The following is a 56,374-nucleotide window of genomic DNA, read 5'->3' as shown; positions in this document are numbered from 1 at the left end:
AAGACGAAGCTCTGCTTTTCCTCGTTCTTCAGGCCCAGGACCGAGTAGCGACCGGAGATCAGGTCGTACAGGGATTCGGCGGTGTAGCCCGGCACCTTGTGGTTGTAGTACTGCTGGGCATGGCCTTCACCGACGCGCCACAGCTGACCACGGCCGTCGTAGTGGTCGACTTCGGCGAGCTGCCAGGTGTCTTCGTCGAAGTACATGTCGCGCTTGGCGTAGATGTGCCGTTCGCCCGGCTTCAGGGTGGCCACCACGTGCCACACACGATGGAGCTCGTAGCGGGTCAGGTCCTGGTTGATGTGGCCGGCCTTGATGATGTCGTCGTACTTGAGCTTCGGATCATCCAGCTTGTAGCTGTTGTAGGGGATGTACAGCTCCTGTTTGCCCACCAGTTTCCAGTCGTAGCGGTCCGGCGAGCCGTTGAACATGTCGTAGTTGTCGGACGTGGCCAGGCCGTCGGCGGCGGTGGCGGGGCCATCGTAGGCCACCTGCGGGGCGCGGCGTACGCGGCGCTGGCCGGCGTTGTAGAGCCAGGCCATGCGCGGTTCCTTGACCTGGTCGATGGTCTCGTGGACCAGCAGCACGTTGCCCGCCAGGCGCGCCGGACCGGTGACGCGCTGGATGAAGTAGAACAGCACGTTCTGCGACTTGGCCGGGTCGAGGTCTGGCAGGTTCGCCGGGTAGGACACCTCGTCCTCGAAGTGGACCATGTTGAAGGCGCCGTTGGCCTGAGGCTGCACGCGGGTCATGAAGCGGTGAATGTTGCCGCCGCGATAGCGGGTGGTGTGGTTCCACACCACTTCGACGCCGGACTGGGGAATCGGGAAGGCGTAGTAGCGGCTGCTGAAGTTTTTCAGGCCGTTGCCGCCATCCAGGCTCTCGGTCTTCTCCGCGCTGGAGCGGATGGCTGCGTAGAGGTCGTCAGGCAGGGCTGCGGTGCGGTGGGTCTTGTACACCGGAATCTTGTAGGTGTCCGGGTAGCGCTTGAACATCGCCAGCTGGCCGGCGGTGAGCTTGTCCTTGTACTGCTGGGCATTGGCCGCGGTGATGGTGAACAGCGGCTGCTCACCCGCGAAGGGGTCGGCAAGGAAGCCCTTGTCGTCGGCATTGCCGGCGCTGGCGGACAGGCCGCCGGTCCATGCGGGGATGCTGCCGTCGGCGTTGCCGGCCATTTCCGCGCCCATGGGCGTCAGGCTGGTGCCGAGTTTGGCCACCTGGTCGGCAGGAACTGCCGCCATGACACTCGCGGCCAGCAGGGACAGTGCCAATACGCCCGATTGCAGGATGCGCTTGTTGTTTTTCATGGGGTTCGCCTCCGGGGCTGTCAGAAGTTCACGCCGACGCTGAATGCGAGGAAGTCGCGGTCGATCGAGGTGTTGAAATCACCACCGAAGAAGTCGGTGTACGACAGGCTGGCGGTGTAGGTGTTCTGGTAGTCGGCATCCAGACCGAGGCTGACGGCTTTGCGGCCTTCCTCGAAGTTGCCGCCGGGGCCAGGTGAATAGCCGTCGACGTCATGGGACCAGGCGATGCTGGGCTTGAGGTTCACCCCGGCGAACACGTCGTTGTAGTCCCACACGGCGCGGGCGCGGTAACCCCAGGAGGTGCTGGTGGTAAAGCCGTCGTCGGTGCAGTACTTGCTGACGTTCTCGCCGTTGGCGCCCACGGCACCGGCATTGATGGTGCGGCAGGTGTTGTTCGGCAGTTCGCCCGGGCCAAAGATCGGATCGCGGCCGTAACGCGCCTGGTTGGTGCTTTCCAGGCCGCCGACATGGGTCACGCCCACTTCGCCCACGACCGTCAGGCGCTCGGCGCCCATCACCTGGTCGAAGAAGTGCACGAAGGTGGTCTGCAGCTGGGTGATTTCCTTGCGGTCATAACCGTTGAGCGTGCTGCCGGGAATGGACGCCGGGGCACCGCCAAGGATCGAGAAGTTGGAGAACGCCGCGAACGGACCGCCGAACTGCGCCAGGCCGCGCACGCCGCCGTAGAGCAGGTCGGTGGTGTTCAGCTGCACCGGAGCGTTGGGCCGGTAGCTGACCTCGCCGCTCCAGGCCGTGCCGGTGGGCAGGGTGGTGGAGAAGCTCAGGCCATAGAGGCGGATGTCTTCCGGGTATTCGATGAAGTAGTTGCTGCCCGCCGCCACGTTGGCGATGGCCACGCCTTGGCGGGCCTGGGCTGGTACTGCCGGGGTCGAGGCGCCGGCAAGGATGCCGAGGGATTCGCGATAGGTGGCCTGGTTCGCGGCCTGGACGCTGAAGATCGGCGCGCGGGAGTGGTAGTTCATGAAGTAGGCGCCGAACTCGGTGTCCAGCGGCTCGAACATGTAGCGCAGGGCCACGCCGAACTGGCCATCGTCGCGGGCATCGCGGTCCGCGCCACGGGGCACGATCACCCCTTCGCCGGTGGTCTGGTAGCCGAAGGCGCGACCGAAGGGCGCCAGGGCCGGGGTCAACACGGCCAGGTTGCCGTCGCAGCCGTCGGCCACCACGTCCGGTTGGGAGAAGAAGGTGCCGCAGTTGTCGACCACCGTCTGGTCCCATTCCAGCTGGTAGAAGGCTTCGGCCGACAGGTTATCGGTCAGGCTCTGGGACACGTAGAACATGTTCACCGGGATCAGGCCTTCCTTGATCTCGGCACCGGGACGGCGGAACGCGGACACGTCGATGGGGTTCACCGCGTTGATGCCGTTCTGGATGAAGGTGCTTTCACCCCAGCTCACTACCTGCTTGCCCAGGCGCACGCTGCCCGGCAGTTCGGCGAAGTCGTAGTTGTGGTAGACGAAGGCGTCCAGCAGCTGGGCGCCTGCGGACTTGGCGCCTTCCTTGCGGTTGTGGTCGTCGATGTCCTTGAACAGACGGCTCTCGTCTTTCAGCTCGAAGTCGTACCAGTACTTGCCACGAACGAAGACGCCGGTGTCGCCGTACTTCAGCTCCAGATCATGGATGCCCTTGAAGATCTTAGAGAATGTCTCGCCCTTCTTGAAGTTCAGGTGGGCGTCGTCGGAAGTCTGGGCCAGGCCGTCGCCGCCGTTGTTGGCACCGATCAGGTCCGGGTCGGCGCTGCGCATGGACCAGCTGGCACCTACCGAGAGGGATGAGTCGAACTGCCCTTCGATCTCCCCGATATTGAAGGTCACCGCCTGGGCTGTGGCGGAAAGACCCAGTGCGATGGCGGCTGCCAGCGCGTGGGGTCTGAAGTCTGCGTGCCTTGTTCTTGTAGTCATGGGGCCACCCTTATTGTTCTGTTGGCGGCCGAACGTTAATGAATCCTCCCAAGGCGGGTAACGGACGAAGTAGTGATATTCAAAGTCATACTTTGTAGTGACAGGGCGTTGGCACAGAGAGCTGTTCGCTATCGGTTGCGCATCCGGGGGCTGAAGGGCGCTGATCGTCCGATGGAAGGCCTGGGCTTCTGCGGGGTGGGACATAACCTTGCTGTAAGACCTACGTCGGCACCAGCAGGTGACCGACGATCCCCGGGGCCGTTGGCCGGGAGCAGTGCCTATGAGGACTCGTGCGCCTGTCCTGCATGGCCGGCGGCTTCGCCGGAGTAACCGCTGGCCATTGGCCGGCGCCTGCCTCTGGCTGTTCCTGATGACGTTGCTGGGCGCCGAGGTGGCCGGTGGCGACGCGCGGGGAATCCCCGACGAGGGGTACCGCCAGGAAGAGGGCAGGGGACGGACGGAAGGGGGGCACAACGGCACGGGCTTATAATCGCCAGTGCAGTACTTCCAGAGTTCAGCACCCCCGCAACTTGCGATTCGCGCTCGTGCCAACTCTGACGGACGGGTGGGGCCTTCGGACCCCTACACCACCGGAGGAGGAAGGCGATTTGTCCGGCCATTCAGCACGCCAGAGTCTGTCCAGCGATCCTTCCTGGAGCGCCCCACGGGCCGCTCGGCCACAGCCCTTGCGATAAGGGTATTCGGCCTGACGCTTTTCTCCGTTCAGCGACCACCCGCCGCCTTGTCGGCGGGTGCCTGACAGGAGGTACGGACATGAAAAGAACAATCGCACTCTCCATTCCCGTGCTGCTGCTCGCCGGTGCATTGGCCTCCACGGCTCTCGCCGAGGATGACCTGCTGCGCTTCGAGGGCGGCATCGGCGTGCTGCCGGTGTCCAGCGGCCAGGGCACAGAAGCTATCGCCACGGTGGTGAACCGCAATCTGGTGCGCGGCGTGCAGCCGGCCGGGCAGATCTGGGTGATCCGCACCTTCGATGCCAGGCTAAGCATTGCGGGCGCATTCCGGGCCGAGGGACGTGGGCTGATCCTCGGCGGCGGCAACAACATCGGCAGGGCCACTGGGCAGTCGGTGTTCGCCACGCTGTTCTGCGGCAGCGTTGCCCCCTTCACTGAAAGCAGCACCGACCTGGTGGGCGTGCCCCTGACCGAGGAAGGTGACTTCGTGATCAATGATGTCTTCGATCCCGTGCCGCCGAATCCCTGCGACAGCCCTGTACTGCTGATCCGCAACGCCGCTAATTCCAGCTGGTTTGCCGCGGGCATTCCGCGCGTCAGGAACAACCAACCGGATGACATGGAAGATGCTCCCCCGGCAGACGATGCTCCCATGCCGACAATGCCTTAAAGCCCCGCGTGCCTGACCCCTCTCCCGGCCGGGGGAGGGGGTAGCGCTGGCTCGATTTCCGGCCATCGCTGCCAGGCCTGCGCCCGGATATACTCGCCGGCATCTTCCCCGACCTACACGACAGGAGGGTGCCGTGGACTACCTCGGTGCGTTGCTGGCCATTTCCGGTGTCCTGGTGCTGAGCGTCATCAGCCCCGGTCCCAACTTCGCCATCGTCACGTCCACTGCGACCCTCAGCTCGCGCCGTGCTGGCGTGGCCACGGGGCTCGGTTTGGCCGCCGCCTCCGCCACCTGGGCGCTGCTGGCCGTCGCCGGGTTGGGGCTCATCGTGTCGCAGGTGGAATGGCTCTATCTCGGCATCAAGCTGGCGGGCGCCGCCTACCTGATCTGGCTGGGTTTACGAATGATCCTCGGCGCCCGCAAACCCACCGTTGCCGCACCCGACCGGCTCGAATCCGGTGCCTTTGCCGCTGCGCGCAAGGGCTACCTGGTGAGCATGACCAACCCCAAGGCGCCGGCCTTCTACGGCAGCATCTTCGCCGTGATGGTGCCGGTGCACGCGCCCGCCTGGTTTTATGCGGCCATCGTGGTGATCGCCGCTGCGGTTTCCGGCCTCTGGTACTGCGGGATGGCGATGCTCTTCTCCAACCCTGCGGTGCGCGGCGGCTTCATGCGTTTCAAGGCCGTGTTCGAGACACTGATGGGCGTTTTCCTGCTGGGCCTGGGCGGCCGGTTGTTGCTGAGCCGTTGAGGGGGCGGCTTCGCCGCCCTTGGCGAATGAATTCGCCCCCACAGGAGAGTTGCTGCCCCCGGGACTCCTGCAAGGATGCTTATGGAAATACCCTCTGAATTCATCATTCATCATTCATCAGACAGACCACTGGATTCTCAATCATCGGCTCAACTCGGCACTGCCGGGTTACCTGATGCTGGGGAGTCGGGCACGGGTCGATGCCTTCCATGAGTTGCCCCAGGAGGCCCTGCTGGAGTTGGGCCCGCTGATGGCGCAGACGCAACGGGCCGTGGAGCAGGCGTTGCAGCCTCGACGTTTCTACATAGGGCGTTACGGTCATGTTCCGGGGTGGCCAGTGCATTTCCATTGCATACCCGTCTTTGATTGGGTCGAGGAGCTGTTCTGGCGGGACGAGCGCTACCGCGTGCTGGAGACCTTTGCGGGTGGCGAGCCGGAGTCCGTCACTGATGGCGCTGAACTTACCCTGTTCATCTGGAGGGAGTTCTGCGAAAGACCCGATCCCCCCGCGATCCAGGGACCAGGAGTCGAAGCGGTGATCGAGCGTCTGCGTGCTGCCTTCTTGTAGGGGGTCACCTGTGGGAGCGAATTCATTCGCGATTGAAAATCTCTCCCACACTCGAGTGGTTCCGTAGGATGCGGTGGAGCGGAGCGATACCCATCGATGTGATCGAAGGGCGAACCTGCGGTCCGCTTGGCGATTGAAATCGCCCCTACAGGGTTTGTGCCGGGAACCGGATTTCTTTGCCTTGTGGGAGCGAATTAATTCGCGATTGAAATCGCTCCCACAGGGCCAGCACGGTGCCGCCGCTTTTTGTGGGGGCGAATTCATTCGCCAAGGGCGGCGAAGCTGCCCCCTGCAAGGTCGAAGGGCGAACCTGTGGTCCGCTTGGCGATTGAAATCCCCCCTACAGGAATGTTCTGTGCCCTGAGAAGGGGCGTGCTGGCTACGTAGTATTACGTAGCTGTGCTTCGTAGTTGTGCGAATTTCTCCGTGGCCGCCACGCGCCGATAGTGTCGGCTGCCCCTATCCGGGCATAAACAACAACAAAAGCCGCCGCAGGTGACCCCCAGCGGCAGGAGACAATTCAATGACTCAACTGGCTTCCCGAATCGCCTGGTTCGCCGTTGCCCTGCTTGGCGCATTCGCGCTGGGTACCGTGGCACTGCGTCGGGGCGAAGCCATCAACGCCCTCTGGATCGTTACTGCTGCAACCGCGATCTACCTGATTGCCTACCGCTACTACAGCCTGTTCATCGCCAACAAGGTGATGAAGCTGGACGCCACCCGCGCAACACCTGCAGTGCTCAACAACGACGGCCTGGACTACGTCCCGACCAACAAGCACATCCTCTTCGGTCACCACTTCGCCGCCATCGCCGGCGCCGGCCCGCTGGTAGGCCCGGTACTCGCCGCACAGATGGGCTACCTGCCCGGCACCCTCTGGCTGATCGCCGGCGTGGTCCTCGCCGGTGCGGTGCAGGACTTCATGGTGCTGTTCCTCTCCACCCGTCGCAACGGCCGCTCCCTCGGGGATATGGTCCGCGAAGAAATGGGTCGGATTCCGGGCACCATCGCCCTGTTCGGCTGCTTCCTGATCATGATCATCATCCTCGCGGTGCTGGCACTGATCGTGGTGAAAGCCCTGGCCGAAAGCCCCTGGGGCATGTTCACCGTGATGGCGACCATCCCCATCGCGATGTTCATGGGCGTGTACATGCGCTACATCCGTCCGGGCCGCATTGGTGAGATTTCCATTATCGGCGTGGTACTGCTGCTGGCCTCCATCTGGCTGGGCGGCATCGTGGCTGCTGACCCGGTCTGGGGTCCGGCCTTCACCTTCACCGGTGTGCAGATCACCTGGATGCTGATCGGCTATGGCTTCGTGGCCGCCGTGCTGCCGGTGTGGCTGATCCTCGCCCCGCGTGACTACCTGTCGACCTTCCTGAAGATCGGCACCATCGTTGGCCTGGCCATCGGCATCCTGATCCTCGCCCCCGAGCTGAAAATGCCGGCGCTGACCCAGTTCGTCGACGGCACCGGCCCGGTGTGGAAGGGCACCCTGTTCCCGTTCCTGTTCATCACCATCGCCTGCGGTGCGGTATCCGGCTTCCATGCGCTGATCAGCTCCGGCACCACGCCCAAGCTACTGGCCAACGAAACCCACGCCCGCTACATCGGCTACGGCGGCATGCTGATGGAGTCCTTCGTCGCCATCATGGCCATGGTCGCTGCCTCGGTGATCGAGCCGGGCGTGTACTTCGCCATGAACAGCCCGGCCGCGCTGGTGGGCACCGACGTGAATGCCGTTGCCGCTACCGTTAGCAGCTGGGGCTTTGCCATCACCCCGGAAGTGCTCCAGCAGACCGCTACCGATATCGGTGAGCACAGCATCCTGGCCCGTGCCGGTGGTGCGCCGACCCTGGCCGTGGGAATCGCGCAGATCCTTCACCAGGTGCTGCCGGGTGAGAACACCATGGCCTTCTGGTACCACTTCGCGATTCTCTTCGAGGCGCTGTTCATCCTCACCGCGGTGGACGCCGGTACCCGTGCCGGTCGCTTCATGCTGCAGGACCTGCTGGGCAACTTCGTTCCGGCCCTGAAGAGAACCGAGTCCTGGACCGCCAACGTCATCGCCACCGCTGGTTGCGTGGTGATGTGGGGCTGGCTGCTGTACCAGGGCGTGATCGACCCGCTGGGCGGCATCAACACCCTGTGGCCGCTGTTCGGCATCTCCAACCAGATGCTGGCGGGCATCGCGCTGATGCTGGGCTGCGTGGTGCTGATCAAGATGAAGCGTCAGCGCTACGTCTGGGTCACCCTGGTACCGGCCGTGTGGCTGCTGATCTGCACCACCACCGCGGGCCTGATCAAGCTGCTCGACCCGAACCCGGCCGTCGGTTTCCTGGCCCTGGCCAAGAAGTACAGCGATGCCGCTTCCGCTGGCCAGATCCTGGCTCCGGCCAAGGACATGGGCCAGATGCAGCACGTGATCTTCAACGCCTACACCAATGCGACCCTGACCGTGCTGTTCCTCTTCGTGGTGACCAGCGTGCTGTTCTTCGCCATCAAGGTGGGACGCAGCGCCTGGATGAAGACCGAGCGCACCGACAAGGAATCGCCGTTCCAGCCGATTCCGGACGCTTGAGGAGGCCGCGAGCATGTTCAATGACCTGAGCCGCATGGGGAAATACCTTGGGCAGGCCGCGCGCATGCTCGTGGGCATGCCCGACTACGACAACTATGTCGAGCACATGCAGAACAAGCACCCGGACAAACCGGTGATGAGTTACGAGGAGTTTTTCCGCGAGCGGCAGGACGCCCGCTACGGCGGCGGCAAGGGACGGCCCATACGCTGCTGTTGAACCCCTGATGCGGTAACCTGAGCGCCACGCCTGTCGTGGCGCTCTTGTTTCCGGTCATCCCCCCGGAGCCTATTTTTGTAGGAGCGAGCTTGCTCGCGAAGCACTGTTCCCGAGCAAGCTCGCTCATACGGGTTAAAACCTGATTTCGAGGATTGTCCCGATGTCCGCCCATCTCCCCATTCCCGTCACCGTGCTCAGCGGTTTTCTCGGTGCCGGCAAGACCACCCTGCTGAAACACATCCTCAAGGCCGAGCACGGTCTGAAGATTGCCGTGATCGAGAACGAGTTCAGCGAGGCGCCCATCGACGGCCAGTTGCTCGGCGACGACCCGGTACAGGTGGTGACCCTGGCCAATGGCTGCGTTTGCTGCTCGATTCATGTCGAGCTGGAGAAGGCGCTGTTCCTGCTGCTGGAGCGCCTGGACGCTGGCGAGCTGGCGTTCGACCGCCTGGTGATCGAATGCACCGGCCTTGCCGACCCGGCGCCGGTGGCGCAAACCTTCTTCGCCGATGAGGAACTCTGCCAGCGCTATGTGCTGGACGGCATCATCACCCTGGTGGACGCGGTGAACGCCGAGCGCCACCTGCAGGAAACCATCGCCCAGGCCCAGGTGGGCTTTGCCGACCGCATCCTGGTGAGCAAGCGCGACCTGGTGGACGAGGCGCACTTCGATGCACTCAGCCAGCGCCTTTCGCGCATCAACCGCCGCGCGCCGATCCGCGTGGTGGACCATGGCCGCATCGATCTTGCCGAGCTGCTGGATGTGCGCGGCTTCAACCTCAATGCCGATGTCGGCCCGGCGCTGACTCTGCGTCCGCTGGCCTCCGCTGGCACTCCCGATCGCATCGGCACCCTGGTGCTGAAAAGCGAACGTCCGCTGGATATGGACCGGCTCAGTGCTTTCATGGAGGGGCTGCTGGAGGAGCACGGCAATTCCATGCTGCGTTACAAAGGCGTGCTATGTGTCGAGGGTGAACCCCGTCGCCTGGTGTTCCAGGGCGTGCTGCGGCTGTACGGCTTCGACTGGGATACCGAGTGGCAGGACGGCGAGGCGCGCGAAAGCGTGATGGTCTTCATTGGCGACCAACTGCCGGAAGAGAAGATTCGCGCCGGGTTCGAAGCGTCGCAGGTGTGAGGTTGGCGAATCGCGAATGAATTCGCTCCCACAGGTGGATCGCGCTTCTTCGATCCACCATGGGCCTCGATCCAGGCACCAGCGGTGGAAGTAAAAAGCGACTTCCACCCTACGATGACGCGCGCGGTCTCGGCCACGTGGTGAAGTGAGTGACCATGCAACTCAAGTACAAGATCGTGACGCTCAGCGTCCTGCCACTCATCGTGTCGGTGCTCTTCATCTGCGTCCTGGTGTTCGCCCAAAGCCAGAAGCTGGAGGAAGAGCAGGCCAAGCTGGTGGAAAGCAGCATCATGGCGGCCAAGAAGGCCGAGCTGAAGAACTACCTGGAGCTGGCCCTGAGCCTGATCGCGCCGCTGTACGAGAGCGGTCGCGACGACGAGGAGGCGCGGCAGCAGGCGCTGCACATGCTGGCGCGGGCGAGCTTCGGGCTCGACGGCTACTTCTTCGTCTACGACCGTCACGGCAAGAACCTGATGCACCCCCGGCAGGCGAACCTGGTGGGCAAGGAACTCATCGGCATGAAGGACAGGAACGGTCTGCCGGTGATCCAGGCACTGCTCGACAGTGCCGAGCGGGGCGACGGTTACCAGCTCTACGCCTGGGAGAAACCCTCCACCCGCCAGGTGACTGAAAAGCTCTCCTACGTGGTGATGCTTGACCGTTGGGGCTGGATGCTGGGTACCGGCATCTACATCGACGATGTGGAGGTGGCCACGCTCAAGTCGCGCCAGGAAGTGGCGACGGGGGTGCTGACCACGGTACTGGCGATCGCCTCCTTCTCGCTGATCGCGATTCTGGTGGTGTTCACCGGCGGCCTGATGCTGAACTTCACCGAGCACCGCCTGGCCGACCGCAAGCTGTCGGCGTTGAATCAGCGCATCGTTCACCTGCAGGAAGAGGAGCGTTCACGGGTTTCCCGTGAGTTGCACGACGGCATCAGCCAGCAACTGGTGTCGATCAAGTTCCAGTTCGAGCTGGCCAGCCTGGAGCTGGAGAACGGGCGGGAGAGGGGGCTGGAGAACCTGCGCGCGGGCACGGCGCGTCTCGGTGAGGCCATCGGCGAAATCCGTCGCATTTCCCACGACCTGCGGCCGTCATTGCTGGATACCCTCGGCCTGTCGCCGGCCATCGACCAGCTGGTTCATGAGTTCGAGCAGCGCACGGGCATACGCACCCAGTACGAGCGCGGCCTGGACGACGCCAGCCTCGGCATGGACGTTCGCGTCACGCTGTTCCGCATCATCCAGGAAGCCCTGGGCAACATCGAGCGCCACTCCAGGGCCAGCGCCGCTATAATCTCGCTCGCCGCCAACCAGGGAGCCATCGTCCTGCGGGTCGAAGACAACGGCGTGGGATTCGATCCCGGCCTGGTGGACAGGAGTCACGGCATCGGCCTGAGGAATATCAGGGAGCGGGTCGATCACCATCGCGGGGCATTCACCATTTCCTCTTCTCACGGCCGAACGGAACTCCAGGTCGAGATACCCGTGCAGAGAGCTTGAACGGCTCGAATTCCAGGCGAACCAAGAGGCCGTCATGAGCGTTCCCAATCCCATCAGAATCGCGCTGATCGACGACCACATGCTGGTCCGCGATGGCGTGAAATCCCTGCTCTCGGCGATGCCGCATTTCGAGGTGGTGGCCCAGGCCGAATCCGGCGCCGAGGCGCTGGAGCTGGTGGCCAACACCGAACTGGACCTGCTACTGGTGGATGTCGGCCTGAAGGACATGAACGGCCTGGAGCTGACCCGTCGGCTGTGCAGCCTGTATCCAGGCATCAAGATCCTGATCCTTAGCATGTACGACAACCAGGAGTACGTGCGCACCTCCATCAATGCTGGCGCCTTCGGCTATGTGCTGAAGAACGCCCCTTCCACCGAGCTGATCGCCGCCATCGAAGCCATCGTCGCCGGCGGCAGCTTCTACAGCCCGGAAATCGCCCGCAAGCTGGCCACCAATGTCCGTGACGAGAACGAACTGACCCCGCGCGAGTTGCAGGTGCTGTCGATGCTCGCCAAGGGGCTGAACAACAAGGAAGTGGCGCGTGAACTGGATATCAGCGTGCGCACGGTGGAAACCTACCGCCTCAGCATCCGCCGCAAGCTGAACATCGATACGCCCGCCGCGCTGGTCAAGTACGCCTTGGAGCATGGGCTGATCTCGATCTGAGATCGGCTCGCCCTCTCGAATTACTTCATTGGCCGACCCTGGGGTTGGGTCAGCGGATAGCTGTGCCAAGCGTTATGTATTTAGGTATATTACGGTCTTCGAACGCCCGTAGCCTGGGCGCTCCGCTTGATTTCCGAGTACAGCATGACCAGCATTCGTGAGCGAAATCGCCAGCTCATCCTCGATTCGGCCGCAGCCGAATTCGCCGAGACGGGCTTCGCTGCCACCAAGATCCAGGATGTCGCTGCCCGTGCTGCGGTACCCAAGTCCAACGTCTTCTATTACTTCCTGTCCAAGGAAGACCTCTACTGCCAGGTCTTGTTGAGCGTGGTGGAGCCGTCTCTCGAAGCATCGGCCCTGTTGCGGGAGGAGGATGACGACCCGCAGGAGGCGCTGGCGGCATTCATTCGCGCCAAGTTGCGCATCAACCAGGACATGCCACGCGCGGCCAAAGTCTTCGCCAGTGAGATGCTGTTGGGGGCGCCGCGCCTGCCCAGGCATTCCCTTGAACAGCTCAACGCCGAGACCCGACGGCACATCCTCTGCCTGCAGGGCTGGATGGCCCGGGGCCTCCTGGCGCCGGTGGCGGTGCAGCACCTGCTGCTGACCCTCTGGGCCTCGACCCAGGCCCAGGCGTGCTTCGACTGGCAGACCTCGCGCATCACCGGCAAGGACGAGCCGGATGCGCGTGATTTCGACGCGGCTGCCGAAACCATTACCCGCCTGGTGGTGCAGGGAACGGCGCCAACCCATGCGGGCATGCTGGTGTGACGTTCATGTGAGTGGAGGACTCCGTAGGGTGCGCTGCGCGCACCGAAACACTGGCACGGGGTTGCTGGTGCGCACGGCGCACCCTACGAAGCGTGCCTTGAGCTAAAACAACACCATCTGCTTGTCGATCAACGACGCGAAGTCGTCCCCTACGAAGGGCAGGATGGCGTCTGCAATGGGCTGCAGCTGGCGCGTCAGGTAGTGGTCGTAATCGATGGCCGAGTGACGCGTCTCCAGTGGCTCGGGACCGTTGACGGTGATCAGGTAGCTGATCCAGCCGCCGTTCTGGTATTGGCGTGGACGCCCCAGTCTGTCGTTGAAGTCATCGGCCATGCGTGCGGCGCGGACGTGGGGTGGTACGTTGCGGGTGTAGTCGTCCAGCTGACGGCGCAGGCGTTTGCGATAGACCAGCAGCTCATCCAGTTCCCCGGCTAGCGTCCGTTGCACGTAGGCGCGCACGTAATCCTGATAGGACTGGCGATTGAATATGCGCTGGTAGAGCTCCTGCTGGAACTGTTGGGCCAGCGGAGACCAGTCGGTGCGCACTGTTTCCAGGCCCTTGAAGACCATTTCCTGGCTACCGTCCGCCCCTTTCACCAGGCCGGCATAGCGCTTCTTGCTGCCTTCCTCGGCGCCACGGATGGTGGGCATCAGGAAGCGCTGGTAGTGGGTTTCGAACTGCAGCTCCAGCGCACTTTCCAGTCCGTACTCCTGCTGCAGGTGCTCGCGCCACCACTGGTTGACCTGCTGTACCAGCTTACGGCCGATGCGGGCAGCCTCATCTTCTTCGTGGGGCCGATTGAGCCAGACGAAGGTGGAATCGGTATCGCCGTAGATCACGCTGTAGCCCTGGGCTTCGATCAGCTCCCGGGTGCGACGCATGATCTCGTGGCCACGCATGGTGATGGAGGAGGCCAGGCGCGGATCGAAGAAGCGGCAGCCACTGGAGCCGAGCACGCCGTAGAAGGCATTCATGATGATCTTCAGCGCCTGGGGCAACGCCTTGTTGCCGTCGCGCTTGGCTTCTTCGCGGCTCTGCCAGACCCGCGCCACGATGGAGGGCAGGCTGTGCCGGGTGCGGGAGAAGCGTGCTCCGCGAAAGCCGGGTACAGAGTGTTCATCGTCCGGTTGCCTGAGGCCTTCGATCAGGCCCACCGGGTCGATCAGGAAGCTGCGGATGATCGACGGGTAGAGGCTCTTGTAGTCCAGCACCAGGACCGATTCGTAGAGGCCGGGTCTTGAGTTCATCACGAAACCGCCGGGGCTTGCCTCGGGGGCCTTCTCGCCGAGGTTGGGGGCGACGAAGCCCTGGCGGTGCATCAGCGGCATGTAGAGGTGGGTGAAGGCCGCAACCGATCCACCGCTGCGGTCGGTGGCCAGGCCCGTGACCGTCGCGCGTTCGAGGAGGAAGTGGAGCAGTTCGGCCTTCTCGAAGATGCGCGTGACCAGCTCGCAGTCCTTGAGGTTGTAGCGCGCCAGGGCGGGCTTGTCCTCGGCGAACATGCGGTTGATCTCGTCCATGCGCTGGTAGGGCGTGTCGATCGCCTTGCCTTCGCCGAGCAGCGTCTGCGCGACGTTTTCCAGGCTGAAGGAGGGGAAGGTCCAGGTGGCTGAGCGCAGGGCTTCGATGCCGTCGATGATCAGGCGCCCGGTGGCTTCGGCGAAGAAGTGGTTGTTGCCGCTGCCGTGCTCGCGCCAGCCCATGGGGTCGCCGCCACGGCCCAGCAACAGTGGCACCTTCAGCTTCTCGGCGTGCGCCTGAAGCACGCGCAGGTCGAACTGCACCAGGTTCCAGCCGATGATCGCGTCAGGATCGTGTTCGGCCAGCCACTGGTTCAGGGCCTCCAGCAGCTCGGCACGGCTGTCCCGGTAGTCCAGCTGGAAGTCGACCCCGCTGGCATCGCCATTGGCTGGGCCGAGCATGTAGACCTGGCGTTGGCCGCAGCCTTCCAGGGCGATGGAATAGAGTTCGCCACGTTCGGTGGTCTCGATATCCAGCGACACCAGCCTGAGTCGCGGGCGGTAGTCGGGGGCGGGTTTGAGCTGGGCATCCAGCATGACGCCGTTGGCGTCCGGGGTGCCGCCGAAGAACACGGGCGCGGTTATGAACCGCTCCATCAGGTAGCGTTCCGGCGGGCGGATATCGGATTCGAAGACATCCACGCCGGCCTTGCGCAGGGCCTTGTCCAGGCGCATCAACTGGCGGTGCTGGTTGCAGTAGAGGCCGAGTACCGGACGATGCTGGAAGTCGCAGAGGGTGAGGGGGCGCAGCTCCGCATCGCGCTCGCCGGCCAGGACCGCTTCGGCGCGCTCGCGATGCTCGGCGGGAATGAACGCCACGGAAGTCTGGACTGGCAGGCGCACCTGTCGTGGGCCGGCATCGGTGGCCAGCCAGAAGTCGACTTCCGTCCCTTCCGGCGTGTCCTGCCAGTGCCGGGTCAGGACGAACCCCTGCTGTAATTCCACCACCGCAACCTCGGAACCTTTCTTCACCGCGGGATTCTACTCGTCATCGTTCCGGCGCGCGCGTCGTCGGACGCGGCAAGGCTCGCAATGTCTGTATGACATGAAGAAAATTAGCTAAGCCATTGAATTGACAGCATACGTCCTGTCTGAAGAACCTGATTTTTCCTGGCCAGAGAGGGGGCTTTTCTTTATGCTCCCCGGCCTTTTTCACCCGTCCGGGAGACGACCCCCATGCTGGACAATACCCTCGTACAACTCGAACAGCTCGTTACCGAACTGCTGCAGCAGAATCAGGCCATCGCCGACGATAACGCACGCATCCGCGCCGAACTGCGCAAGGCCCGCGAAGAGAACGACAGTCTGCAACTGGCCGCGATGGAGCAGGAAGAGAAGAACAACGCCGCCGCCGAGCGCCTGCAGGCCCTGGTCCGCCGCGTCAGCGAGAGCCGCGCCAGCGCATGAGTACCGACAGCGTCCGCGTGCTGCGCATCCTGGGGCGCGAGTACAACATCAAGGCACCGGCCGGCGAAGAGCAGGTGCTGCAGGACGCGGCAGCAATGCTGCAGGCGGAGATCGCCTCCAACAAGAAGAAATTCCCCTATGTCACCGCCAATGAACTGGTGGTGCTTTCCGCGCTCAATCTTTGCGCGCGCCAGTTGAATGCTGGCGACAAGCCCCATGATGCGGCCGATGTCAGCCAACGCCTGGCCAGGCTAAACCGGCGAATTCGCGAGCAACTGGACAGCGTCGGTTCCTGAGATTCCCTGACCAGGCTCAGTGCCGCGCGTACTGGCCTTTCCTTGTAGGGGCGAATTCATTCGCCAAGGGCGGCGAAGCTGCCCCCTGCAAGGTCGAGGGCCGAACCTGCGGTCCGCTTGGCGATTGAAATCGCCCCTACAGATGGAGATCGCCCCCGCAGGGTCAGCGCCAGATTGGCCTTTCCTTATGGGGGCGAATTCATTCGCGAAAGGACGGCGAAGCCGTCCCCTCGGCAGCGGGATCAGCCGATGACGCGGAAGATATCGGCGCGGTTGATCTCGGTGCGGCCGTCTTCGTACCACTCCGGAATCGCTTCCTTGAGCAGCTCCTTGTCGCCATCCAGCTTGAACGGCTGGGTGTAGCGCTTCTTGCGGTAGGCGTAGATGTAGTAGGTGCCTTCGCGGTAGAGGATACGGTCGAAGGTGTAGAAGCCGATGTGCGAGCCGTTGCAGCGCGCCGTCAGCACCACGTCGCCTTCCTCGTAGGGCAGGGCACCTTCGGCACACTCGTAGGTGAAGAACTCGCGGACATCGTCCCAGGCCACGCCATCGCTGCTGGATTTCAGATGGTCGCGGGCTTCGTCCTCGGACTGCTGCGAGTGGTCGCTGTACCAGATGAACAGCGGGATGCTCTGGTTGGTGTCGTCACCCAGCCAGCCTTCGCTGTCCAGGTACTCGGCGGTACGCGCCAGACCCGCCTGCATGCGGCGATGGTTCTGCTTGTAGGCGTCCAGCGCATCTTCGAAGGCCTGGACATGGTTGCAGGCCATCACGCCTTCGATGCCCTTGATCGCCTGGGCGCGTGCCAGATAGGCGTCGTACAGGGCAGCATCGGTGATGACGGTGCAGGTATCGCGCACCAGGCTGACGCCGACCTGGGTGAGGTTGGCGCTGCCGACTATGACCACATCCGGCTCGATCAGATAGAGCTTCCAGTTCACGCTCGCCTGATAGCGGAAGTCCACCGTCAGGGCGAGATCGGGATTGGATTCGTTGAGGCAGTGCTCGATGAAATCGGGTGAGGTCAGCGAGTTGATGGTGCCGACCAGGATATCCAGCTGGTTGCCGTTCTCGATCAACTGGTCGATCAGGGGCTCGGTGCCGCTGGCGAAGGCGGAAACTATCGTGATCTTCTTTCCGCTCAGTTCGCCCAGATAGGTTTCAAGGCTGTCTTCGTAATCCAGAATTTCCATACAGTCTCCAGCGACATCTATTTTTGCAATTTCGGCATTTTCGCACAGGCAATGCCATAAACCAGAGTCCGAAATGCTTCGCGGACCCGCCGAGTGTGTTTGACGTCCGGCGGGTCGCCCGTAGCACCTGGCGAAATGCTGCAGACGCTGGAATCGCCTGGGCCTCAGCCGTTGCTTTCGGCGAACTCGCGCAGGGCGTCGCCATCCAGGCGGTAGCGCACCCATTCGTCCTGGGGCAGGGCGCCAATGGAACGGTAGAAATCGATGGCGGGCTGGTTCCAGTCCAGCACGCTCCATTCGAGGCGACCGCAGTCATTGGCGCGGGCTTCGCGGGCGATCTCCCTCAGCAGATGGCGGCCTGCGCCGATGCCGCGTTGGTCCGGCGTGATGTAGAGGTCTTCCAAATAGATGCCATTGCGGCCCAACCAGGTGGAGTAGCTGTAGAAGTACACGGCGTAGCCGATCGGCTGGCCGTCCTTGAGGCACATCAGCGCGCGGGATGGCGCGTGGTCGACGAACAGGGTGCGGCGGATGTCCTCGACGCTGGCGATGACCTCGTGGCCAGCCCGCTCGTAGACAGCCAGTTCGATGATGAAGTTGAGGATCTGCTGGGCATCGTCGGGCTGGGCTGGGCGGATTTCGATGGTCACGGTGACTCTCCATGGGGCGGTTGGTGCAGCCATGCTAGAGGCTTTGCTGGAGCGCATGAAGGGCATTCGTAGCAATGGAGAGCGAAGACCGTCGCCATTGCGTTGCGCTTCCTGGGTGTCCGCTAATCTTGGCGTAAGACCCAGCCTGTGGAGGGCGAGGGCGTGATCCTGCTGGCGAGTGTGCTCCTGGCCCTGTTGATGGGCTTTGCCGTGCAGCGCGGTGGCACCTGCATGGTGGCCGCACTGGAAGAGGTGGTGAACAAGGGCCGCTGGGCCCGCTTTCGCGCGCTGCTGGAAACGTCCCTGTGGGTGCTGGGTGGATTCGTCCTGCTGCGTGCTTTCGATGTTCTGCCGATGGTGCCCACGGGTCTTTCCTTGCATTGGCATGCTGCACTGGGTGGTGCGTTGCTGGGCATCGGCGCGTTCATCAATGGAGGGTGTGCCTTCGGCGTGGTGGCGCGGGTTGGCTCCGGGCAATGGGCCTGGCTGGCGACGCCGCCAGGGTTTCTTGCAGGCTTCGCCCTGGCCGGTCGCAATGTCGGCATGACCTCCGCGATGCCGACGATGATTCCCGACTGGCTGGAGCAGGTGCCCATTGGCCTGGTCCCGATGATCATCGCGGCATTGGTGGCGCGTTTGGGCTGGCTGGCCTGGAACCGGCACAACGGCGGAGTGCACGGATCGATCTGGTCGCCGCACCACGCCACTATTGTCCTTGGCGTGGCCTTTCTCCTGCTGTTCGTCTGCGTCGGCGCCTGGGCCTATACCGATATCCTCGCTGAGATGGCCACCGGCCGATTCATGGAGCTGGGCCTGCGCGGCCTGCTGCTGCCGGCGATGTTCGCCGGGGCGTTGCTGGGTGGCTGGAGCGCCGGGCTCTGGGAACACCGCTGGCCGACGCCGCTGGCCTTGCTGAAGTGTTTCGCGGGCGGGGCGCTGATGGGGCTTGGCGCCACCCTGGTACCCGGTGGCAATGACAGCCTGATCCTGTTCGGCATGCCGCTGCTCTGGCCCAATGCCTGGCTGGCTTTTGCCTGCATGTGCGTGGTGGTGGTCCTGACGCTGTGGCTGGCGAAGCTGGGAAAGGGGCAGGGCGTCAGGTCGTAGGGTGCGCTGTGCGCACCGAGTTCGGAGCGAGGCTCGGCACCCCTACAACCCGCTGGTGCGCGCGGCGCACCCTACAAGAGCAGGACCAGCCCCGAGCCGTTAGTCAGGCATGAAAAAGCCCGGCGATTGCCGGGCTTTTTCATGAGCGGGTGGTTCAGGCAGCGTGATCGAACACCTTGCCCTTGGCCTTGCGCTCCACCTGCTTGCGGCAGGCTTCACCGAAGGCTTGGAAGATCTTCACCGAGTCGGGATTCTTCACCGCTTGCCATTCCGGGTGCCATTGCACTGCGAAGAGGAAGGGCGAAAGTTTGGGAGCGTGGATGGCTTCCACCAGACCGTCTTCGGCACGGGCGATGGCTTCGATGCCCTTGCCCAGGGTTTTCAGGCCCTGGCCGTGCAGCGAGTTCACCTGAATGGTGTCGTTACCCAGGACCTTGTGCAGCCAGCTGTTCTGATCCACGCGCACGCTGTGGGCCGGGGCGTACTGGACGTCCACCGGGTCTTCAGTGTTTTCGCGGTGGTCATTGAAGCCAGGCTCGGCATAGACCTTCTGGTACATGTCGCCGCCCAGGGCGACGTTGATTTCCTGCATGCCACGGCAGATGCCGAAGATCGGCAGGCCGCGCTCGATGGCAGCACGAATCAGGGGCAGGTCGAAGAGGTCGCGATCCTTGTCCTGAGCTTTCTCCGGCGTCAGGTTTTCCTGACCGTAGAGGCTCGGGTCGATGTTGCTGCCAGCACCGGTGAGGTAAACGCCGTCAGCCATATCGAGGTACTGCTGGAGGTCTTCGGTGCCGCAGCAGGTGGGCACGAGGACCGGTACACATTCGGAGATTTCTACCAGCGGCACGATGTACTTGTGGGTCATCACCTGGTAGTCGTGGCCCTTGCGTTCCTGGGCGCCCATGGACATCAGGACGACCGGTTTACGAGTGGTCTGCTTCTTATTGCCAATGTTGCTGTTGGACATATTTCACCTTGGGACAGGCTCAGCCTATCGTTGCTGTGCAGGCGCGCCAGTGAGGTTTGGGGCTACCTGAGATCCCGAGCACTGCCGGTAATCGGCGGGGCGATTTCCGGTCGAGACCTGCTATATAGCCTGCCAGAGCCGTTTAATATGTCAAACGAAGCCGACGAAAAACGTAAAAAATAATGGCCGATTTTTATCGGTTTTTAATAGATAACATATTGATATTTATAGATATTTATAAATAGAGAAAAATATTTTTCGGTTCAGCATCTAAAACGAGTGTTCAGAATGCTGGACCCTGCGCCCAGCATGGAAGCCTCGTCCTAGAGCGTCGTCGCCTTGCCTTGGCTATCCAGCTCGAACACCTTGTTTCGCATCAGACGCTCCCGCAGCCAGCGCTTGGCCTTGCCCCTGCCTTGCCGGCGCGGCCAGATCAGGTCCACGCCTACCAGCCAGTCCGTATGTGGATAGGCCACGAGGTTCAGTTCCACCAGATCGCCGTTGGCCAGTTCCCGATGGATGAGTTGGCGGGGCAGGGTGGCCCAACCTAGGCCCGCGCGCACCATCTCCAGCAATGCCATATAGCTTTCCGCTTGCCAGAGCTGGGTAGAGCGCAGGTATTCACTGCTGGGCAGCTTGCTGGCATGGGCGCTGAAGGCCAGTCGTCGGTGGGCGTGCAGGTCGGCGAAGCTGACCTGGGCAAGCTGCGCCAGTGGGTGTGACGGGTGGGTGGCGTGCACCATGATCAGCTTGCCCAGCTGCTGGAACTCCAGTTCCCGCGGATATTCCGGTTGGGAGAAGGCGATACCCATCTCGACTTCACCTTTCTGCACCATGCCAGCCACATCGCCATAGACCGGGTGGCGGACGATCAGATCGACATAGGGAAAAGCCTGCTCGAACTCGCGCAGTACCGGCATCACGGTGTTGTAGGGCACCTCGATGGCCAGGGTCAGGCTCGGCTCGGTTTCTTCCGTCAGGCTGTCGGCATGGCCTTCCAGTGCCAGGCAGCGCTCCAGCACCGCTTCGGCCTCCAGCAGAAGCTTCTGGCCGGCAGCGGTCAGAGCCGGAATGCGGGTGGACCGGTCGAACAGTTCCACGCCCAGGTCGGTTTCCAGGTTGGCGATGGCGGCACTGACCGTCGACTGCGTGCGCCCCAGCCGGCGCGCGGCGGCCGAGAAGGAGCCCGCTTGGGCAACGGTGACCAGCACCTGCAGCTGATCCAGTGAAAACCGCATGGCGAAGCTCCTTTGATCCATCGATGGGGGCGATGGTTATTCATTTGTTCCATCGTCATCAAGTGGAGATCATCCGCCTCAGCCAGCACTGCCTCCTCGAATCGCTGGGCAACCCACACCCAAAAACAAGAACACGTTGCTTTGCAGGAGTACCTCCATGAGCCATCCCCATCCGGTGGACCAGCTGCTTCCCGTTCGCCAACTCGTCACCTACGGCCTGCAACACGTGCTGGTGCTTTACGCCGGCGCGGTGGCTGTGCCGCTGATCCTCGGCAGCGCCCTCGGGCTTTCCAGCGCTGACGTGGTGTTGCTGATCAACGCCAACCTGCTTACCTCGGGTATTGCCACGCTGGTGCAGACCCTCGGCTTCTGGCGCTTCGGCGCGCGGCTGCCGCTGGTGCAGGCCTGCTCCTTCATCGCACTGGCGCCGATGATCATGATCGGCAAGGCCTACGGGCTGACCCAGGTGTTCGGTGCGGTGATCGCCGCCGGTGTCATCACTATCGCCTTGGCGCCGGTGTTCAGCCGCCTGCTGAGGTTCTTCCCGCCGGTGGTGATCGGCAGCCTCATCACCATCATCGGCATTTCCCTGATGCCGGCGGCGGCCATCTGGCTCGGCGGCGGCAACCCGGGCGCAGAGGATTTCGGCACACCCGCCAACTTGCTGCTGGGCCTGGCGACGGTCGCCATCACCCTGGTAATTCATGCGCGATTCTCGGGCTTCGTCGGCAATCTCAGCGTATTGATCGGGTTGTTCGCCGGTAGCCTGATTGCCGCCGCCTTCGGCATGACGGACTTCAGTCGGGTAGGGCAGGCGGCCTGGTTCGAGCTGTCCGCACCCATGGCTTTCGGCGTGCCTGAATTCTCCCTGACACCCATCCTGATCATGACCCTGGCGATGCTGGTGATCATGGCCGAGACCACCGGCAACTGCCTGGCCATCGGCAAGCTCACCGGCCGCACCATCACCCAGCGCACCCTGGGCGATGCCTTCCGCGCCGACGGCCTCTCCACCATCGTCGGCGGCCTGTTCAACAGCTTCCCTTACAACGCCTTCACCCAGAACACCGGCCTGATCGCCCTTTCCAACATCAAGAGCCGTTTCGTGGTGGCTACCGCGGGTGGGCTGATGATCCTCATGGGGCTGTTCCCCAAGCTCGGTGCGCTGATCGCTGCCGTACCTACACCGGTGCTTGGTGGCTGCGCCATCGTGATGTTCGGCATGACCACGGTGGCCGGTATCCAGGAGCTGTCGCGAGTGCGCTTCGAGGGCACCCGCAATGCCCTGGTGGTGGCGGTGTCGGTGAGCGTCGGCGTGCTGCCCATGTCCTTCCCGGCCCTGTTCGAGCACTTCCATGGCGCACTGCGCCTGGTGCTGGAGAGCGGCATCTTCCTCGGCGCGCTGAGCGCCATCGTCCTCAACCTCCTGCTGAACCGGGAGGCGCCCGCCAGCCAGGGCGAGACCGCCGAGCTGGCCGACTGATTCGCGCATTCGCGCCTTTACTGCCAAGGAGCCATCCATGACCTTCAGCAACCTCGTACCCACCTGCGTCAACGAACTCGACCTGGAACTGCTGCGCCTGTCCATCCGCTTGTCCGAGGAATCCCGCGAGCGCGGCCGGCATCCGTTCGCCGCAGTCGTGGCCGACCGCAACGGCAAGGTGATCGCCCAGGCCGGCAACAACTCCATGCCGCCGGAAGGCGACCCGACCCAGCACGCCGAACTGGCCGCTGCCGCCCAAGCCGCCAAAATCCTGAGCCCGGAAGAACTCGCCCATTGCACCCTCTACACGAGCGCCGAACCCTGCTGCATGTGCGCCGGTGCGGTGTATTGGACCGGCATCGGACGCGTGGTCTACGCCCTGTCGGAACACGCGCTGCTGGGACTGACCGGCGCCCACCCGGAGAACCCCACCTTCTCCCTGCCGTGCCGCGAAGTGTTCGCCCGTGGCCAGCGTGAAGTCGCGGTGCTGGGGCCGATGCTGGAGACCGAAGCCGCTGCGGCCCATGAGGGGTTCTGGTCGTGAGCGGAGGCATCTCCATCCATGTGGTGGATGTCGCCAGCGGCCGTGTAGCCGAAGGACTGGAGGTGCGACTGGAGCGGCTGGAGGGCGAGGATCGTGAGCTGATCTGCGCCGGCCGCATCGGTAGTAATGGCCTGCTCGCCGAACTGGCAGGGCTGGCCGAACGCTGCCGTCCAGGCCTCTACGTAGCCCGCCTGCGAGTGGCGGACTACTACCGTGCGCGGGGGATGCAGTTGCCAGAACCGCCGTTCCTCGATGAGCTGATCTACCGCTTCGGCACTGCCGACGCCGCGCAGCATTACCACCTGCCGTTCAAGCTCACCGCCTGGGGCCTTTCCTGCTTCCGTGGCGGCGCTTGACCGCCGCGATTTGCCTTCCTTTTCGCGAATGAATTCGCTCCCACATCGGCACAATCCGTTTTTGTAGGCAGGACTACGTCCTGCTTGGCGAATGAATTCGCCCCTACAGGATTGCGACAAGGGATGGCCGGGAGTCACCCCTCTCCCTTCTGGGGTGAAGAGGCACGTTTTCGGAAGCACCGCTTCCGGTGCCGATGAACGCCTGCGCGCGAAGCGCTCAGGCTGGGGCGCAGGGCGGGGGCGGGGGCGGGGGCGGGGGTGAGGGCGGTTTCATGCCCCTCCGAATCGCAACCTGAAATCAATTCGCGCCTCTGCTGTCTTTCATGCCATGTTTCGCCGGCATGAACCGCAAGGCAGCCCCTTCATGAGCAACCTCGTTACCCGTTTCATCACGCTTTTCACGCTTCTGACCCTCGCCGCTTGCGGCACCCAGCGCCCGCAGGAGCCGGTGTTGCGGCCCGCCGAGGTGCGTGCCAAGGTCGTCAAGCTGATGCCGGCCAAGGTGGCGGATCGCCAAGGCTGGGCGGCCGATATCCAGGCCGCCTTCGCCGCGCAGGACATCTCACCCAGTAACAGCAATCTTTGCGCGGTGCTGGCGGTCACCGAGCAGGAGTCCACCTACCAGGTGGACCCGCCCGTACCGGGGTTGGCGAAGATCGCCAGGCAGGAAATCCTCCGCCGCGCCGGTGGCCTGCATGTACCGGCCTTTGTGGTGAATTCCGCCCTGAAGATCGACTCACCCAACGGCAAGACCTACGACCAGCGCCTGTCCGCCGCGCGTACGGAGAAGGAATTGAGCGCCATCTTCGACGACTTCATCGACATGGTGCCCCTGGGCCGGAAACTGTTCGGCAACTTCAACCCGGTGCACACCGGCGGCCCCATGCAAGTGAGCATCGCCTTCGCCGAAGCCAGCGCGAAGGACTACCCGTACCCGGTCAAGGGCTCCATTCGCCAGGAGGTCTTCACCCGACGCGGCGGCATGTACTTCGGCATCGGTCACCTGCTGGGTTACCCGGCTCATTATCCGAAGCCGCTCTACCGCTTCGCCGACTTCAACGCCGGCTGGTACGCCAGTCGCAATGCCGCGTTCCAGAACGCCGTAAGCCTGGCTTCGGGGATTCCGCTGGAGCTGGACGGGGACCTGGTCATCCACGGCTCCAGCAAGGCCGGTGCTACCGAGCTGGCGGTACGCGCGTTGCAGCGGCAACTGGATCTCAGCGACTCGGCCATCCGCCGCGCGCTGCTCAAGGGTGACACCCTGGAGTTCGAGGAAACTGACTTGTACGAACAGGTGTTCGCCCTCGCCGAGAAGATCGAGCGGCGCAAACTGCCCCGCGAAGTGATGCCGGGCATTGACCTGAAGAGCCCGAAGATCACCCGCAAGCTCACGACCAAGTGGTTTGCCGAGCGGGTGGATGGGCGCTACCAGGGCTGTATGAAACGCGCTTCAGGGCTCTGAACCACAGGTCAGAGGAAGGCCTTGGAATAGGTGCTGTGCTGCATGTCCGCGCAGCGCGATCTGACCCCAGGCGGTGCAGAACCTTCACCCGGTGCAGCGGTTGTCCGCTGTGCCGGTGGGAGGTTTTTGTGCTTTCCGGGGTCGAAGAAACTGGGCGGCTATCATTCCAGCGTTTCGACCGACATCCGCCTCGACCAACAGGGAGGAGCGTTTCATGAAGATCGTTGTGACCAGTGTGCTCGTTGACGACCAGGCGAAGGCGTTGACCTTCTATCGTGATGTGCTGGGTTTCGAGCTGAAGCACGACATTCCCATGGGTGCGCATCGCTGGCTGACGCTCACTTCCCCGGGCGATCCCGCCGGCGTCGAGTTGCTGCTGGAGCCCGATGTCCACCCCGCGGCCGGGCCATTCAAGGCGGCGATCAGGCAGGATGGAATTCCCTATACGTCCTTCGGCGTCGACGATGTGCACGCCGAGCACGCCCGGCTGAACGCCGCCGGCGTCCGTTTCACCCAGCCGCCCACCACCATGGGGCCGGTCATCCTCGCCGTGTTCGACGACACCTGCGGCAATCTCATCCAGATCGTCCAGCAGGCGGGAATCGCGGCTAGGGCTGCGTTTCCTTCGCCGAACTGGCAACCGGTTGCTTGGCCATTACGGTTTGTAGAAGAGGAAGCGCCGAGTCTGCGCCGTCCTGGCGTACTCGTGGGCCCATTCGGGTGAAACGGTGCGGTCGTGGAAGTACAGCGCACCTTCGGTGCGATCCTTCAGTTGGCCGTTGAGTGCCTTGCGTGCGATCTCCGTGGCCAGTTCGTAGCGCACTTCCTCCACCACTTCGTCAGGGCGGCCATCGCACCACCAGGAGAACTGGCAGCTCTTGGTCTCCGAGCCCTGCTTGACCACAGCGCAGACGGTGTCCGGAAAGTCGTCGCTGGCCAGCCGGTTCATCACCACATTGGCGACCGCCTCCATTTCGTGGGGTGGCTCGCCCTTGGCTTCCCAGTAGATGGAGCGTGCGAGGCAGGTGATGGCGTCATCCAGTGGCGCCGCGCCGGCCGGGTCAACGGCCTGCGCCTCGCTGGGCGTGATGGGGGCGACCCCGCCGCTGGTCGGTGGTTGGTCCTGGGCGGCCTTTTCTTCCAGCACTTCGGCCTTGTTTTCCGCCGTCTCGGCCTTCTGGGTGTCGGCGGCCGATGCGTAACCACCCAGAAGCAAGGCGGCTACGCAGAGTAACCCTGGTATCCAGCGCATCTTGGACCTCGCTGATGACATGCCATCAAGGCCGCCACGTGACAGCGAGGAACGGGACGGCAGTCGGCGGGTCTGTAACGCTGGACGGACCCGCTTGGGGGAGTAGACTGCGGTCCGCCTGAATCATTCCAACTAAGAACACTGGAGCCCACGGACGGCGTGGGCTCCAGCGAGGTTGGCAGGCTTGCGTCAGCGTTCCATGACGTAGGTGCCAGGCGCGGGGCAGAGCGGCGGATGTTTGCGCGAGCCGGATTTCTTCGGCGCGGCCAGGCTTTCGCCCGAACGCTGCTGAATCCACTCACGCCAGTGGGACCACCAACTGCCTTGCTGGCGCTCGCCGGCATTCTGCAGCCAGGTTTCCGGGTCGCTGGAACTGGCGGGCGCCGCGTAGTAGAACGACTTCGGATTGCCCGGCGGGTTGACCAGGCTCTGCAGGTGTCCGGCGTTGGACAGCACGTAGGTGGCGTCCTCGCCGAACAGGCGGGCCGTGCCGTAGCAGCCTTGCCAGGGCGTGATGTGGTCGGTGGTGCCGCCGACCACATAGGCACCGACCTTCACCTGGGTCATGTCGATGGATTCGCCGGCAATCGTCAGGGTGCCCGGGTTGCTGTACGGGTTCTGCTGGACCAGGTCGAGGTAGTCCGCGTGTAGCTGGGCGGGCAGGCGCGTGGTGTCGTTGTTCCAGGCGAGGATGTCGAAGGCTGGCGGCTTATTGCCCAGCAGGTAGTTGTTGACCCAGTAGTTCCAGATCAGGTCGTTGGGGCGCATCCAGGCGAACATGCGCGCCATGTCCTGGCCGCTCAATACGCCCTTGCGCTTCGAGCTGGCCTTGGCGGCGCGCAGGGCGGCCGGTGTGGCGAACAGCCCAAGGGTGGTGTCGTCCAGCGCCGACGGCATGTCGAGCACGCACACGGCCCAGCTGGTGTTGGCCACCTTGTGGCCCTCGCCACGGGCTGCGAGCCAGCCGAGGTAGGCCGCCAGGGTGATACCGCCGGAGCAGGAGCCCCACATGTTCACGTCCGGGCTGCCGGTGATCTGGCAGGCCACATCCACTGCCTGGTCGAGGCACAGGGCGTATTCGGAGAGGCCCCAGTCGCGGTGCTCGCTGGTTGGGTTGCGCCAGCTGATGACGAACAGGTTCACGCCGCTGTCCTGAATCCACTTGATCAGGCTTTTCTCCGGCGAGAGGTCGATGGCGTAGTACTTGTTGATCTGCGGGGGCGACATCACCAGGGGCCGTGCAAATGCGTTCGGTGTGCTCGGTGCGAACTGCAGCAGCTCGAACATCTCGTTGCGGAACACCACCTCGCCCTTGGCCGTGGCGATGTTCTCCCCGACCTTGAACGGCGTGCTGTCGACCTGCTCTGGAAGCCCGCGCTTGTTCAGCATGTCGTGGGCGAAGTGACGGATGCCCCTGGCCAGGCTCAAACCACCGGTATCCACCAGCTTGCGCAGGGCGGCGGGGTTGGTCAGCGGCGAGTTGCTGGGAGCCACCGCGTCGGCCAGGAGCGACGCAACGAACTGCGCCCGGCTCTTTTCCAGGGGCGGAAGATCAGTGGACTCGATGAAGCGGTTGAGCTCGCCCTGGCCGGCCAGGTAGCTCTGCAACAGGCCACGCAGGAAGACGTTGGACTGCCAGGCCGGATCGGCGAAGCGCTTGTCCTTGGGGTCGGGAGCAATGGTGGAGGAACCGCCAACGATGGCGCGCAGTTCCTTGAGGTATCCGCCCAGATGGGCACTGGCCTTGAGCGGCGACTGGCCCAGCGCCTTGAGCAGGTAGCCGGCCGAACCGACCAGGTCCGCAGCGCGCACGCTAACCAGCGGATTTCCCGCCAGCGTCTGGTTTGTCGCAGTGCCGATCAGCTCGTGTTGCGGGGACGGAAGGTCGGCCTCCTTGCGGGGGCGGCGGGGCTTGGCAGTTGCGGGGAGTGGTTTGGCCGCCGAGGCCTTCGACGTGCGGGGGGATTTGCTCATGGAACTCTCGTTTTTTTCTTGTTCGGGATACAGCAGCGACTCTAGGCGCCATGGGCAGTCGGCAACCGTGCATCCCGCGACAGGCGATTTTCATTTCATGACAGAGGTCGCGTTGGCCGACGAGGGGAAGGGGTAGTGCGGTGTGCATTAAGTGTTGCAAGTAGCTGCATTGCCTGTAGGAGCTGGCTTGCCAGCGAATGGCCCCTTTTCGCTGGCAAGCCAGCTCCAACACTGCGCCGCCGGGGGAGAGGGCACCTCCGGCGCCCTCGAACACATCACTCTGCCTGCGAGCCCATGATCCTCGCCAGGACGTCGGGCTGCGGCACGCCCTGCTGTTGCTGCAGGCGGCCCTTGTCATCCAGGTAGAACACGGACGGCGTCGCCTGGGCACCCATTTCGCCCATCAGGTCGAGGTTCTCCGCGAGATGCTTGCGGATTTCGCCCGGCACCTTGTCCTCGGCTTTGAGGGTGCTGGCCTTGCCGGCCGCTTCGTGCGCGTTGAGGGCGGCCTGTGGGTCCTTGGCGCCAAGCAGGGCGGCGGCCTTGCCGGCACTGTCCGGGCGCAGCATGCCGACCATGATGTGGCGCAACTGAACCTTGCCACTCTCGACCCAGGGCCGTGCCTGTTGCCAGAACAGGTTGCAGTAGGGGCAGTTGGGGTCACTGAACAGGTAGACGATGCGCGGGGCCTCGGGACTGCCGTCGGCGATCCAGGCGCTCTTTTCCATCCGCCCCCACATTTCCTTGGCCATCGGCGCGTACACGTATTGCTCCAGCGCCTCTTGGCCCAGGTCCTCTCCCTTGGCGTCGAGCAGGCTGCCAATCAGCACATGCTCGCCATCGGGCGTGAGATACAGCGTCAGCCCCTGGCCGTTGTAGCGGGCGGCGTAGCCCTTGAGTCCACCCGGCGCCTCGAAGGTGCCGACCACCTTGGCGCCACGGGCTTCCACGGCCTTGATCGGAGCCGGCCATTCAGCGGCGTGGGCGGTGCTGATGGCCGACAGGCCGATGCCGGCCAGCGCACAGGTGAGTTGTTGGAGTCGCGTCATTGCTGATTGTCCTTATCAAGGGATTCCAGGGCGCGCGCCAGGCTCGCCCGCGAAAGTTCGCCCAGGTGGCTGCCGACCTGGCGGCCACTGGCGTCGTAGAACAGGGTGGTGGGCAGCGCCGTGGAGCCGACCTGCTGGCCCAGCCGGTTGCCGCTGTCGAGCAAGACGTTGTCCAGGGCCAGGCCTTGGCCATCCAGGAAGCGGCTGACGGCTTCAGCCGCCTCGCCCTGGTTGACGAAGAGGAACAGGGCATCGGGATGGGCAGCCTGGGCCGCCGCCAGCACCGGCATTTCGCGCCGGCAGGGTGGGCACCAGGTGGCCCAGAGATTGATCACCAGTGGCTTTCCAGCAAGACTCTGCAGCGCCACCGGGCGGCCCTGGATATCCAGTAGGGCCAGTTCCGGCAGGCGCGTGGCGCGGTCCAGGGCGTGCCAGGTGAGGGTGCCCAGGCCCCAGCTTGCGACGCCGACCGCCATGGCGACGCCCAGCGGTTTGCGCAAGTCGGGCGTGCGCCAGAGCAGCCAGCCACCCAGGAGCAGGGCGGCGAGTACGCCCGGCCAGGCGATGAAACCCCCGTCGCGGATGTCGATCACCCGCCAGGGCTCATCGCGGAAGTGCTCGAAATACGCGATGACGAAGGCCAGTCGTGCCACCAGCAAGGCCACCAGCAACAGGCGGAACAGCCAGCGCTCCGGGTTGTGGCCGTGGCGCCGGCCGATCCACCAGCCGCAGAGGGTGGCCAGCAGCAGGCTGCCGAGAATCAGCACGTGAGGCAGTGCCAGGGCGAATGGACCCAGGTTCACGGTCAGCATCAGCCGCGCTCCCGGATCGCGTTCCAACGCTTCAGGAAGGCCTGGGCGTCCACTTCACCGGTGATGCGACCGTCGCGGCGCTCCTGGCCATCGGGGCCGATCCAGAGCAGCGTTGGCGGGCCGAGTACCTGGTAGCGGTCGAGCAGGGCACGGCTGTTGGCGTCACTGCGGGTCACGTCCGGGCGCAGGATTCGCACGCCAGCAAGGCCCGTCTGCACCTCGGCGTTGCCGAACACCTCTTTCTCCATGACCTTGCAGGACACGCACCAGTCCGCGTAGTAGTCCACCAGTACCCATTGTCCCTGGGCCCTGGCGGCCGCCAGCTCGCGGTCGAGGGTGGCGGGGTCGCTGAAGTGGGTCTTGCTGCTTGCCGTGGTGTGCGGGCTGGTAGAACCGGCGTACACCGCCAACGGGCGCTGGATATCCGTCGCGCCACCCGCAGCGCCAATCAGCAGGCTCATGCCCCACAGGCCCAGCACCGCGCCGGCGGCGCGCGCGGGGACTAGCCGCGAGACGTGGAAGAGGGCGGTGGCCAGGCTGACCAGCCAGACAACCCAGAGGGCCAGCCACAGGCTGTCGGCCAGCAGCGGTCTGGCAACGAACAGGGCCGCTGCGAGGAAGAGGAAGCCGAACACGCCCTTGACCCGTTCCATCCAGGCACCGGGCTTGGGCAGGAAACGATTGCCCAGCGTCACCAGCAACAGCAGCGGCGTGCCGATGCCCAGGCCCAGGGCGAACAGCACCAGGCCGCCCTGCACGGCGCTGCCGCTCTGGGCGATGAACAGCAGTGCGGCCGCCAGCGGTGCGGTCATGCAGGGGCCGACCAGCAGGCCGGACAAGACGCCAAGCACGCCGGCACCCAGCAGGCTGCCGCCTTTCTGCTGGCGCCCGGCATTTTCCAGACGATCGCGCAGGGCCGTCGGCAGTTGCAGTTCGAACGCCCCGAACATGGGCAGGGCGAGCAGCACGAACACCCCAGCGAAGCTCGCCAGCAGCCAGGGTTGTTGCAGTGCTGCCTGCAGGTTGGCGCCCAGCAGCGCGGCCACTACGCCTAGCCCGGCGTAGACCAGTGCCATGGCCACCACGTAAGTGCCGGCGAGCGCGAAGCCGCGACGGGACGAGGCGCCGCCGCCGACCACGATGCCGGCGAGGATCGGCAGCATCGGCAAGGAGCAGGGGGTGAAGGCCAGCAGCAACCCCAGGCCGAAGAACAGCAGCAGGCTCCAGGCCAACGAGCGTTCTTGCAGGCCGCTGGCGAGGGCCTGGTCTTCGGCCTGAAGGGCGCCCGGTTCGCCGGAACCGCTGGCGCTCAGTGCAACCTCGCGGCTTTGCGGCGGATAGCACAGACCGGCATCGGCGCACCCTTGCCAGCCCAGGCGCATACGCTCACCGGCTCCGGGCGGAACCTCCAGGGTCAGGCTATGGCGATAGACCTCGGTGTCGCCGAAGAACTCGTCGCTATGGGGCTCACCCATTGGCAGGCTGGGACGGTTTGTCTCGGCCAGCCCCTGGAATTGCAGGCGCTGCTTGTACAAGTAGTAGCCGGGCGCGATCTGCCAGTGCAGCCGGGTGGCGCCGTTCTCCAAGGGTGTGACGCTGAGGGCGAAGGCCCGGTCCACCGGGAGGAAGTCGGGTTGCGCATTGCCCAGCAGCCCGCCGGCCGACGAGGCCAGGCCGGGCAACAGCAGGAACAGCGCAAGCATCAGGGCACGCATGAAGGCTCCATTGCGGTTTCAGGTGTACGGAAGATTGTGCGGGCGGCATTAACGGGGCATTAACAGCAGCGGCACGGGCTGCATTAATGTCGCCTTAATCGGTAAGGTCCACCATCGACTCCATTTCAGCGGACGCGACTCCATGCATGTGCTCCTCGCCGAAGACGACGCCCTGATCGCCAGCGGCATCGTTGCCGGCCTCCTGGCCCAGGGCCTGACCGTCGACCACGCCGCCACGGCGGCCAGTGCCGAAGCGATGCTGCGCGCGGCGCGCTTCGATGTGCTGATCCTCGATCTTGGCCTGCCCGACGAAGACGGCATCGACCTGCTGCGGCGCCTGCGTCAGCGTGGGCTCGAACTGCCGGTGCTGGTCCTCACTGCACGGGATGCGGTGAGCGACCGGGTGATCGGCCTGCAAGCCGGTGCCGACGACTATCTGCTCAAACCCTTCGACCTGCGTGAACTCGCCGCGCGCCTGCATACGCTGATGCGTCGGGTGGCCGGGCGCCGCGTGAACCTCATCGAACACGGCCCTCTTTGCTACGACCCGAGCAGTTGCGAAGCGCGGCTGGATGGTCGCCCCGTGGAACTCTCGCGACGCGAGCTGGCGCTGTTGCAGGCGCTGCTGAACAATCCCGGGCGCGTGCTCAGCGCCGATCAACTCAAGGACGCGGTCTACGGCTTTGCCGAGGATGTGGAGAGCAATGCCCTGAACGTGCATATCCATCACCTGCGCCGCAAGCTCGGCAGCGGCATCGTCGAGACCGTGCGCGGCCTGGGCTATCGGCTGGGCCCGGCCAGTGGTGATAGCGGACGGGAGACGACGCCATGAGCCTGCGCCTGCGCCTGACCCTGATGCTGGGTTCCGCCTTCGTGCTGCTCTGGACCTTGGCGGCCACCTGGATGCTCTTCGATTTGCGTAACGAGATGATGCGCTCCCTGGACGAACGCCTGGGGGCGTCCGCGCGGATGGTCGCCGGCCTGCTCGAACAGTTGCCGCAACCCGTGGCCAGCGATGGCACGCGCACGCCCATCAGCGCCGAGCGGCTGGGCATTCCCAATGGCATGGCCTGCCAGGTCAGTTCCCTGCGCGGCGAAGTGCTGGCCCGCAGCCACGCGGCGCCGGGCCAGCAGCTGGACGCCGAGCGCGCGGGCTTTCATGACCAGATGATCGACGGCGTGCCCTGGCGCAGCTTCACCCTGTTGCACGGCGAACTGCGCGTCACCACGGCCGATCGGCTCGACGAACGCGCCACCCTCGGGCGTTCGGTGCTACTGGCGGCCGCGGTGCCGATGGTGGTGGCCCTGCTGGGCAGCCTCGGCCTGCTCTGGCTTGGCCTCGGACGCGGGCTGGCGCCGCTGCAGCGCATCCGCGAAGCACTCACCCGACGCAGCGCGGACTCCCTTCAACCCTTGCAGGTGGGTGCCTTACCTGGGGAATTGCAGCCTCTGGTGGAAACCCAGAATCAGCTGTTCCAGCGCATCGCCCAGGCGCTGGAGCGCGAGCGGCGGTTCACCGGCGATGCGGCCCATGAGCTGCGCAGCCCCCTCACCGCGATCAAGACCCACCTGCAGGTGGCGCGCATGACCCAGGGCGCGGCCGTCGATCAGGCGCTGGCCAACGCCGAGGCCGGTGCCGATCGCCTGCAACGGACCTTGGAGCAGTTGCTGCTGTTGGCGCGGGTGGAAGGCAGCCTGGACTTCGATGAAGGCTTGCAGTGCACAGCCGCTGAAGCGGCCAGGCTGGCCATCGAGGACGCCGGGCCGGGGGGACGGGAACGCATCGAGCTGGAGCTGCCGGATGACTTGCCTGCCGCTCCGCTGGATATTCCCATCGCGCTGGCGGTGGCGGCCCTGCGCAACCTGTTGGAGAACGCCCTGCGCCACAGCGATGCGCAGGTGAAGCTGGCCCTTGAGCGGCACGGCGACCGGGTGTGCTTCAACGTGTGTGACCGGGGCCCCGGCCTGCCGGTGGAAAAGCTGGCGCGCATGGGCCAGCGTTTCTGGCGTAGCGCCGACAGCGGCGGCAGTGGCCTGGGCTTGTCCATCGTCCAGGCCATCGCCGAGCGCTGCGGTTGCACGCTGGAATTCGCGAATACGGAGGACGGTCTGGAGGTGATGCTGACGGTGCGGTTGAGCAGCAGCCTTCCTGCCAGCTAGTGCGTAAAAAGGCGGGCCATTGGCCCGCCTTCGCGTCCGCTCTTCTGTAGGGGCGAATTCATTCGCCAAGCAGGACGCAGTCCTGCCGTCGGTGGGCTTACCTCAACCCCGCCGCGCCAACACCTCGACCGCGCCCTGCACCTTGTTCGAATACCAGATCACCCGGCTCACACCCCGCGTCACGGCTACATAGGCCAGCCGCAGGCTTTCGTCCTGCATGGCCTGGTCGTAGCTGTTGCGGAAGAACCCCGAGTAGGCATAGAGCGCGTTGCGCAGCGGGTGCTTCTCTGGCGGGTTGCAGTCGTCGACGATGATCGCCACTTCCGCCTGCAAGCCCTTGGCGCGGTGGATGCTGTAGGCGCGCACCGGCAGTGCCGAATCCAGTTGTGCCTGGATCTGCCGCAGCGGCTCGTTGCGCCGGGAGAGCAGCAGCACCGGGTTGCGGTCGGCATTCGCGCGGCTGGCCACGTGGGCGCACTGGGCTTCGATCTCCTTTACCAGTTCGGGCAAACGCGACTTGAGATCGAAGCGCGATTCCAGCTTCACACCATGGTCGCCGGGCTGCACGGCCTTGAACGCCTTGCTGCCCTTGGCCTGCTTGAAAGCCACACCCTCCAGCACCGCCTCGCCGTCCCGCAGGATCGGCTCGATGGAGCGGTAGTTGGTTTCCAGCGTCAGTACGGTGCTCTTCTTCGTCTTGCCCTTGCTGGGGAAGTGCCGGTCGAAGTCCATGAACAGCTCCGGCGAGCTGCCGCGCCAGCCGTAGATGGACTGCCAGTCGTCGCCGATGGCCATCAGGCTGACCGCTTCGCCCTGGCGTGACAGGGCGCGATGCAGTGCTTGCAGCCACTGGACGATCTGCGGCGAGATGTCCTGGAACTCGTCGATCAACAGGTGACTGAAGGGCGCCAGGGCCTCGCTGGGCAAGCCGTTGCCCTTGGCGAGCACTTCACCCAGGCGCTGGAAGGCGGCGTTGAAGGTCATCAGCCCCTCTTGCTGCAACACGGCCTCGAAGTGCTTCCAGAACTGCACCAGGGCCTCGACGAAGGTGCGCTCCCGAGCCGAGCAGCCCAGGGCTCGAGCTTTCAGGCGGTCGAGGCGGATACCGATGCTCTCCATGAACCCGGCCTGCATATAGAAGGCCTCGAACAGCGGCAGCGGGGTGAACTCGCCGGCCAGCTTGAAGCCGTCCAGAGGCGCCTTCGGTATCTGCTGGGGCTGGCCTTCAACCGGGGCGGGCAGGGGCGGCAAGCCCAGCAGGCTGTGCACCCGCTCGCGGAAGTCCGCATTCGCCGCATAGCAATCCTGGTAGGCCTGCTGCAGCAGGCGCTGCTGGGCAGGGCGCAGGCGACCGGCCAGCAGCGGGTTGTCCAGTTCGCCGCTGGCTGCTTCGTCGAGTTGCTCGAACCAGCGCGGGTTGCCCAGCAGCTCCTTGGCGAGGGTGCCCATGGCCGAGTGGAAGGTGCGCACGCACTGGCGCGCCTGGGTGGCGTCGAAGGGGAACTGCCAGAAGGCCAGGACCTTGAGCAATTGCTCGCGGAGCTGGGCACAGGAGGCGTTGGTGAAGGAAATGACGGTGAGCCGCTCCGGGGCGACGCCCATGTGGCAGAGCATGAACACCACCCGCAGCACCAGGGTGGTGGACTTGCCGGAACCGGCACCGGCGAAGATGCGGGTGAGTGGAGCGCGGCCGAGGATCATCGCCCATTGCTCATCAGACGGCGGGCTGACCACGCCGGCGGTCACCGCCTGGGCCACGCGTTCGCGCATGGCTTCCACCTGCGCGTCGGTCACCTTCATCCGCGCGCCGGTGTAGATGCCTTCGTCGGCAGGCTTCTCGGGCTTGGCAGGGCCATCGCCAGCGGCGGCCTTCTTGGTTCCGGCGGCCTTGGCCTTGCCGGTATTGGCAGATTTCTTCGACCTTGGCGTGGGCTTGCGCAGTTGGTCAGCCGCTTCACGCTCGGCGCGCAGGTACTCGGTGGTTCGCGGGAAGTAACGCGCCAGGGCGCGTTTCATGGCAGACAGCATTGGATCGATCCCTGTAACCACGACAAAGCGCGGAATTCTAAGCGCTTTTGCATGAAGACTGGATGATGGCGGATTGGCTTCAGGTAGAGGCGGAGTTTGCCTTTCTTTGTAGGGGCGAATTCATTCGCCAAGGGTGGCGAAGCCGCCCCTTTTGTCCGCCAATCGCGGCTGGACTCACGCCGATCCAACAGCGGTGTTGCCCGTAGGGTGCGCCGTGCGCACAAGTGACAATGCCCGGTGCGCGCGGCGCACCCTACCATTGGGAACCGATTCGTTCTTCAGGCCGGCGCGTGATGCTGCCACCACTGGTGTATGGCGCTGGCCAGCTCGCCCACCGGCAGGGTGCCGTCGAGCACGAGGGTAAGGGGCTCATCCAGCGGCTCTTCCAGGTCGGCGAACTGGCTATCCAGTAGGCTCGACGGCATGAAGTGCCCCTGGCGCCGCGCCATCCGCTCGGCTGCGGCGGCGGGGGAGAGTTGCAGGTAGGCGAACGCCAGGCCAGGCACGGCGTGGCGCAGACCATCGCGGTAGGCGCGCTTCAAGGCGGAGCAGGTGAGGATGGGGTGCTCGCCAGCGCGGTAGGTCTGGCGCAGCTGTTTCTCGAGCGCATGCAGCCAGCTGGCGCGGTCCTTGTCGGTCAGGGGCTGGCCAGTGCTCATCTTCTGGATGTTGCGGTCGGGGTGGAAGGCATCCCCCTCGATCAACCGCGCTCCGCTGCGCACCTCCAGCGCGCGGGCCACGGCGGACTTCCCGCTACCGGCAACACCCATGATCACCAATGCGTTTATGGGCTCGTACATCGCGATATCTCTGCTGCTGGTACTTAAACCATAGGCAATGGCAGCGAAAAGATGGTTTCAGGAAGCTGATTCGATGACAGCGAAGCGGCATTCGCACCCAGTTCTTGATTTGTAGATGTTCTGGCAATTGAGTTGCGTTCTTGTTCGTAATCAAGCGAACGCGGCAGGAAAAACCGGAACGAATTCGCGGAAAGTTTTTGCGGGAGGTAATCAGGCCGGCCCGGAACAAGCCGGCCTGAACGAGGAGGGGAATCAGCTGGAGGGCAGGATGTTGCCGTCGGTGGAATCCGCCTGGCGTTGTGCCTTGTTCTGCAACGAACGTTCGCGGGCCGCGCGCTTGCGCCACCAGATGATCACGCCGGTGACCGAGAGCATGGCGATCACCACACCCATGGCGGAGATCAGGATGCGTCCCGGCAGGCCGAGGATGCGCCCGGAATGCAGGGGCAGCTGGGCCTGGACGAAGATGTCACCGGCGGTGCCTTTCCAGGGCTGGCTGTCGCCCAGCAGGCTGCCGTCCTGGCCGTCGAAGTAGAGCGCCGCCGGGCCCACGCCAGCATCGCCGTGGTCACCGCCGGGGTGGTAGAAGCTGACGCCGTAGATGCCGTAGTGGCGCGCATAGAACACGCTGCCCGCAGGTTCTTCCCAGCCACGGCGCGCGGCTTCCGCCTTGGCTGTGGCGATGGCCTCGACGAAGCCCAGGCGCGGCTCGATGGGCTGGTCTTCCGGGGTTTCCTCGCGCTTATCAAAGGGACCGGGGGTGACTTCGGTGACCAGCTGCATCATCGGGAAGAAGACTTCCCGATACAGGTTCAGGGAGAAGGCGGTGAAGGCCAGGACCAGCAGCAGGACCCAGGTCCACAGGCTGAATGCGCGGTGTAGGTCGAAGTTGAGCTTGTAGGAACCGCCGCTCCAGCGGACTTTCCACGCCGGCTTCCAGCGCTGCCACCAGGACGCGCCGCCGGCCGCCTTGACTGCCTTGGCCGCTGCCTGGCGGCGCCGCGCGGGCAGGGTCAGGTAGAAGCCGACGAAGCAGTCCAGCGTCCAGACGATGGCGACGATACCCAGCAGCCACAGGCCCCAGTGGTCGATGCCCCAGAACTCGGGGATGTGCAGGCTGTAGTGCAGCACGTAGAGGAAGGACACCAGGTTCTCGCTGGTCACCGGCCACACCGCGCCCCAGTCGCGCTTGCCCAGCTCGGCGCCGGTAATCGGGTCGACGAAAACCTGGTTGTAGCCCAGTTCGAAGGGCTTGCCGGTGGCCGGATCGACCCGGCCGGTCACACCCAGGTCCAGAGACCCTCCGGGCTCCGCTGCCAACGGCACATAGGTCACCACCGCGCGCGGATCACGGGCCTCGACCTGGCGGGCCAGCTCCAGCGGGTCGAGGGCCGGGCCCTGGCTGCTGACCTGCGTCAGGTGCGGGTTGAGCAGGTCATCCAGCTCGTGGTCCCAGGAAATGATCGCGCCGGTCAGGCCGGTGATGAGCAGGAAAGTGGCCGTGGCCAATCCGGCCCAGCGATGGAGGAGGGTGGCGAAGGAACGCATGGGGGAATCCGAAATTTCAGGGCTTGTCTGGAAAGGACGGATGAGAACGGCGAATCCGCCAAGGGAGGTGTAACGGGGTGTTTCGATAGTCGGTGATTGGGCGTGTTCGTTGGCGAATTCATTGGCATCGCCCGTAGGAGTTGGCTTGCCAGCGAATGGCCCCTTTTCGCTAGCAAGCTAGCTCCTACAAGGCTCCTGGACCGACGGTCGAATTCTGGCAACAGCCTAGGCCCGAAAGGGTGCTCTGCAGGATCTTTTGGGGGGTACGAGCTGCATTGCCCGTAGGAGTTGGCTTGCCAGCGAATGGCCCCTTTTCGCTAGCAAGCTAGCTCCTACAAGGCTCCTGGATCGCCGGTCGATTTCTCGTAACAGCTAATTCGCCCTAACAGCCTCAGGGCAAACGCAATGCCCCGCGCACCGTTCCCAGGATCATCCGTGTCATCAATTCGCGTCCTTGCTCACCCGGCAGGCCGCTGGCATCCAGCCAGGCCGGCAGTTGGTTGAGCAGGGACACGATGCTCGCCACAGCGCCGCGCCCGGCGTTGTCCAGAGGCTGCCCGGCCAATTGCTGCAGCGGCTCCAGCAGGGCCAGTTCGTAGGCCTGGCGCAGGTCGCGCAGTTGTTCCAGGCGCTCGCCGGAGAGGCAGCGACACTCCAGCTCAGCCAGGCGGAAATGCGGGCCCATCGCCTCATGCAAGGCCAGGTGGCCGTCAATCAACGTGGACAGTCGCTTGGCCGGATCGGCGTGGCGGCGGGCCAGTGCGGCGTTGTCCAGCAGCTGTTCGTAGAGCTCCTCGATGAACTCGAAGAGCAGCGCTTCCTTGCTTTCCACATGGTGATAGATGGACCCGGCCTTGATGCCGAGGTGCGCCGCCAGGTCGCGCATGCTCACCTGGCCGTAGCCCTGCTCGGCGAACAGGGCCAATGCCAGGTGACGGTTTTCCAGGTAGCGGGAGGGGCGGGCGGTAGTGACATCGAGCATGGCGTTGGCCCTCGCGAATGGCGTGCCCCGGCACTCTAGCCAGCGTGTGCGGCAGGGCCTAGGTCGAAAGCGCTCCGCTACCTTGGCGTTTTTTTCCATTGATCGGCGCGAGCCTGCAAATCACGGTCAGGAATTGCTGCGTATCAGAACTGTATGCTTGAAATAATTCGGATCGGGAGTACAGTTAAGCCATAGCAATTCTCCCAGGAGACGTCATGAGTATTCCTGCCAGCCATGTCATTCCGGACCTCCAGAGCGGCGAAGCCGGCCGCGTGGCCCTGAAGTTCTTCTTCAACCTGATGGACAAGTGGGGTTGCAACAAGGAACAGCAGCGCACGCTACTGGGCTCCATCGGCAACACCACCTACTTCAGCTACAAGAAGCTGCCCAGCGTGCGCCTGCCTCACGACACGCTGGAGCGCATCTCCTACCTGATGGGTATCCACAAATCCCTGCGCATTCTCTTCAGCAATCAGGAGGCGCGAGCCTACGAGTGGGTGCACAAGCCCAACAGCGCCGCACCCTTCAACGGCCGCAGCGCGCTGGAATACATGCTCGGCGGCCAGGTGGTGGACGTGGCCGATGTGCGCCGTTACCTCGATGGAGTGCGTGGCTGATGACCCAGGAGCTGCTGGTGGAACGGATTCCCGACTGGAACAAGGCCTATCGGCTGGTCAACAGCGCCTTCCCGCCCATATCCGTATTCGAAGACACCCTCGATCCCGCCGATCTGGAACTGGCCTACGCCATCGAGGCCATGACCAATGACCGCCTGCGTGACCAGGTGGGGGAGATTTCCCGCGTTGCGCCCGAGGACCGGGTCAGCGGCAACGGCTCCACCGTGGTGATGGCGGTGTTCACCCATATCGGCCGCAGCAGCCGCTTCACCGATGGCAGCTTCGGCGTCTACTACTGCGCCAGCTCCATCGACGCCGCCATCGCCGAAACACGCTATCACCAGGAGCGTTTCTGGCGTGCCACCCAGGAAGCGAGCATCGAGGTCACCCTGCGTGCCTACGTGAACAAGGTGGTCCAGCCGATGCTCGATGTGCGTGATCGCGCGGAGTTTCACGATCCTGACCCGGCGAGCTACGCTACCAGCCAGGTCTTCGCGGGGCTGCACCGCAACGCAGGCAAGTGGGGCTTGCTGTACAACAGCGTGCGCTTGCGGGGGCTCGAATGCGTGGCGGCATTCCGTCCGCCGGCGGTGACGCTTCCAGTGCAGGGAGCGCATTTTCGCTACATCTGGGATGGCCGCACCCAGAGCTTTTCCTGCGTGATGAAGATGAGCCCTGTCGGTTAGGTTCGCCTCAACCGCCGGACGTTTCCGCGATCAGTTCGTCGACCACCGCCACCAGTGCCTGCTGGCGCGGCAGGCCAGCCTGCAGGGCTTCGCGATAACGGTGCAGCTGGCGGTCGGCGCTGCTGCCGTAGCGCAGCACATGCCGGCCACGCACGAACGCCTGGCCATCTCCCTCGGACTCGGCGAGTTCGCCAAAGCAGCCATGGGCCCTCGCCAGCCAGGCGCCGGCGGACAGACTGGCCTCGCCCGAGGCATCCAGGTACATGCCGTGAATACCGAAGCGCATGGCGCGCCAGTGGTTTTCCTTCAGGACCAGGCGTTGCAGCTGGGAGTCCTGCGGGTCGCCATCCGCCTGGGTCATCGCCCAGCTCACCAGTGCGCGGAACAGGGCGACGATGCACAGCGCATCCTCCACCGAGGGACAGGCATCGGCCGCCAGGAACTCCAGGCTGGGGAAGCGCGGCGACGGACGTACGCACCAGGCGAGGTCGCTCTCGCGGCGTATCGACCCCGAGGCCATCAGCCATTGCACGTAGGCATCGAAGGCCGGCTCGTCCGGGAAGTGTTCGGGAATGCCCTTGTGCGGCCATTCGGCACTGACCGCCTGGCGATAACTCATCAAGCCGGTCGGTCGGCCGTTCCACAGGGGAGAAGACGTGCTCAGCGCCAGTAGCAGGGGGAGCCAGCCGAGCACCCGGTTCATCACCTTGATGCGGTCGATGTCCGGCGGTATCAGCACATGCACGCGCATGCCGCAGACCAGGCTGCGGTGAGCGATCATCCGCTGGTCTTCGAAGAGTGGCTGGTAGTGCGAGTCGTCCGTCGGCACCTGCACGTGCCAGTCGGCGAAGGGATGGGAGCCGGCGCAGATGGGCGCCAGCTGGTACTCCCCAGCGAGGCTCGCGAGACGGGTGCGGCGTTCCAGCAGGCAGGCACGCGCTTCGGAAATCTCCAGCAGGCTGGGTTGGACCATGTCCAGGCGTACCAGGCTCTGGAACATCTCCTGGCTGAAGCCTTCCTTGAACGCATGTCTGGCCGCCTGCAGGAAACCGTCAGGTAGCTGCGACGGCAGATTGCGACTGCGCTTGTCCACCAGAAAGAAGGTTTCCTCGACGCCAAATCCGGGTGCGAGCGGATCGTTGGGCATGCCAGCCGCCTCAATCGTGCGTTATGGCAAGTGACGTACCGGCTGGCCGAGGTTTCAAGGACCGTTTGTCAGCAAGGGCTCTGCAACGGGAGTGTCATCGGGACGCGGGATGCTTTCCGATGAAAAGCCGACCGAAGACATTTACGTCTTGAGTTTCCCTGCTAGGTTTTTCAGTCCGGCCACTCGATTGGTGGGGAGGACTGAGAATGAATAATTTGATGCTTCGCCAGGTTGAGGACACCTTGAACAAGATGAGCGTCACGTTTCAGTTCGAATGCTTGTGGGAGCCCGATGGGAGCTACTCCATCACCCTGCGCAACCAGCATCTAGCGATACCGCGAACCAAGGTGGCCGGCATCAGCCAGCTTGAGCTGAAAGACGTGTCCAGTACCCAGCGGCTGGGGCTGGAGCTGATGGACCGGGTCCTGGAAGACTGATGAAGCATCAATCCCATTCGCCGAAGCTGCAGGTCCTGCACCAGCCTTCCGGTAAGAACCCCAGGGTGGTCGAGCGGCTCGCCATCTTCCTGGTGATTGGCGTCTTCATGCTGGGGGTCTACGGCCAGTACTCCGGCCGCGGACCGGGCACCGAACTTGCGAAGGCCAAGCCGGTAAAAATCCCGGTATTCGAGTTCCAACGCCTGAGCGCCAACCCCGCCGAACGGACCGCCTCGTCCGGACAGCCGCCCAGGCAGGACAGTCGCAGCGGGCAGGAACAGCAGCTGTAGGGGCGAGTTCATTCGCCATGCAGGCCGAAGGGCTGTCCTTGGGGGCCAGGGATGCTTTGCATCCCTTGGCGAATGAATTCGCCCCTACAATTTCCTCATCCCCCCTGATCGATCAAACCACCAGACACCCCGGCACATGCCGCGTCCAGGCACTGGCCTGCTCATAGGCGTGGGCCAGTTGCAGCACGGCCAGGTCCGCCCGGGGCGGGCCGATGATCTGCATACCCATGGGCAGGCCACGGCTGTCGAAGCCCACCGGCACGTTGGCCACGGGGCAGCCGGAGAGGGTGGCGGGGATCACCACTTCCATCCAGCGGTGGTAGGTGTCCATGGCCCGGCCGGCGATTTCCTTCGGCCAGTGCTGGGTCTTGTCGAACGGGAACACTTGGGCGCTGGGTAGCAGCAGGTAGTCGTAGCGTTCGAATAGCTGGCAGATGGCGCGGTACCAGTCGGTGCGTGCCGCCGAGGCGCGGGACACGTCCATGGCCGAGAGCCCGAGGCCGTTCTCAACCTCCCAGATCGCTTCCGGCTTGAGCAGCTCACGCCTGGCCGGATCGGCAAAGTGTCCGCCCAGCGAGCTGGCCACCTGCCAATGCCGCAAGGTGCGCCAGGTGTCCCAGAGCTGGGCCATGGAGTATTCGGGCCGGACATCGTCGATGCTGCAACCGACGGATTCGAAGTCCTTGAAGGCCGTGCGGCACAGATCGAGTACGCCGCGTTCCATGGGCAGATAACCATCGAAGTCACCCAGCCAGCCGAGGCGGGCGCCCTTGAAGTCCCGTTGCAGGGCGCCGGCGAAGTCCTGGCCGCCTTCGGCGATGGACAGCGGCGCGCGTGCATCGCCGCCGGCCTGTACCGACAGGAGCAGGGCGACGTCACGGGTGTTGCGACCCATTGGACCCTCGTAGCCGAGCTGGTCGAAGAACAAGTCGGCGGCGTCGTCGAACGGCACCCGTCCCTGGGAGGGGCGGAAACCTATGATGTTGTTGAAGGCCGCCGGGTTGCGCAGCGAGCCCATCATGTCGCTGCCGTCGGCCACCGGCACCAGGCGCATGGCCAGGGCCGCCGCCGCGCCGCCGCTACTGCCGCCCGCGGTGCGGCTCGGGTCGTAGGCACAACCGGTGGCGCCAAACAGCGGGTTGTAGGTCTGCGAGCCGAGGCCGAATTCAGGCGTGTTGCTCTTGCCGATGATGATGGCGCCGGCGGCCTTCAGGCGTTCGACCATGATGCCGTCGCGCTCGGGAACGTAGTCGCGGTAAAGCGGCGAGCCGAGGGTGGTGCGGATGCCCTGCGTCAGCGACAGGTCCTTCACCGCATGGGGCAGGCCGTGCATCCAGCCCTTGTATTCGCCCCGGGCGAGTTCCGTGTCGCGCTGGTCTGCTTCGGCCAGCAGGCGTTCGGTCGGTTGCAGGCTCACCAGGGCATTCACGTGCGGATTGAAACGCTCGATATGGGCCAGGTAGTCCTGCATCACTTCGCGGCAGGACACCTGGCGCTGGCGGATGTGCAGGGAAAGCTGGTGGGCCGGCAGTTGCACCAGCTCACTGATGGGTTCGTTCTTGCTCATGGTCCTGCCTTGGGCAAACGGCGGATTGCGGAAGGCCCCGTCCGCCGGGACGGGGCCGGGTGGGTCAGCGCATCAGGTTGGTCCAGACACGGTCGGCCAGGCGGATGGCGCCTTCGCCGCAGGTCTTGCTGAAGAGCACCTTGGTGCCGTCCGGGATGTGCAGTTCCGGGGCGTCCTTCAGGCTGGCGTCCAGGAAGGGCTCCACGCCTTTGACCGGGCTCTGGTGCTTGAGGAAGTTCTGCGTCAGCGCGGCGTTTTCCGGCTGGCTGAGGAAGGCGATGAAGCGCTTCGCGCTATCCGGGTTGCGCGCGCCCTTGGGGATCACCAGGTTGTCCACCCAGGCCATCACGCCTTCCTTCGGATAGAGGTAGCGCAGGCTCGGCTTCATTTCGCGGGCACGCATGGATGAGCCGCCCCAGAACAGCGACATATCGATCTCACCCGAGGCCAGGTTCTCGCGGATGGAGCCGGCCTTGGAGCTGTAGGTCTTCACGAAGGGCTTCTGCGCCTTCAACAGGGTCAGCACCTGCTGCATCTGCTTCGGGTCTTCACTGCACAGCGGGATGTCCAGGTAGACGCTGGCCGCGTCGATCACCTCGCTGGCCGAGTCGAACATGTTGATCTTGCCCTGCAACTCGGCCGGCGGCTGGAACAGCAACGCCAGGCTATCGGTCGGGCCCTTGTAGGTGCCGGTGTCCACCACGACGCTCGTGGTGCCCCAGATGAAGGGCACCGAATAGGCGCCTTCCGGGTCCCAGGTCGGTTTCTTCAGGTTGTCGACAATGCCGGCGTAATAGGGCTGCTGCGCCGGGTCGAAGCGCTCCAGCAGGTTCTCCTGTACCAGGATCGGGATGAACTGGTGGGAGGGGATGGCCACGTCGTATCCGGTGCCACCCTGCTTGAGCTTGGCCAGCAGGGTTTCGTTGGAGTCGTAGGAATCCACCGTGACCTTGATGCCGGTTTCCTTCTGGAACTTCTCGAGGATCTGTGGCGAGAAGTAGCCGCTCCAGCTCACCACGTTGAGTTGACCGTCGGCCTGGGCGGACAGGCTCAGGCCCAGCGCCAGGCCGGCGCCCAGGGTTTTCATCACTGTATTCATGGGTTGGCTCTCCGGTTCAGTGTTTCTTCTTGCCGAGCAGGTAGGACAGGGTCACGAACAGCACGGAGACCCCGAGGATCAAGGTGGAAACAGCGTTCACATCGGGCGTCACGCCCATTCGCAGCAGGCCGAAGATGAAGATCGGCAGGGTGGTGGTGCCGGCCTGGGAAACCATCATCGAGATCACGAAGTTATCCAGCGAGACGATGAAGGCCAGCATCAGCCCCGAGACGATCCCCGGCATCAGCAGGGGCAGGGTGACCTTGCGGAAGGTCCGCCACTGGCCGGCGTAGAGGTCGGCGGCGGCCTGTTCCAGGGACAGGTCCATGTCGTCGAGACGGGCACGGATCGGCAGGTAGGCGAAGGGGACGCAGAACACCGTGTGGGCGATGATCAGGTTGCCGTAGCCCAGCGACAGGCCAAGGGTGGAAAACAGCGCCAGGGTGGCGACGCCGACGACGATTTCCGGCAATACCAGCGGCAGCATGATGGCGCCGATGGACAGGCGCATGCCCTTGAACTTCGAGCCGCGCGAGGTGCCCAGTGCCGCCAGGGTGGCGATGGCGGTGGCCGCCAGGCTGGCGCACACGGCGATCAGCAGGCTATTGCCGGCGGCCTGGCGTAGCGCCTGGTTGGCAAAGGCGGCGCGGTACCAGTCGAGGCTGAAGCCCGTCCAGATGGTGGCCGACTGGTTGGCGTTGAAGGAGAAGATCACCAGTACCAGGATCGGCGCATAGAGGTAGAGATAGAACAGAAAGCTGAATCCGCCGAATCCGGGGAAATCCTGTACGCCCAGGCGGGCCTTGCCTAACAGGCGCAACATCAGACACCTCCACGAGCGGCGCGCTGACGTTCGGCACGTAGCGCATAGACGGTCAGGACCAGCATCACCGCGGCCATCAGCACCAGCGACAGGGCCGCGCCGAAGGGCCAGTTACGGGCGTCGCTGAACTGCCGGAAGATCAGGTTGCCGAGCATCATCTTGGTCCCGCCACCCAGCAGTTCCGGGGCGATCATGGCGCCGAGGCAGGGCACGAAGGTGAGGATGGCGCCGGCGAGGATGCCTGGCCGGGCGATGGGCAGGACGACCTTGCGCAGGGTGCGCACGCGGCCGGCATAGAGGTCCTGGGCGGCTTCCAGCAGGCGCATGTCCATCTTCTCCAGGCAGGCGTAGATGGGCAGTACCACGAAGGGGGCATAGGTGTAGACCAGCCCCAGCAGCACCGCGCCGTCGGTGTAGAGCAACTGCAGCGGCTGGTCGATCAGCCCCAGGCCCATCAGGCTGTTGTTGATCACGCCACTGCCACGCAGCAGCAGGATCCAGGCGTAGGTGCGGATCAGCAGGTTGGCCCAGAAGGGCACAGTGATCAGGAAGATCAGCAAGCCACGGCGATGGGGCGGCTGCATGGACAGCCAGACCGCCACCGGGAAGCCCACCAGTAGAGTGATGAGGGTGGTGGCTGCGGCGATGCCTACCGAGCGCAAAGCGATCGCCAGGTACGAGTCGGCGAAGGCCAGGCTGTCGTCCAGTTGGCGCTCGAACAGCAGTGACAGGTAGGACTCGGTGCTGAATACGCGGTTGACGCCGCCGTAGGGATTGGCCTCCATCAGCGAATAGGCGACCACGATCAGGATCGGGAGGATCAGGAAAAGGCCGATGGCGACCAGCGCGGGTGACACGCCGAGGAAGCTCTGCATGGCCTGGCGGCGCGCAAGCATGGCGCCGGGCGCAAGGGATGTCGGGTTCATGGCAGTTGACCGTTGGCAGGTGACGGGTTCAATCCAGCAGCACGCTGGCGCTGTCCGGGTCGAGCAGCAGGGCGGCGGCTTCGCCGGGTCGGAAGCGCTGGCCCTGGCCACCACGGTTAGGCGTGCGCACGGTCAGGCGGCTGCCATCTCCGAGGCTTACGTGGTAGTGCAGGTCGGTGCCGAGGTAGACCTGGTTGTCGACGCGGCAGGGGATGGCGCCGCCCTGGGCCGGTTGCACCAGGTGCAGGCGTTCCGGACGAATCGACAGGCAGACATCCTGGCCCGGCTTTACCCCTTCACGGGCGGCGGCGCGGAACGGCTTGCCGCCCGGCCCCTGGTAGATCGCCTGGGTGCCGTCTTCCTGCAGCAGCCGTGCCTCGATGAAATTGGTCTCGCCGATGAAGTCCGCCACGAAGCGGTTGCGCGGTTGTTCGTAGATTTCGTCGGGGCGTCCGACCTGCTGCACCTGGCCTTCGGAAAGCACGGCAATGCGGTCGGACATCGCCAAGGCTTCTTCCTGGTCGTGGGTGACGAAGATGAAGGTGATGCCGGTACGCGCCTGGATGCTCTTCAGTTCCTCGCGCATGGCCTGGCGCAGCTTGAGGTCGAGGGCCGAGAGCGGTTCGTCCAGCAGCAGGACCTTGGGGTGCGGCGCCAGGGCTCGGGCGAGGGCCACGCGCTGTTGCTGGCCACCGGAGAGCTGGCTGGGACGGCGCTCGGCGAAGCGTTCCATCTGCACCATCGCGAGCATCTCGCGGACCCGCTCGGCCACCTGGGCGCGGCTCATGCGCTTGCCCATGGGGTGGGACTCCAGGCCGAAGGCGAGGTTCTCGGCAATGGTCATGTGGGGGAATAGCGCGTAGTGCTGGAATACGGTGTTGACCGGCCGCTGGAAGGGCGGCAGGTCGGCGATGTTCTCGCCGTAGAGGCGGATTTCCCCGGCGCTGGGGAACTCGAATCCGGCGATCATCCGCAGCAGAGTGGTCTTGCCGCAGCCGGAAGGGCCGAGGAGGGTGAAGAACTCGTTGTCGCGGATATCGAGATCGACGCTCTTCAGGGCGACCGGGCCGTTCTGCGGGTCGCCATACACCTTGCGTACTGAACGAACCGAGACCGCCGCCGCAGGCAACGGGACATGCACAGCATTCATCACTACTTCTCCTGTTCCCCGTGGTTCGGGCGGCCGCGTATGCTGGCGGAGATTCCTTACCTCGGGCTTTCGATTGTTGTTCTAGGCAGTCCCGGCAATGCCGGGGCAACAGGGAGTTGATCGGGCGAGGTTGTTGTTCTTCGTGCCTCGGGACCGATCATCTGGCAGGGGATGCGGGCTATAAAGCTCAATTTTCTTACATGTGCTATTAAAAAAACTAACAGCTGCAAGGTGCCTTCGCGTCCATGCCCATTCGCCGTTTGCCACCCCTCAACGCCGTGCGCGCCTTCGAGGCCGCCGCCCAACTGGGCAGCTATGTCGCCGCCTCCAAGGCCCTGCATGTCACCCAGCCCGCCATTGGCCGTCATGTGAAGTTGCTGGAGGAGTGGCTGGGCGTGCAGCTGTTCGACCGCACCCCGCGTGGCGTTGAGCTCACGCCGGCTGGGCGCCAGTACTACGCGCGCATCAGCACCGCCCTGGCGCAGATCGCCGATGCCGGTGACGAGGTGGCGAAGAAGCGCGCTGTGCGCTGGTTGAAAATCCTCGCCGTGCCTGCATTCGCCAAGCGCTGGCTGACGCCCAAGCTGGAGGCCGTCAGCCGTATGCGGCCGGGGCTGAAGATCGTCATCGAGCCCAACTCCACCTTCACCGAAGTCGACGGCAAGAGCGCCGACCTCGGCATCGTCTACGGCATGCCGGGAGACTACAGCGGCGCCCGAACAATCCTGATGCAGCCAAGGGTGTTCCCTGTGTGCGCACCGGAATACCTGGCCCGTACCGGACCGATCGAAAATGCCACAGACCTGGCCCGCCACGACCTCATCCACTACGACAGCGAATGGTGGAACCTCTGGTTCGCCCGCGTCGGCGTCGATGTGCAGGTGAGTGCGGATGTGCTCTACGTCAGCAACGACTACGTGCTGTCACTGGCCGAGGGCGGGCGTGGCATCGCCCTGGCCAACGAGGTGCTGGTGCGCCGTGAGTTGGAGAACGGCCTGCTGGTGAAGGCCGTCGACGTAGATGTGCCGCTGGAGAGCTACCAGTTGCTGACCCCACCGGGGCCGGTTTCGGCGGATGTGGAGTGGTTCAGCGAATGGATCGCTGCTGTTCTGCGGGAAGAGTTTCCGGAAGCGTTCGAGGGGGATGCAGGGGCAAAATCGTTGTAGGGGCGATTTCAATCGCCAGGCGAATGAATTCGCCCCTACAGGAAGCGGCCGTACTTAGCTGCGTAGGATGGGTAGAGCCTGCGAAACCCATCGATTGCGGTGATGGGTTTCGCTTCGCTCTACACCATCCTACGGGTCTTCAATCACGAATGAGTTCGCCCCTGCAGAATGTGGCTGTGCCTCAGAACTTCTCGGCTTGCCCCAGGTAGCGCCACTGGCCGACCGGCACTTTGCCCATGGGCACGCCGCCGATGCGGATGCGCTTCATGCTGATCACCTTCAGGCCAATGGCGGTGCAATAGGCTGCGATCAGTCCCTGTTTCGGGTTCTTCAGCGCGAAGCGCAGGTGGGTCTCGTTCTGCCAACTGGCTTTCACCGGGGGCAGTTCGCCGCCCTTGATGCGGATCCCGCGCTTGAGCTTGTCCAGGCCGTTGTCGACCATGGCGCCGGACACCTCCACCACATATTCCTGCTCCAGTTTGTTGGCGTCTTCGTTGAGCTTGCGCAGGGCGCGCCAGTCCTGGGTCAGCACCAGCAGGCCGCTGGCGCCCGGTTGCAGCGGTAGGGTGGTGGTCAGGCGGGCGAAGTGGCTACGCAACAGGCGCAGGTTGGCGCGGTCTTCCGGCCAGCGGCTTTCAGGGGTGAGCTCGCGCTGGGCGGCTTCGAAGGAGAGGCCGGCGGGCTGGTTCAGTAACAGGGTCACCGGGTCCTGCGGCTCGGGCGTGGCGCCGGGGAGCAGGGTGACGGTCTGGCCCTCGACCTTGAATTGCGGCTGCTCCACCACCTCGCCATCGACGGTGACCCAGCCACCCTCGATGTAAAGCTCGGCCTCCCGGCGGGAGCAGCCGGTGAGTTCGACGACGCATTTGGACAGGCGGATGGGGTCGGTCATGGAGGCAGCCAGTGGAGGGGAAAGGGCGCAATGGTAAACCCTTTGGCGGTTTTCCTGTCGGCTTCCTGCCTGTAGGGGCGATTTCAATCGCCAAGGGCTGCGAAGCAGCCCATTCCTGATGGGTGGGGCAGGCCTGCGGCCTGCTTGGCGAATGAATTCGCCCCTACAGTAGTTCTCTACCCTTGCCTGTCAGCTCCACCACCCCGCCAAGGCCTTGCGGTGTTCCTGATGCGCCGCTTCCTGCACCGTCGGCACGAACTGCAACGCGGCACCGGGCAGGCATTGCGCCAGGCGCGCCACGGCCAGCGGGGTGAGGGCGCCGAGGCGGGGGTAACCGCCGATGGTCTGGCGGTCGTTGAGCAGGGCGATGGGCTGGCCGTCCGGCGGGACCTGCACGGCGCCCAGGGCGATGCCTTCGGAAATCATCGACTGGGTCCTGCATTCCAGCTTCGGTCCGAGCAGACGTACGCCCATGCGGTCGGCGCGGGTATCCACCGTCCACTGGCTATTGAAGGCGTCGAACAGGCTCTGCCCGGAGAAGTCACCGATCTGCGCACCGAGGATCAGTTCCAGACGGGCATCAGCGCTGAAGTCGGGAATCTGTACGCGCGGCATGTCGCGCATCTGCACGGCGTCGCCCTGCCAATCCAACCGGTCGCCCATGGCCAGGCCTTTGCCGTTCGCGTTGAGGCCGCCCAGCTCTTCGCGGGCGACGGTCGACACGCTGCCCAGCTGACGTTCGCCAAGGAAACCGCCCGGCGCGGCGAGATAGGCGCGAACACCCCGGCGCGGATGGGCGAACTCGAGGCGCTGGCCGCTGCTCACCTTGAAGGCACCCCAGGCAGGGAGCGGCTGGCCGTCGAGCGTGGCGCCCAGGTCGGCACCGGCGATGGCCAGGGTGCCGTCCCGTTGGCAGGTCAGGCTGAAGGCACCCAGGCCGACTTCCACCACCGCCGCATCCAGCGGATTGCCCAGCAGCCAGTTGGCCCAGCCCATGGATACCCAATCCAGCGCACCGCCCTGGGTCACGCCCAGGTGACGGCAGCCGAAGCGGCCCCGGTCCTGGAGGAGGATGAAGGGCGAGCTGCGATCGATGACGAGGCTCATGGCAAGGTCTCCAGCGGGGTGTCGTCGCCGCCCAGGCGGATGAATTCGGCACGGTCGATGGGTTCGAAGCGCACCCGGTCGCCGGCCTGCAGCAGGCTGTAGCCGGGAAGGCCCAGGTCGAACAGGCGAACTGGCGTGCGTCCCAGAAGGTTCCAGCCACCGGGACTTTCCACCGGGTAGACCGCCGTCTGCCGTTCGGCGATTCCGACGCTGCCAGGGGCGATGCGCTTGCGCGGAGTAGTCAGGCGCGGCGCGGCGAGCGCTTCCTCCACCAGTCCCATGAAGGCGAAGCCGGGGGTGAAGCCGAGGGCGAACACCTGGTACTCGCGCTGGCTGTGTCGCTGTACCAGTTCAGCCACGCTCAGGTGCTTGCGCTGGGCCAGGGGCTCGAGGTCCGGCCCGACGCTCGGGTCATACCAGGTGGGGATGACATGGCTACGACCGCTGGCGCGGGTTTCCGGGCTGAGGTCGGCGAGGGCACCGGCAATCAGCTCGCGGGCCTGGCGCGGGTCCAGCCGCAGCAGGTCATAGTGCAGCAGCAGGGTGGTATAGGAGGGCACCAGGTCTATCAGCGCCGTGCCGAAGGTCTCCCGCAGACGAGTGCCGGCAGCCAGCATCCAGGGCATGTTGGCTTCGTCGATGCGGTCGAACAGGCGCAGGATGAAGGCATCGATGGACGCCACTTCGATGCGCAGTTGCGGGATGCTCATTGGGCCTCCAGCGCTTCGCGTATGCGTTTGACCGCGGCGATCGAACCGGGGTTGTCGCCGTGGACGCAGAGGGTGTGCGCCTTCAGCGGCAGGTCGCTGCCATCGCTGGCGCGCAGGGAGTCGCCACGGGCGAGGGTGATGGCCTGGGCCACCACCTGTTCCGGGTCGTGGTGCACCGCGCCGGGCAGGCTGCGCGACACCAGATAGCCGTCGCCGTCATAGGCGCGGTCGGCGAAGGCCTCGAACCAGAGGGTCACGCCGTACTCGTCGCCGATGGCCTGGGCGGCGCTGTTGTCGCGGGTGCTCATGAGCATCAGCGGCAGTTGTGCGTCGTAGGCGGCTATGGCACGCATCACGGCGGCGAGGATGGCCGGGTCGCGCATCATGTCCTGGTACAGCGCGCCATGGGGCTTCACGTAGCTGACGCGGGCGCCCTGGGCACGGCACAGGCCGTCGAGGGCGCCGATCTGGTAGAGCATCAGGTCTTCTACTTCGGCCGGCGAGCAGGCCAGGGAGCGACGACCGAAGCCCACCAGGTCCGGGTAGCCGGGGTGGGCACCAATGCTCACTCGGTGCTTCACCGCCAGGGCGATGGTGCGGCGCATGGTGCCGGGGTCGCCGGCGTGGAAGCCGCAGGCGATGTTGGCGCAGTCGATCAGGGGCATCACGTCGGCATCCAGGCCCATGGTCCAGGCCCCGAAGCTTTCGCCGATATCGCAGTTCAACAGCAGTCTGGTCATGGTTTGTCCTACAGGTAGGCGAAGGCCTGCCGCCGGCCAGGGGCTCGGCAGCAGGCGGGACAAGGGATAGGGGTTAGAGCTCGAGTTGCTTGCCGCGGGTTTCCGGCAGGCTGAGGGCGGCGAGGATGACCACCCCGTAGGACACTGCGGCGAAACCGCCGATGCCCACGCCCAGCGAGACGTGCTGGCTGAGAATGCCGATCAGCATCGGGAAGAGCGCGGCGACGGCGCGGCCGATGTTGTAGCAGAAGCCCTGGCCCGAACCCCGGATGCGGGTGGGGAACAGCTCGGTGAGGAAGGAGCCCATGCCGCTGAAGATGCCCGAGGCGAAGAAGCCGAGGGGGAAGCCCAGCCAGAGCATGGCGGTGTTGCTCACCGTCAGGTTGGTGTAGAGCAGCACCACGACGAAGGAGCCGACGGCGAAGAGGATGAAGTTCTTCTTGCGGCCGATCAGGTCGGTGAGGAAGGCGCTGATCACGTAGCCCACGTAGGAACCGAGGATCACCATGGCCAGGTAGCCGCCGGTGCCCAGCACGGTAAGCCCGCGTTCAGCCTTGAGGAAGGTCGGCAGCCAGGAGGTGATGGCGTAGTAGCCACCCAGGGCGCCCGTGGTCAGCAAGGATGCGCGCAGGGTGATGCTGAGCATGCCGGGGGCGAATATCTCGTAGAAATTGACCTTCTCGGCGCCCTGGTTGTGCTTGCGGGCTTCCTTGTAGATTTCCGGCTCCTTCACCAGGCGACGAACCACGATGACGAAGATCGCCGGCAGCAGGCCCAGCATGAACAGGGCGCGCCAGGCATCTTCCGGCGGCAGGATGCTGAACATCAGCGCGTAGAGGACGGCAGTCATGCCCCAGCCAAGCGCCCAGCCGGATTGCACCAGGCCCACGGCCTTGCCACGGTCCTTGGCCTTGATGACTTCACCGATCAGCACTGCGCCGGCGGTCCACTCGCCGCCGAAGCCGAAGCCCATCAGGGTGCGGGCGATCAGCAGTTGTTCGTAGCTCTGCGCGAGGCCGCAAAGGAAGGTGAAGAAGGCGAACCAGAGCACTGTCAGTTGCAGGGTCAGGACGCGGCCGATGCGGTCGGAGAGGATGCCGGCAACCCAGCCGCCAGCGGCGGAGGCGAGCAGGGTGAGGGTGTGGATGAGGCCGGCTTCACCGGTGCTGATACCCCAGATGGCGATCAGCGTGGGGATGACGAAGCTGAGCATCTGGGTGTCCATGCCGTCCAGGCCGTAGCCTATCTTGCAGCTCCAGAAGGTGCGTCGTTCCTGCTTGCTGAGGGCCCGGTACCAGCCGAAATGGCCGCCCTGGTCGATATCCAGGCCGCCGCCCGCGTGGGTCGCGTGTTTTTGCATGGGGTTCTCCGATCGCTGTTCTTGGCGTTGTATGAGCATTCGGGGGATGCGGAGTCGACGCCCGCAGCCTGTGGGCGGATTCTTGTGCCGGGGTTGGCGGATCGTCCAACTAATTAAAGCGGCCGCCGGGGATAAGAAATTCCGATACCCGATCAGTGGCGCCAGGATCGAAGACGCTCGCGCCGTGCACAGGAGGCGTTCGTCGTTCGGGAGACTGTGTGGTACAGGAAGTGCTTGAATCTACTGTATCTTTTCGCCCTTGCTGCGTTTGATACCTTGCTTGCCGGTAATCGCCATGAACCTGAAGTTCCTTGAAACCTTCGTCTGGGTCGCCCGCCTGAAAAGCTTTCGTCTGACCGCCGAGAAGCTGTTCAGCACGCAGGCGTCCATTTCCAGCCGTATCGCCGTACTGGAGGATGAATTGGGCGTGAAGCTGTTCGTGCGCGATTCCCGTGGCGTGACGCTTACGCCGGAGGGGCACAAGGTGCTGGAGTACGCCGAGCAGATGATGGACACCATGCACGCCCTGCGGCAGGCCATCGACACCAGTACCGCCACCCAGGGACGCATCCGCATCGGCGCCATGGATACGGTGATCCATACCTGGCTGAGCCCCCTGGTATCGAAACTGAACGAGCTCTATCCGGCGGTGGAGATCGAGCTGATGGCCGACACCGCGCGCAACCTCTCCGAGCAGTTGCAGAAGGGCTATCTGGACCTGATCTTCCAGACTGATCCGCTGCGCCACGAGTCGGTGCTCAACCTCGAACTGGGCGGCTACCCGTTGTGCTGGATCGTGTCCACCGGTTCCATCTACCACCGCGACTACGCCTCGCTGGCCGAATTAGCCCGCGAGCGTATCGTCACCTTCTCCAAGCACTCGCGGCCGCATCAGGATGTGCTCGGCCTGCTGCACGCCAATGGCGTGACGACGCCACACCTGAGTTGCGTGAACTCGGTCGCGGCCATGACCCGCCTGCTGCGCGACGGCTTCGGCATCGGCGCCTTGCCGCCGGCGCTGGTGGCCCAGGAACTGGAGCGCGGCGAGCTGACGATCCTGCGCCTCGGGCCAATGCCGCCGATCCTGCCGCTGGTGGTGTCCTGGCGCGGCGGCACCGGCTTGGAACTGGTGGACCAGGTGGTGGATGTGAGCAAGTCGGTGGTGGCGAACTACGCCGAGAACGTCGGCAAGGAACACTTCGTTCCGGCCGAACTGAAGAAGGGAGAAGGGCGCCCGCGCGGCCTCTGACACAGGCGGCTCGTGTCCCTGTTCTGACGCCGAGGCGGTGCGCATGGCACACCCTACGATGGGACAGGGTGCGGAGGTTCTTCCAACGTGGATGTTCAATTTTCCCGATGCCCGGTCCCGGAAAATTCTTGTTGGACGGCCTGGCCACAATGCCCCTACAAAACGCGCAGAACAATAACCGGAGCTGGCCCATGACCTCGCAACAACTCGCCCAACTTCCCCCTCGTGAACTCCGCCGGCTGATCCGCCGTGGCGACTACAGCGGCCATACCAGCGGCCTGGGCCAGCGCCATCTGCAGGCCAACATCGTGATCCTGCAGAAGTCCTGGGCGGACGAATTCCTCCGTTTCTGCGTGCTCAACCCGCGTTCCTGCCCGCTGCTGGACGTGACCGAACCAGGCTCGCCGTACTTCGAGAAACTCGGTGTAGATGTCGACGTGCGTAGCGACGTGCCACGTTATCGCGTCCATCGCCGTGGCCGGGCGTTCGAGGAAGTGACCGATATCGGCGAGCACTGGGAGGCGGATTTCGTCGCCTTCGCCATCGGCTGCTCCTTCTCCTTCGAACAGGCCCTGCTAGACGCCGGCATTCCGCTGCGCCACATCGAGATGGGGCGCAACGTCGCCATGTACCGCACCGCCATCGACACGCATCCGGCGGGGCGCCTGGCGGGCAAGACGGTGGTGTCCATGCGTCCGATGAAAGCCGCCGATGCCGTACGCGCGATCGAAATCACCGCGCGTTTCCCGATGACCCATGGCGCGCCGGTGCACATCGGCGACCCGTCCCTGATCGGCATTGCCGACATCGACGCTCCGGATTACGGCGATCCGGTGCCGGTGCATGCCGATGAAATCCCGCTGTTCTGGGCCTGTGGCGTTACCCCGCAGGCGGTACTGGCCGAAGCCGAGCCGGAGTTCTACATCACCCACGCGCCGGGACACATGCTGGTGAGCGACAAGCTCTACGGTGAGGTTTAGCGGCATCTGTGGTCGGCTCTGCCTAGCAGTATGAGGCCGATCGGGTAGGGTGCGCCGTGTGTTCAGCCGGGATACATGGGTAACGCCTGTCGGGG

The 56,374-nt window shown here is 64.5% G+C and carries 52 protein-coding genes and 1 pseudogene (1 of these 53 cut by a window edge); 26 read left to right on the top strand and 27 right to left on the bottom strand.

Translation table 11 applies throughout. From position 1 onward, the window contains the following. Both MnOB_RS12830 and MnOB_RS12825 read right to left on the bottom strand, forming a co-directional pair. Positions 1 to 1,307 carry the 5' portion of a DUF1329 domain-containing protein gene (locus MnOB_RS12830; RefSeq protein WP_077524611.1) on the bottom strand. The gene continues 64 nt to the left of window position 1, outside the view, so 1,307 of the gene's 1,371 nt are visible here — the first part of the coding sequence; the start codon lies at positions 1,305 to 1,307; the stop codon falls past the left edge of the window. A gap of 20 nt (positions 1,308 to 1,327) precedes the next feature. Continuing rightward, the gene (locus MnOB_RS12825) at positions 1,328 to 3,229 is read right to left on the bottom strand and encodes a DUF1302 domain-containing protein (RefSeq protein ID WP_077524610.1); all 1,902 of its coding nucleotides are present in this window, start codon (positions 3,227 to 3,229) and stop codon (positions 1,328 to 1,330) included. A 774-nt stretch (positions 3,230 to 4,003) separates the two neighbouring features. Between MnOB_RS12825 and MnOB_RS12815 the strand changes: the two genes are divergently transcribed. The 9 genes from MnOB_RS12815 (at position 4,004) to MnOB_RS12775 (ending at position 12,786) form a co-directional block, all read left to right on the top strand. Continuing rightward, positions 4,004 to 4,594, top strand: coding sequence for a hypothetical protein (locus MnOB_RS12815; protein ID WP_077524608.1), 591 nt, complete (start codon positions 4,004 to 4,006; stop codon positions 4,592 to 4,594). Positions 4,595 to 4,727: 133 nt separating this feature from the next. After that, positions 4,728 to 5,345 (top strand): LysE family transporter, encoded by a 618-nt coding sequence (locus tag MnOB_RS12810; RefSeq protein WP_077524607.1) that lies wholly within the window; start codon positions 4,728 to 4,730, stop codon positions 5,343 to 5,345. 94 nt (positions 5,346 to 5,439) lie between these two features. Then, positions 5,440 to 5,913, top strand: coding sequence for an HIT family protein (locus MnOB_RS12805; RefSeq protein ID WP_077524677.1), 474 nt, complete (start codon positions 5,440 to 5,442; stop codon positions 5,911 to 5,913). A 523-nt stretch (positions 5,914 to 6,436) separates the two neighbouring features. After that, a complete protein-coding gene (locus MnOB_RS12800; protein ID WP_077524606.1) occupies positions 6,437 to 8,494 on the top strand; it encodes a carbon starvation CstA family protein in 2,058 nt (685 codons plus the stop codon). 13 nt (positions 8,495 to 8,507) lie between these two features. Further along, positions 8,508 to 8,711: a YbdD/YjiX family protein gene (locus tag MnOB_RS12795; protein WP_077524605.1), complete on the top strand. Its 204-nt coding sequence runs from the start codon at positions 8,508 to 8,510 to the stop codon at positions 8,709 to 8,711. Positions 8,712 to 8,871: 160 nt separating this feature from the next. After that, complete coding sequence (yjiA, locus tag MnOB_RS12790) at positions 8,872 to 9,846, top strand: GTPase (protein ID WP_077524604.1); 975 nt, start codon at positions 8,872 to 8,874, stop codon at positions 9,844 to 9,846. A 155-nt stretch (positions 9,847 to 10,001) separates the two neighbouring features. Then, the gene (locus MnOB_RS12785) at positions 10,002 to 11,348 is read left to right on the top strand and encodes a cache domain-containing protein (protein WP_077524603.1); all 1,347 of its coding nucleotides are present in this window, start codon (positions 10,002 to 10,004) and stop codon (positions 11,346 to 11,348) included. A 34-nt stretch (positions 11,349 to 11,382) separates the two neighbouring features. Beyond that, complete coding sequence (locus MnOB_RS12780; protein WP_077524602.1) at positions 11,383 to 12,015, top strand: response regulator; 633 nt, start codon at positions 11,383 to 11,385, stop codon at positions 12,013 to 12,015. Between the two features lie 144 nt (positions 12,016 to 12,159). Continuing rightward, positions 12,160 to 12,786 (top strand): TetR/AcrR family transcriptional regulator, encoded by a 627-nt coding sequence (locus tag MnOB_RS12775; protein ID WP_077524601.1) that lies wholly within the window; start codon positions 12,160 to 12,162, stop codon positions 12,784 to 12,786. 102 nt (positions 12,787 to 12,888) lie between these two features. On the opposite strand, the gene MnOB_RS12770 is transcribed toward MnOB_RS12775, so the two are convergent. Beyond that, entirely contained in the window at positions 12,889 to 15,252 is a 2,364-nt protein-coding gene (locus tag MnOB_RS12770; protein ID WP_077524676.1) for a DNA polymerase II, read from the bottom strand. Positions 15,253 to 15,483: 231 nt separating this feature from the next. Here MnOB_RS12770 and MnOB_RS12765 point away from each other — a divergent pair, with 231 nt between their 5' ends. Both MnOB_RS12765 and MnOB_RS12760 read left to right on the top strand, forming a co-directional pair. Continuing rightward, positions 15,484 to 15,714 (top strand): hypothetical protein, encoded by a 231-nt coding sequence (locus MnOB_RS12765; protein WP_077524600.1) that lies wholly within the window; start codon positions 15,484 to 15,486, stop codon positions 15,712 to 15,714. Then, complete coding sequence (locus MnOB_RS12760) at positions 15,711 to 16,010, top strand: cell division protein ZapA (RefSeq protein ID WP_077524599.1); 300 nt, start codon at positions 15,711 to 15,713, stop codon at positions 16,008 to 16,010. The genes MnOB_RS12765 and MnOB_RS12760 overlap by 4 nt, the downstream gene beginning before the upstream one ends. A 242-nt stretch (positions 16,011 to 16,252) precedes the next feature. Here the strand turns inward: MnOB_RS12760 and MnOB_RS12755 are convergent, their stop codons facing one another. Both MnOB_RS12755 and MnOB_RS12750 read right to left on the bottom strand, forming a co-directional pair. Continuing rightward, complete coding sequence (locus MnOB_RS12755; protein ID WP_077524598.1) at positions 16,253 to 17,203, bottom strand: phospholipase D family protein; 951 nt, start codon at positions 17,201 to 17,203, stop codon at positions 16,253 to 16,255. A 164-nt stretch (positions 17,204 to 17,367) separates the two neighbouring features. Beyond that, positions 17,368 to 17,853: a GNAT family N-acetyltransferase gene (locus MnOB_RS12750; RefSeq protein WP_077524597.1), complete on the bottom strand. Its 486-nt coding sequence runs from the start codon at positions 17,851 to 17,853 to the stop codon at positions 17,368 to 17,370. A gap of 162 nt (positions 17,854 to 18,015) precedes the next feature. Between MnOB_RS12750 and MnOB_RS12745 the strand changes: the two genes are divergently transcribed. After that, positions 18,016 to 18,960 (top strand): YeeE/YedE thiosulfate transporter family protein, encoded by a 945-nt coding sequence (locus MnOB_RS12745; protein ID WP_077524596.1) that lies wholly within the window; start codon positions 18,016 to 18,018, stop codon positions 18,958 to 18,960. Positions 18,961 to 19,114: 154 nt separating this feature from the next. On the opposite strand, the gene MnOB_RS12740 is transcribed toward MnOB_RS12745, so the two are convergent. Then, positions 19,115 to 19,930 (bottom strand): gamma-glutamyl-gamma-aminobutyrate hydrolase family protein, encoded by an 816-nt coding sequence (locus MnOB_RS12740; RefSeq protein ID WP_077524595.1) that lies wholly within the window; start codon positions 19,928 to 19,930, stop codon positions 19,115 to 19,117. Positions 19,931 to 20,253: 323 nt separating this feature from the next. Further along, a complete protein-coding gene (locus tag MnOB_RS12735; RefSeq protein WP_077524594.1) occupies positions 20,254 to 21,168 on the bottom strand; it encodes a LysR family transcriptional regulator in 915 nt (304 codons plus the stop codon). A gap of 157 nt (positions 21,169 to 21,325) precedes the next feature. On the opposite strand from MnOB_RS12735, the gene MnOB_RS12730 reads away from it, so the two are divergent. From MnOB_RS12730 to MnOB_RS12710, 5 genes and pseudogenes are all read left to right on the top strand, one after another. Then, the gene (locus MnOB_RS12730) at positions 21,326 to 22,651 is read left to right on the top strand and encodes a nucleobase:cation symporter-2 family protein (protein WP_077524593.1); all 1,326 of its coding nucleotides are present in this window, start codon (positions 21,326 to 21,328) and stop codon (positions 22,649 to 22,651) included. Between the two features lie 37 nt (positions 22,652 to 22,688). Continuing rightward, a complete protein-coding gene (locus MnOB_RS12725; RefSeq protein WP_077524592.1) occupies positions 22,689 to 23,195 on the top strand; it encodes a nucleoside deaminase in 507 nt (168 codons plus the stop codon). Next, complete coding sequence (locus tag MnOB_RS12720) at positions 23,192 to 23,551, top strand: hydroxyisourate hydrolase (RefSeq protein ID WP_077524591.1); 360 nt, start codon at positions 23,192 to 23,194, stop codon at positions 23,549 to 23,551. Before MnOB_RS12725 ends, MnOB_RS12720 begins: the two co-directional genes overlap by 4 nt. 364 nt (positions 23,552 to 23,915) lie before the next feature. Continuing rightward, positions 23,916 to 25,013 (top strand): DUF1615 domain-containing protein, encoded by a 1,098-nt coding sequence (locus MnOB_RS12715; RefSeq protein WP_077524590.1) that lies wholly within the window; start codon positions 23,916 to 23,918, stop codon positions 25,011 to 25,013. A gap of 214 nt (positions 25,014 to 25,227) precedes the next feature. Further along, a pseudogene (locus tag MnOB_RS12710) lies at positions 25,228 to 25,608 on the top strand (VOC family protein); the annotation flags it as partial. Positions 25,609 to 25,668: 60 nt separating this feature from the next. Here MnOB_RS12710 and MnOB_RS12705 read toward each other — a convergent pair. The 5 genes from MnOB_RS12705 to dsbD form a co-directional block, all read right to left on the bottom strand. After that, entirely contained in the window at positions 25,669 to 26,265 is a 597-nt protein-coding gene (locus MnOB_RS12705; protein WP_077524588.1) for a cell wall hydrolase, read from the bottom strand. Positions 26,266 to 26,454: 189 nt separating this feature from the next. Beyond that, positions 26,455 to 28,239: an alpha/beta fold hydrolase gene (locus MnOB_RS12700; RefSeq protein WP_077524587.1), complete on the bottom strand. Its 1,785-nt coding sequence runs from the start codon at positions 28,237 to 28,239 to the stop codon at positions 26,455 to 26,457. A 275-nt stretch (positions 28,240 to 28,514) separates the two neighbouring features. After that, positions 28,515 to 29,288, bottom strand: coding sequence for a thiol:disulfide interchange protein DsbG (dsbG, locus tag MnOB_RS12695; protein ID WP_077524586.1), 774 nt, complete (start codon positions 29,286 to 29,288; stop codon positions 28,515 to 28,517). Beyond that, entirely contained in the window at positions 29,285 to 30,100 is an 816-nt protein-coding gene (locus MnOB_RS12690; RefSeq protein ID WP_077524585.1) for a TlpA family protein disulfide reductase, read from the bottom strand. Before MnOB_RS12690 ends, dsbG begins: the two co-directional genes overlap by 4 nt. Then, a complete protein-coding gene (gene dsbD / locus MnOB_RS12685) occupies positions 30,100 to 31,815 on the bottom strand; it encodes a protein-disulfide reductase DsbD (RefSeq protein WP_077524584.1) in 1,716 nt (571 codons plus the stop codon). The genes MnOB_RS12690 and dsbD overlap by 1 nt, the downstream gene beginning before the upstream one ends. Before the next feature lie 142 nt (positions 31,816 to 31,957). On the opposite strand from dsbD, the gene MnOB_RS12680 reads away from it, so the two are divergent. Next, a complete protein-coding gene (locus MnOB_RS12680) occupies positions 31,958 to 32,647 on the top strand; it encodes a response regulator transcription factor (protein ID WP_077524583.1) in 690 nt (229 codons plus the stop codon). Then, positions 32,644 to 33,975, top strand: a complete 1,332-nt coding sequence (locus tag MnOB_RS12675; RefSeq protein WP_077524582.1) for a sensor histidine kinase — start codon at positions 32,644 to 32,646, stop codon at positions 33,973 to 33,975. Before MnOB_RS12680 ends, MnOB_RS12675 begins: the two co-directional genes overlap by 4 nt. A gap of 102 nt (positions 33,976 to 34,077) precedes the next feature. Here MnOB_RS12675 and MnOB_RS12670 read toward each other — a convergent pair whose 3' ends face one another. From MnOB_RS12670 to MnOB_RS12655, 4 genes are all read right to left on the bottom strand, one after another. Next, on the bottom strand, positions 34,078 to 36,003 hold the full coding sequence (locus MnOB_RS12670) for a DEAD/DEAH box helicase (protein ID WP_077524581.1): 1,926 nt from the start codon (positions 36,001 to 36,003) through the stop codon (positions 34,078 to 34,080). Between the two features lie 278 nt (positions 36,004 to 36,281). Further along, positions 36,282 to 36,803 carry a gluconokinase gene (locus MnOB_RS12665; RefSeq protein ID WP_077524580.1) on the bottom strand — a complete coding sequence of 174 codons (522 nt, stop codon included), beginning with the start codon at positions 36,801 to 36,803 and terminating at the stop codon, positions 36,282 to 36,284. A gap of 252 nt (positions 36,804 to 37,055) precedes the next feature. Beyond that, entirely contained in the window at positions 37,056 to 38,351 is a 1,296-nt protein-coding gene (locus MnOB_RS12660; RefSeq protein ID WP_077524579.1) for a PepSY-associated TM helix domain-containing protein, read from the bottom strand. A 391-nt stretch (positions 38,352 to 38,742) separates the two neighbouring features. Continuing rightward, a complete protein-coding gene (locus MnOB_RS12655) occupies positions 38,743 to 39,333 on the bottom strand; it encodes a TetR/AcrR family transcriptional regulator (protein WP_077524578.1) in 591 nt (196 codons plus the stop codon). A 215-nt stretch (positions 39,334 to 39,548) separates the two neighbouring features. Here MnOB_RS12655 and MnOB_RS12650 point away from each other — a divergent pair, with 215 nt between their 5' ends. Both MnOB_RS12650 and MnOB_RS12645 read left to right on the top strand, forming a co-directional pair. Further along, positions 39,549 to 39,950 carry an MbcA/ParS/Xre antitoxin family protein gene (locus MnOB_RS12650; protein ID WP_077524577.1) on the top strand — a complete coding sequence of 134 codons (402 nt, stop codon included), beginning with the start codon at positions 39,549 to 39,551 and terminating at the stop codon, positions 39,948 to 39,950. Then, positions 39,950 to 40,636 (top strand): RES family NAD+ phosphorylase, encoded by a 687-nt coding sequence (locus tag MnOB_RS12645; RefSeq protein WP_077524576.1) that lies wholly within the window; start codon positions 39,950 to 39,952, stop codon positions 40,634 to 40,636. Before MnOB_RS12650 ends, MnOB_RS12645 begins: the two co-directional genes overlap by 1 nt. Positions 40,637 to 40,643: 7 nt before the next feature. Here the strand turns inward: MnOB_RS12645 and MnOB_RS12640 are convergent, their stop codons facing one another. Beyond that, positions 40,644 to 41,783, bottom strand: a complete 1,140-nt coding sequence (locus MnOB_RS12640) for a carboxylate-amine ligase (RefSeq protein ID WP_077524575.1) — start codon at positions 41,781 to 41,783, stop codon at positions 40,644 to 40,646. Between the two features lie 206 nt (positions 41,784 to 41,989). Between MnOB_RS12640 and MnOB_RS12635 the strand changes: the two genes are divergently transcribed. After that, complete coding sequence (locus tag MnOB_RS12635; RefSeq protein ID WP_234358247.1) at positions 41,990 to 42,220, top strand: hypothetical protein; 231 nt, start codon at positions 41,990 to 41,992, stop codon at positions 42,218 to 42,220. Continuing rightward, entirely contained in the window at positions 42,220 to 42,510 is a 291-nt protein-coding gene (locus MnOB_RS12630; RefSeq protein ID WP_077524574.1) for a hypothetical protein, read from the top strand. Before MnOB_RS12635 ends, MnOB_RS12630 begins: the two co-directional genes overlap by 1 nt. A 112-nt stretch (positions 42,511 to 42,622) precedes the next feature. On the opposite strand, the gene MnOB_RS12625 is transcribed toward MnOB_RS12630, so the two are convergent. From MnOB_RS12625 to MnOB_RS12605, 5 genes are all read right to left on the bottom strand, one after another. Further along, on the bottom strand, positions 42,623 to 44,077 hold the full coding sequence (locus tag MnOB_RS12625) for an amidase (protein ID WP_077524573.1): 1,455 nt from the start codon (positions 44,075 to 44,077) through the stop codon (positions 42,623 to 42,625). Between the two features lie 64 nt (positions 44,078 to 44,141). Continuing rightward, a complete protein-coding gene (locus tag MnOB_RS12620) occupies positions 44,142 to 45,176 on the bottom strand; it encodes an ABC transporter substrate-binding protein (protein WP_077524572.1) in 1,035 nt (344 codons plus the stop codon). Between the two features lie 16 nt (positions 45,177 to 45,192). After that, positions 45,193 to 45,999, bottom strand: a complete 807-nt coding sequence (locus tag MnOB_RS12615) for an ABC transporter permease (RefSeq protein WP_077524571.1) — start codon at positions 45,997 to 45,999, stop codon at positions 45,193 to 45,195. Next, positions 45,999 to 46,925, bottom strand: a complete 927-nt coding sequence (locus MnOB_RS12610) for an ABC transporter permease (RefSeq protein ID WP_077524570.1) — start codon at positions 46,923 to 46,925, stop codon at positions 45,999 to 46,001. Before MnOB_RS12610 ends, MnOB_RS12615 begins: the two co-directional genes overlap by 1 nt. Positions 46,926 to 46,953: 28 nt before the next feature. Next, positions 46,954 to 48,075 (bottom strand): ABC transporter ATP-binding protein, encoded by a 1,122-nt coding sequence (locus MnOB_RS12605; RefSeq protein WP_077524569.1) that lies wholly within the window; start codon positions 48,073 to 48,075, stop codon positions 46,954 to 46,956. Between the two features lie 245 nt (positions 48,076 to 48,320). Here MnOB_RS12605 and MnOB_RS12600 point away from each other — a divergent pair, with 245 nt between their 5' ends. After that, positions 48,321 to 49,241, top strand: coding sequence for a LysR substrate-binding domain-containing protein (locus MnOB_RS12600; protein WP_077524568.1), 921 nt, complete (start codon positions 48,321 to 48,323; stop codon positions 49,239 to 49,241). 181 nt (positions 49,242 to 49,422) lie between these two features. On the opposite strand, the gene MnOB_RS12595 is transcribed toward MnOB_RS12600, so the two are convergent. From MnOB_RS12595 to MnOB_RS12575, 5 genes are all read right to left on the bottom strand, one after another. Beyond that, positions 49,423 to 50,133: an rRNA pseudouridine synthase gene (locus tag MnOB_RS12595; protein WP_077524567.1), complete on the bottom strand. Its 711-nt coding sequence runs from the start codon at positions 50,131 to 50,133 to the stop codon at positions 49,423 to 49,425. A 189-nt stretch (positions 50,134 to 50,322) separates the two neighbouring features. Further along, complete coding sequence (locus MnOB_RS12590) at positions 50,323 to 51,240, bottom strand: 5-oxoprolinase subunit C family protein (RefSeq protein WP_077524566.1); 918 nt, start codon at positions 51,238 to 51,240, stop codon at positions 50,323 to 50,325. Continuing rightward, entirely contained in the window at positions 51,237 to 51,950 is a 714-nt protein-coding gene (locus tag MnOB_RS12585) for a 5-oxoprolinase subunit B family protein (RefSeq protein ID WP_077524565.1), read from the bottom strand. The genes MnOB_RS12590 and MnOB_RS12585 overlap by 4 nt, the downstream gene beginning before the upstream one ends. After that, positions 51,947 to 52,690 (bottom strand): 5-oxoprolinase subunit PxpA, encoded by a 744-nt coding sequence (locus tag MnOB_RS12580; RefSeq protein WP_077524564.1) that lies wholly within the window; start codon positions 52,688 to 52,690, stop codon positions 51,947 to 51,949. Before MnOB_RS12580 ends, MnOB_RS12585 begins: the two co-directional genes overlap by 4 nt. A gap of 73 nt (positions 52,691 to 52,763) precedes the next feature. Then, a complete protein-coding gene (locus MnOB_RS12575; RefSeq protein WP_077524563.1) occupies positions 52,764 to 54,050 on the bottom strand; it encodes an MFS transporter in 1,287 nt (428 codons plus the stop codon). Positions 54,051 to 54,345: 295 nt separating this feature from the next. On the opposite strand from MnOB_RS12575, the gene MnOB_RS12570 reads away from it, so the two are divergent. Together MnOB_RS12570 and MnOB_RS12565 are read left to right on the top strand one after the other, a co-directional pair. Further along, a complete protein-coding gene (locus MnOB_RS12570) occupies positions 54,346 to 55,299 on the top strand; it encodes a LysR family transcriptional regulator (RefSeq protein WP_077524562.1) in 954 nt (317 codons plus the stop codon). 191 nt (positions 55,300 to 55,490) lie between these two features. Further along, positions 55,491 to 56,279, top strand: coding sequence for a putative hydro-lyase (locus MnOB_RS12565; protein WP_077524561.1), 789 nt, complete (start codon positions 55,491 to 55,493; stop codon positions 56,277 to 56,279). Positions 56,280 to 56,374 lie beyond the last annotated feature (95 nt).

It is taken from the genome of Metapseudomonas resinovorans, assembly GCF_002003485.1.
Lineage (GTDB): Bacteria > Pseudomonadota > Gammaproteobacteria > Pseudomonadales > Pseudomonadaceae > Metapseudomonas > Metapseudomonas resinovorans_D.
Note: the sequence above shows the minus strand (reverse complement) of the source record. Positions and strands in the feature narration are given on the sequence as shown.

Coding starts and splice junctions, on each gene's coding strand:
- MnOB_RS12625 (WP_077524573.1), bottom strand. CDS start 44,077: ATGAGCAAGAACGAACCCATCAGTGAGCTGGTGCAACTGCCGGCCCAC.
- MnOB_RS12575 (WP_077524563.1), bottom strand. CDS start 54,050: ATGCAAAAACACGCGACCCACGCGGGCGGCGGCCTGGATATCGACCAG.
- MnOB_RS12645 (WP_077524576.1), top strand. CDS start 39,950: ATGACCCAGGAGCTGCTGGTGGAACGGATTCCCGACTGGAACAAGGCC.
- MnOB_RS12630 (WP_077524574.1), top strand. CDS start 42,220: ATGAAGCATCAATCCCATTCGCCGAAGCTGCAGGTCCTGCACCAGCCT.
- MnOB_RS12605 (WP_077524569.1), bottom strand. CDS start 48,075: ATGAATGCTGTGCATGTCCCGTTGCCTGCGGCGGCGGTCTCGGTTCGT.
- MnOB_RS12660 (WP_077524579.1), bottom strand. CDS start 38,351: ATGCGTTCCTTCGCCACCCTCCTCCATCGCTGGGCCGGATTGGCCACG.
- MnOB_RS12725 (WP_077524592.1), top strand. CDS start 22,689: ATGACCTTCAGCAACCTCGTACCCACCTGCGTCAACGAACTCGACCTG.
- MnOB_RS12665 (WP_077524580.1), bottom strand. CDS start 36,803: ATGTACGAGCCCATAAACGCATTGGTGATCATGGGTGTTGCCGGTAGC.
- dsbD (WP_077524584.1), bottom strand. CDS start 31,815: ATGCGTGCCCTGATGCTTGCGCTGTTCCTGCTGTTGCCCGGCCTGGCC.
- MnOB_RS12690 (WP_077524585.1), bottom strand. CDS start 30,100: ATGCTGACCGTGAACCTGGGTCCATTCGCCCTGGCACTGCCTCACGTG.
- MnOB_RS12570 (WP_077524562.1), top strand. CDS start 54,346: ATGAACCTGAAGTTCCTTGAAACCTTCGTCTGGGTCGCCCGCCTGAAA.
- MnOB_RS12655 (WP_077524578.1), bottom strand. CDS start 39,333: ATGCTCGATGTCACTACCGCCCGCCCCTCCCGCTACCTGGAAAACCGT.
- MnOB_RS12680 (WP_077524583.1), top strand. CDS start 31,958: ATGCATGTGCTCCTCGCCGAAGACGACGCCCTGATCGCCAGCGGCATC.
- MnOB_RS12730 (WP_077524593.1), top strand. CDS start 21,326: ATGAGCCATCCCCATCCGGTGGACCAGCTGCTTCCCGTTCGCCAACTC.
- MnOB_RS12705 (WP_077524588.1), bottom strand. CDS start 26,265: ATGCGCTGGATACCAGGGTTACTCTGCGTAGCCGCCTTGCTTCTGGGT.
- MnOB_RS12700 (WP_077524587.1), bottom strand. CDS start 28,239: ATGAGCAAATCCCCCCGCACGTCGAAGGCCTCGGCGGCCAAACCACTC.
- MnOB_RS12580 (WP_077524564.1), bottom strand. CDS start 52,690: ATGACCAGACTGCTGTTGAACTGCGATATCGGCGAAAGCTTCGGGGCC.
- MnOB_RS12815 (WP_077524608.1), top strand. CDS start 4,004: ATGAAAAGAACAATCGCACTCTCCATTCCCGTGCTGCTGCTCGCCGGT.
- MnOB_RS12600 (WP_077524568.1), top strand. CDS start 48,321: ATGCCCATTCGCCGTTTGCCACCCCTCAACGCCGTGCGCGCCTTCGAG.
- MnOB_RS12755 (WP_077524598.1), bottom strand. CDS start 17,203: ATGGAAATTCTGGATTACGAAGACAGCCTTGAAACCTATCTGGGCGAA.
- MnOB_RS12765 (WP_077524600.1), top strand. CDS start 15,484: ATGCTGGACAATACCCTCGTACAACTCGAACAGCTCGTTACCGAACTG.
- MnOB_RS12585 (WP_077524565.1), bottom strand. CDS start 51,950: ATGAGCATCCCGCAACTGCGCATCGAAGTGGCGTCCATCGATGCCTTC.
- MnOB_RS12610 (WP_077524570.1), bottom strand. CDS start 46,925: ATGAACCCGACATCCCTTGCGCCCGGCGCCATGCTTGCGCGCCGCCAG.
- MnOB_RS12780 (WP_077524602.1), top strand. CDS start 11,383: ATGAGCGTTCCCAATCCCATCAGAATCGCGCTGATCGACGACCACATG.
- MnOB_RS12785 (WP_077524603.1), top strand. CDS start 10,002: ATGCAACTCAAGTACAAGATCGTGACGCTCAGCGTCCTGCCACTCATC.
- dsbG (WP_077524586.1), bottom strand. CDS start 29,288: ATGACGCGACTCCAACAACTCACCTGTGCGCTGGCCGGCATCGGCCTG.
- MnOB_RS12740 (WP_077524595.1), bottom strand. CDS start 19,930: ATGTCCAACAGCAACATTGGCAATAAGAAGCAGACCACTCGTAAACCG.
- MnOB_RS12795 (WP_077524605.1), top strand. CDS start 8,508: ATGTTCAATGACCTGAGCCGCATGGGGAAATACCTTGGGCAGGCCGCG.
- MnOB_RS12590 (WP_077524566.1), bottom strand. CDS start 51,240: ATGAGCCTCGTCATCGATCGCAGCTCGCCCTTCATCCTCCTCCAGGAC.
- MnOB_RS12675 (WP_077524582.1), top strand. CDS start 32,644: ATGAGCCTGCGCCTGCGCCTGACCCTGATGCTGGGTTCCGCCTTCGTG.
- MnOB_RS12615 (WP_077524571.1), bottom strand. CDS start 45,999: ATGTTGCGCCTGTTAGGCAAGGCCCGCCTGGGCGTACAGGATTTCCCC.
- MnOB_RS12760 (WP_077524599.1), top strand. CDS start 15,711: ATGAGTACCGACAGCGTCCGCGTGCTGCGCATCCTGGGGCGCGAGTAC.
- MnOB_RS12825 (WP_077524610.1), bottom strand. CDS start 3,229: ATGACTACAAGAACAAGGCACGCAGACTTCAGACCCCACGCGCTGGCA.
- MnOB_RS12800 (WP_077524606.1), top strand. CDS start 6,437: ATGACTCAACTGGCTTCCCGAATCGCCTGGTTCGCCGTTGCCCTGCTT.
- MnOB_RS12595 (WP_077524567.1), bottom strand. CDS start 50,133: ATGACCGACCCCATCCGCCTGTCCAAATGCGTCGTCGAACTCACCGGC.
- MnOB_RS12635 (WP_234358247.1), top strand. CDS start 41,990: ATGAATAATTTGATGCTTCGCCAGGTTGAGGACACCTTGAACAAGATG.
- MnOB_RS12735 (WP_077524594.1), bottom strand. CDS start 21,168: ATGCGGTTTTCACTGGATCAGCTGCAGGTGCTGGTCACCGTTGCCCAA.
- MnOB_RS12620 (WP_077524572.1), bottom strand. CDS start 45,176: ATGAATACAGTGATGAAAACCCTGGGCGCCGGCCTGGCGCTGGGCCTG.
- MnOB_RS12670 (WP_077524581.1), bottom strand. CDS start 36,003: ATGCTGTCTGCCATGAAACGCGCCCTGGCGCGTTACTTCCCGCGAACC.
- MnOB_RS12650 (WP_077524577.1), top strand. CDS start 39,549: ATGAGTATTCCTGCCAGCCATGTCATTCCGGACCTCCAGAGCGGCGAA.
- MnOB_RS12565 (WP_077524561.1), top strand. CDS start 55,491: ATGACCTCGCAACAACTCGCCCAACTTCCCCCTCGTGAACTCCGCCGG.
- MnOB_RS12640 (WP_077524575.1), bottom strand. CDS start 41,783: ATGCCCAACGATCCGCTCGCACCCGGATTTGGCGTCGAGGAAACCTTC.
- yjiA (WP_077524604.1), top strand. CDS start 8,872: ATGTCCGCCCATCTCCCCATTCCCGTCACCGTGCTCAGCGGTTTTCTC.
- MnOB_RS12715 (WP_077524590.1), top strand. CDS start 23,916: ATGAGCAACCTCGTTACCCGTTTCATCACGCTTTTCACGCTTCTGACC.
- MnOB_RS12775 (WP_077524601.1), top strand. CDS start 12,160: ATGACCAGCATTCGTGAGCGAAATCGCCAGCTCATCCTCGATTCGGCC.